The 55,442-nt window shown below is 58.2% G+C and carries 45 protein-coding genes, 1 pseudogene and 1 riboswitch; of the genes and pseudogenes, 14 read left to right on the top strand and 32 right to left on the bottom strand.

What is annotated here, in order from left to right; all coding sequences use genetic code 11:
• The 11 genes from ELR57_RS26855 to ELR57_RS26805 form a co-directional block, all read right to left on the bottom strand.
• The coding region (locus ELR57_RS26855) for a SwmB domain-containing protein (protein WP_192896627.1) at positions 1-2,266 on the bottom strand (2,266 nt) is incomplete at its 3' end.
• 94 nt (positions 2,267-2,360) lie between these two features.
• The gene (locus ELR57_RS26850; protein ID WP_126962865.1) at positions 2,361-3,512 is read right to left on the bottom strand and encodes a response regulator; all 1,152 of its coding nucleotides are present in this window, start codon (positions 3,510-3,512) and stop codon (positions 2,361-2,363) included.
• 52 nt (positions 3,513-3,564) lie between these two features.
• Complete coding sequence (locus ELR57_RS26845; RefSeq protein ID WP_126962863.1) at positions 3,565-6,708, bottom strand: hybrid sensor histidine kinase/response regulator; 3,144 nt, start codon at positions 6,706-6,708, stop codon at positions 3,565-3,567.
• 192 nt (positions 6,709-6,900) lie between these two features.
• Positions 6,901-8,187, bottom strand: a complete 1,287-nt coding sequence (locus ELR57_RS26840) for an amidohydrolase family protein (protein WP_126962861.1) — start codon at positions 8,185-8,187, stop codon at positions 6,901-6,903.
• Between the two features lie 16 nt (positions 8,188-8,203).
• Positions 8,204-8,899 (bottom strand): NAD(P)H-dependent oxidoreductase, encoded by a 696-nt coding sequence (locus ELR57_RS26835; protein WP_126962859.1) that lies wholly within the window; start codon positions 8,897-8,899, stop codon positions 8,204-8,206.
• Between the two features lie 105 nt (positions 8,900-9,004).
• Entirely contained in the window at positions 9,005-10,114 is a 1,110-nt protein-coding gene (locus ELR57_RS26830; RefSeq protein ID WP_126962857.1) for an ABC transporter substrate-binding protein, read from the bottom strand.
• Positions 10,115-10,194: 80 nt separating this feature from the next.
• A complete protein-coding gene (locus tag ELR57_RS26825; protein ID WP_126962855.1) occupies positions 10,195-11,538 on the bottom strand; it encodes an amidohydrolase family protein in 1,344 nt (447 codons plus the stop codon).
• A gap of 41 nt (positions 11,539-11,579) precedes the next feature.
• Positions 11,580-12,380, bottom strand: coding sequence for an ABC transporter permease (locus ELR57_RS26820; RefSeq protein ID WP_126962867.1), 801 nt, complete (start codon positions 12,378-12,380; stop codon positions 11,580-11,582).
• A gap of 77 nt (positions 12,381-12,457) precedes the next feature.
• The gene (locus ELR57_RS26815; RefSeq protein WP_126962853.1) at positions 12,458-13,816 is read right to left on the bottom strand and encodes an FAD-binding oxidoreductase; all 1,359 of its coding nucleotides are present in this window, start codon (positions 13,814-13,816) and stop codon (positions 12,458-12,460) included.
• 41 nt (positions 13,817-13,857) lie between these two features.
• On the bottom strand, positions 13,858-14,631 hold the full coding sequence (locus tag ELR57_RS26810) for an ABC transporter ATP-binding protein (protein ID WP_126962851.1): 774 nt from the start codon (positions 14,629-14,631) through the stop codon (positions 13,858-13,860).
• Positions 14,632-14,653: 22 nt separating this feature from the next.
• On the bottom strand, positions 14,654-15,457 hold the full coding sequence (locus tag ELR57_RS26805) for a creatininase family protein (RefSeq protein WP_126962850.1): 804 nt from the start codon (positions 15,455-15,457) through the stop codon (positions 14,654-14,656).
• A 310-nt stretch (positions 15,458-15,767) separates the two neighbouring features.
• On the opposite strand from ELR57_RS26805, the gene ELR57_RS26800 reads away from it, so the two are divergent.
• From ELR57_RS26800 to ELR57_RS26785, 4 genes are all read left to right on the top strand, one after another.
• On the top strand, positions 15,768-16,547 hold the full coding sequence (locus ELR57_RS26800; protein WP_158630193.1) for a DeoR/GlpR family DNA-binding transcription regulator: 780 nt from the start codon (positions 15,768-15,770) through the stop codon (positions 16,545-16,547).
• A 59-nt stretch (positions 16,548-16,606) separates the two neighbouring features.
• Positions 16,607-17,590, top strand: coding sequence for a helix-turn-helix transcriptional regulator (locus tag ELR57_RS26795; protein WP_126962846.1), 984 nt, complete (start codon positions 16,607-16,609; stop codon positions 17,588-17,590).
• Between the two features lie 82 nt (positions 17,591-17,672).
• Entirely contained in the window at positions 17,673-18,191 is a 519-nt protein-coding gene (locus ELR57_RS26790; RefSeq protein ID WP_126962845.1) for a DinB family protein, read from the top strand.
• 264 nt (positions 18,192-18,455) lie between these two features.
• Positions 18,456-21,689, top strand: coding sequence for an endo-1,4-beta-xylanase (locus ELR57_RS26785; RefSeq protein ID WP_126962843.1), 3,234 nt, complete (start codon positions 18,456-18,458; stop codon positions 21,687-21,689).
• Positions 21,690-21,742: 53 nt separating this feature from the next.
• Here ELR57_RS26785 and bshB2 read toward each other — a convergent pair whose 3' ends face one another.
• The 3 genes from bshB2 to ELR57_RS26770 all read right to left on the bottom strand — a co-directional run bounded on the left by bshB2 (position 21,743) and on the right by ELR57_RS26770 (position 23,459).
• Positions 21,743-22,399, bottom strand: coding sequence for a bacillithiol biosynthesis deacetylase BshB2 (bshB2, locus tag ELR57_RS26780; RefSeq protein WP_126962841.1), 657 nt, complete (start codon positions 22,397-22,399; stop codon positions 21,743-21,745).
• Between the two features lie 26 nt (positions 22,400-22,425).
• Positions 22,426-22,770 (bottom strand): YojF family protein, encoded by a 345-nt coding sequence (locus tag ELR57_RS26775; protein ID WP_126962839.1) that lies wholly within the window; start codon positions 22,768-22,770, stop codon positions 22,426-22,428.
• A 272-nt stretch (positions 22,771-23,042) separates the two neighbouring features.
• A complete protein-coding gene (locus ELR57_RS26770) occupies positions 23,043-23,459 on the bottom strand; it encodes an iron chaperone (protein ID WP_126962837.1) in 417 nt (138 codons plus the stop codon).
• A gap of 219 nt (positions 23,460-23,678) precedes the next feature.
• On the opposite strand from ELR57_RS26770, the gene ELR57_RS26765 reads away from it, so the two are divergent.
• Positions 23,679-25,709: a methyl-accepting chemotaxis protein gene (locus ELR57_RS26765; RefSeq protein ID WP_126962835.1), complete on the top strand. Its 2,031-nt coding sequence runs from the start codon at positions 23,679-23,681 to the stop codon at positions 25,707-25,709.
• Here the strand turns inward: ELR57_RS26765 and ELR57_RS26760 are convergent.
• From ELR57_RS26760 to ELR57_RS26725, 8 genes are all read right to left on the bottom strand, one after another.
• Positions 25,699-26,931 carry an MFS transporter gene (locus tag ELR57_RS26760; RefSeq protein ID WP_126962833.1) on the bottom strand — a complete coding sequence of 411 codons (1,233 nt, stop codon included), beginning with the start codon at positions 26,929-26,931 and terminating at the stop codon, positions 25,699-25,701. The genes ELR57_RS26765 and ELR57_RS26760 overlap by 11 nt on opposite strands.
• Before the next feature lie 23 nt (positions 26,932-26,954).
• A complete protein-coding gene (locus tag ELR57_RS26755) occupies positions 26,955-27,800 on the bottom strand; it encodes a carbohydrate ABC transporter permease (protein ID WP_126962831.1) in 846 nt (281 codons plus the stop codon).
• A gap of 22 nt (positions 27,801-27,822) precedes the next feature.
• Positions 27,823-28,725 carry a carbohydrate ABC transporter permease gene (locus ELR57_RS26750; RefSeq protein WP_126962829.1) on the bottom strand — a complete coding sequence of 301 codons (903 nt, stop codon included), beginning with the start codon at positions 28,723-28,725 and terminating at the stop codon, positions 27,823-27,825.
• A gap of 110 nt (positions 28,726-28,835) precedes the next feature.
• Complete coding sequence (locus tag ELR57_RS26745; RefSeq protein WP_126962827.1) at positions 28,836-30,215, bottom strand: ABC transporter substrate-binding protein; 1,380 nt, start codon at positions 30,213-30,215, stop codon at positions 28,836-28,838.
• Positions 30,216-31,121: 906 nt separating this feature from the next.
• Positions 31,122-32,405, bottom strand: a complete 1,284-nt coding sequence (locus ELR57_RS26740) for an ABC transporter substrate-binding protein (RefSeq protein WP_126962825.1) — start codon at positions 32,403-32,405, stop codon at positions 31,122-31,124.
• A 110-nt stretch (positions 32,406-32,515) separates the two neighbouring features.
• A complete protein-coding gene (locus ELR57_RS26735) occupies positions 32,516-33,493 on the bottom strand; it encodes a substrate-binding domain-containing protein (RefSeq protein ID WP_126962823.1) in 978 nt (325 codons plus the stop codon).
• Entirely contained in the window at positions 33,493-35,295 is a 1,803-nt protein-coding gene (locus tag ELR57_RS26730) for a cache domain-containing sensor histidine kinase (RefSeq protein ID WP_126962821.1), read from the bottom strand. The genes ELR57_RS26735 and ELR57_RS26730 overlap by 1 nt, the downstream gene beginning before the upstream one ends.
• A 1-nt stretch (position 35,296) precedes the next feature.
• Positions 35,297-36,934, bottom strand: coding sequence for a response regulator (locus ELR57_RS26725; protein ID WP_126962819.1), 1,638 nt, complete (start codon positions 36,932-36,934; stop codon positions 35,297-35,299).
• 162 nt (positions 36,935-37,096) lie between these two features.
• Positions 37,097-37,182: riboswitch (ZMP/ZTP riboswitch) on the top strand.
• 88 nt (positions 37,183-37,270) lie between these two features.
• Between ELR57_RS26725 and ELR57_RS26720 the strand changes: the two genes are divergently transcribed.
• Both ELR57_RS26720 and ELR57_RS26715 read left to right on the top strand, forming a co-directional pair.
• Complete coding sequence (locus tag ELR57_RS26720; protein ID WP_370452370.1) at positions 37,271-38,125, top strand: bifunctional 5,10-methylenetetrahydrofolate dehydrogenase/5,10-methenyltetrahydrofolate cyclohydrolase; 855 nt, start codon at positions 37,271-37,273, stop codon at positions 38,123-38,125.
• A complete protein-coding gene (locus ELR57_RS26715) occupies positions 38,122-38,760 on the top strand; it encodes a cyclodeaminase/cyclohydrolase family protein (protein ID WP_126962816.1) in 639 nt (212 codons plus the stop codon). The genes ELR57_RS26720 and ELR57_RS26715 overlap by 4 nt, the downstream gene beginning before the upstream one ends.
• 197 nt (positions 38,761-38,957) lie before the next feature.
• On the opposite strand, the gene maa is transcribed toward ELR57_RS26715, so the two are convergent.
• Positions 38,958-39,527, bottom strand: coding sequence for a maltose O-acetyltransferase (maa, locus tag ELR57_RS26710; RefSeq protein WP_126962814.1), 570 nt, complete (start codon positions 39,525-39,527; stop codon positions 38,958-38,960).
• Positions 39,528-39,705: 178 nt separating this feature from the next.
• Here maa and ELR57_RS26705 point away from each other — a divergent pair, with 178 nt between their 5' ends.
• Entirely contained in the window at positions 39,706-40,158 is a 453-nt protein-coding gene (locus ELR57_RS26705; RefSeq protein WP_126962812.1) for a VOC family protein, read from the top strand.
• A gap of 66 nt (positions 40,159-40,224) precedes the next feature.
• Here ELR57_RS26705 and ELR57_RS26700 read toward each other — a convergent pair whose 3' ends face one another.
• The 8 genes from ELR57_RS26700 to ELR57_RS26665 form a co-directional block, all read right to left on the bottom strand.
• Positions 40,225-40,617, bottom strand: coding sequence for a hypothetical protein (locus tag ELR57_RS26700; protein WP_126962810.1), 393 nt, complete (start codon positions 40,615-40,617; stop codon positions 40,225-40,227).
• A gap of 3 nt (positions 40,618-40,620) precedes the next feature.
• Positions 40,621-41,367: an ABC transporter ATP-binding protein gene (locus ELR57_RS26695; RefSeq protein WP_238162712.1), complete on the bottom strand. Its 747-nt coding sequence runs from the start codon at positions 41,365-41,367 to the stop codon at positions 40,621-40,623.
• Entirely contained in the window at positions 41,360-42,181 is an 822-nt protein-coding gene (locus ELR57_RS26690; protein ID WP_126962806.1) for an ABC transporter permease, read from the bottom strand. Before ELR57_RS26690 ends, ELR57_RS26695 begins: the two co-directional genes overlap by 8 nt.
• A gap of 13 nt (positions 42,182-42,194) precedes the next feature.
• A complete protein-coding gene (locus tag ELR57_RS26685) occupies positions 42,195-42,755 on the bottom strand; it encodes a nitrous oxide reductase accessory protein NosL (protein ID WP_126962804.1) in 561 nt (186 codons plus the stop codon).
• A complete protein-coding gene (locus ELR57_RS26680) occupies positions 42,752-44,131 on the bottom strand; it encodes a right-handed parallel beta-helix repeat-containing protein (protein WP_126962803.1) in 1,380 nt (459 codons plus the stop codon). The genes ELR57_RS26685 and ELR57_RS26680 overlap by 4 nt, the downstream gene beginning before the upstream one ends.
• 313 nt (positions 44,132-44,444) lie before the next feature.
• Positions 44,445-45,356: a MetQ/NlpA family ABC transporter substrate-binding protein gene (locus tag ELR57_RS26675; protein ID WP_126962801.1), complete on the bottom strand. Its 912-nt coding sequence runs from the start codon at positions 45,354-45,356 to the stop codon at positions 44,445-44,447.
• Positions 45,357-45,477: 121 nt separating this feature from the next.
• The gene (locus ELR57_RS26670) at positions 45,478-46,146 is read right to left on the bottom strand and encodes a methionine ABC transporter permease (protein ID WP_126962799.1); all 669 of its coding nucleotides are present in this window, start codon (positions 46,144-46,146) and stop codon (positions 45,478-45,480) included.
• The gene (locus ELR57_RS26665; RefSeq protein WP_126962797.1) at positions 46,143-46,928 is read right to left on the bottom strand and encodes a methionine ABC transporter ATP-binding protein; all 786 of its coding nucleotides are present in this window, start codon (positions 46,926-46,928) and stop codon (positions 46,143-46,145) included. The genes ELR57_RS26670 and ELR57_RS26665 overlap by 4 nt, the downstream gene beginning before the upstream one ends.
• Before the next feature lie 241 nt (positions 46,929-47,169).
• Between ELR57_RS26665 and ELR57_RS26660 the strand changes: the two genes are divergently transcribed.
• Complete coding sequence (locus ELR57_RS26660) at positions 47,170-48,534, top strand: LLM class flavin-dependent oxidoreductase (protein ID WP_126962795.1); 1,365 nt, start codon at positions 47,170-47,172, stop codon at positions 48,532-48,534.
• 70 nt (positions 48,535-48,604) lie between these two features.
• Positions 48,605-49,012, top strand: coding sequence for a LysM peptidoglycan-binding domain-containing protein (locus ELR57_RS26655; RefSeq protein ID WP_126962793.1), 408 nt, complete (start codon positions 48,605-48,607; stop codon positions 49,010-49,012).
• A gap of 75 nt (positions 49,013-49,087) precedes the next feature.
• On the opposite strand, the gene ELR57_RS26650 is transcribed toward ELR57_RS26655, so the two are convergent.
• Positions 49,088-49,483: a VOC family protein gene (locus ELR57_RS26650; protein WP_126962791.1), complete on the bottom strand. Its 396-nt coding sequence runs from the start codon at positions 49,481-49,483 to the stop codon at positions 49,088-49,090.
• Between the two features lie 500 nt (positions 49,484-49,983).
• Between ELR57_RS26650 and ELR57_RS26645 the strand changes: the two genes are divergently transcribed.
• From ELR57_RS26645 to ELR57_RS28450, 4 genes and pseudogenes are all read left to right on the top strand, one after another.
• Positions 49,984-51,705, top strand: coding sequence for a methyl-accepting chemotaxis protein (locus tag ELR57_RS26645; RefSeq protein ID WP_126962789.1), 1,722 nt, complete (start codon positions 49,984-49,986; stop codon positions 51,703-51,705).
• Positions 51,706-51,776: 71 nt separating this feature from the next.
• On the top strand, positions 51,777-53,006 hold the full coding sequence (locus ELR57_RS26640; RefSeq protein WP_126962787.1) for an aminopeptidase: 1,230 nt from the start codon (positions 51,777-51,779) through the stop codon (positions 53,004-53,006).
• A gap of 173 nt (positions 53,007-53,179) precedes the next feature.
• The gene (locus ELR57_RS26635) at positions 53,180-54,763 is read left to right on the top strand and encodes an acetate--CoA ligase (protein WP_126962785.1); all 1,584 of its coding nucleotides are present in this window, start codon (positions 53,180-53,182) and stop codon (positions 54,761-54,763) included.
• Positions 54,764-55,250: 487 nt separating this feature from the next.
• Positions 55,251-55,442 (top strand): annotated as a pseudogene (locus tag ELR57_RS28450) (IS110 family RNA-guided transposase); the annotation flags it as partial.

Below are 55,442 nucleotides of genomic sequence, written 5' to 3'. Positions count from 1 at the left end.
CAGATGTGTACAAGGGACAGTATAAGTCCTGGGCTGTCTCGATAGCCCCCCTCAGAGCGAAGTAATTGACGAATACCCGCTTGGAGTCGAATGCTTCGAGAGCATCTTCCAGGTCCTCCAACGCTTGGTCGATCTCCGCCTGCGTCGCCCCGGGCGAGTCCAGCCAGGCGGCCGCTTCATCGATGGCCGCCTGCAGCGCCGCCTTCGCTCCGGCGGCGTACTGACCGTTGGAAGTGCCTTCTACCGCTGAATCGTATAAGTCCTGGGCTGTCTCGATAGCCTCCCTGAGAGCGAGGGAATTGACGAATACCCGCTTGGAGTCGAATGCGACGAGAGCGTCTTCCAGGTCCCCGAGCGCTTGGTCGATCTCCGCCTGCGTCGCCCCGGGCGAGTCCAGCCAGGCGGCCGCTTCATCGATGGCCGCCTGCAGCGCCGCCTTCGCTCCGGCGGCGTACTGACCGTTGGAAGTGCCTTCTACCGCTGAATCGTATAAGTCCTGGGCTGCCTCGATAGCCCCCCTCAGAGGGAAGTAATTGACGAATACCCGCTTGGAGTCGAATGCTTCGAGAGCATCTTCCAGGTCCTCCAACGCTTGGTCGATCTCCGCCTGCGTCGCCCCGGGCGAGTCCAGCCAGGCGGCCGCTTCATCGATGGCCGCCTGCAGCGCCGCCTTCGCTCCGGCGGCGTACTGACCGTTGGAAGTGCCTTCTACCGCCGAATCGTATAAGTCCTGGGCTGTCTCGATAGCCTCTCTCAGAGCGAGGGAATTGACGAATACCCGCTTGGAGTCGAATGCGACGAGAGCGTCTTCCAGGACCTCCAACGCTTGATCGATCTCCGCCTGCGTCGCCCCGGGCGAGTCCAGCCAGGCGGCCGCTTCATCGATGGCCGCCTGCAGCGCCGCCTTCGCTCCGGCGGCGTACTGACCGTTGGCCGTGCCTTCCACCGCAGCGTCCAGCTCGTCCTGAGCCTCGGAGACTGCTGCTGCAAGTCCTGCCAAATACACTTCGGGGAGCTCCAACGAAGCGAATTCGTACTCATCCAGGGTCAAGGCCGATTGCTGCAGCAGAAGAGAAGCCGTCGCTTCGCTCGTCGGAACCGCCGGCAGCGTCAACTCGTCTCCACCTGCGGTATCCGACAATGCCAATTCGTACGCATGCCCCTCCTGAAGGGAGGAGGGCAGAACCCAATACATCCGATAGACGTTAAAGTCCGGATCGCTCGTGCCTGACGCGGCCGCGGGCTGAATAACGGAATCGTCGGTCAGATCCTTAATCACGAAGTCCGTTTTCTTTATCGCTCCCGCGTTGATCCCGGGCGGGTTCGAGGCCGCGTTCGGCGGATCGAATTGAATGAAGGTCGCCCCGCTCTTGGACGGAGTGAACCGAATGATCGGCTCGCCCGCCTTCAAGGTATAACCCGCTTGCATCCGGAACAGCAAAGCCGGATTCCCTTCGAAGCGGCCCGGCGTTCCGTTGTCAGCCGCAACGGGAGCCACGCTCACCGCATTGCCCGCCGCGTCCGCGAAGGACGTGCCGGCATACGAGACCGTAACCTCATCCCCGCTCGAGACAGGCGAGCTTAACTGGACGAGCAGGGTATCCGAACCGACAACCGGCGCAACGAAATCAAGCGGTACGGATACGCCGTTCACCTGAACGTCGAAGTCGGTCGTCTGCCAACTGGAGCCAACGGGTTGCTCCGTCAGGTCGAACGTCAAATAATTCTTGCTGACGACCGCGTTCGAGAGATGGGGAGGCGTCTTGTCCAGGGTGATTCGAACCCCGTAATGGTAGTTGGAATTTGTAGTCGTACCGTCATATTCGTTCGCGAAGAAGCTGAACTCGTATTCTCCTTCCTCCTGCAGCGATTCCTGCAGAAAGGCGTCAAATGGGAGATGATAAGCCCCCGATCCGTCATTCATCATGACGGACCACGAGCTGCCGTCGCCGGTCCAGACCTGCCCCGGATCGTTGCTGTATTGAAGATATTTGCCGTCGCTTAATCTTCTCACCTTGTAGCCGCCGTTTTGGAATTGGTCGCCATCGGGGTCGTTCCAGACAACGCTCAGGCCCGTGAATTGGTTAATGACGGAGCCGTCGGCCGGGCTCGAGCCGCCCCATGCCGCGTTGCCCACGGCGGCGTTCGCCCGGGATGGACCTGCATAGAACGCAAGAGCGACCGCCATCGCCCATGCGGCCGCCATCAGCAGCATTCGTTCGCCTAACGATCTCCTTCGGTTGTTTGTCCTGCCGGTTGCCTTCATGACTCAACTCTCCTTCGACATAGTCGCATCTTCTATGCCGTAGAGTAACAGGCCCCTCTCCCAAAACTCTCTCAAAATCAAAAAGGAGACTCTCCTAAGAGTCTCCTTGCCGCTGCCGATTCGAGATTCCCCTGATCCTCTCGGCCCATTCCTTCATCGGAGCCGGCGGCTCGATGCCGAGCTCGTCCGCCAGAATGCGTTCATAGCTCTCGTACTGGCGAAGGAATGGGATCATCTCTTCCGTCTCCTCATGCAAACGAAGCAGCTCTCTCACCATCTCTTCGTCCAACGGAGACAGCTCCAGATAAGCCTTGAGAATTGACTTCGCGGCGGCTTCATCCGCCTGTTCCAGATACCAGGAGACAAGCTTGCGGGTCGTCTCCCCGTACAGCGCCTCGGCCTCCGAGGCGGCTCCCGCGCTCCAAGCATAGTCCTTCCCGTCGAACAACGCGCCTTGATAAGAGCGAAATCTCGATTCCGCTTCCGAAGCGTTCGTCCCGTCCACGCGCGGTACGTTAGACTGGAAGGCGCGAAGCCTGCCCAGATCCGAGCAGTCCGCAGCCATCGAGAAGAGGTAGCCTTCGTTCGTATGGCTGAGCTCCGCTTCGACGCCGGCATCCTTGAGCGTTCTCTTCAGTCGGTGGATCGTGTTGTGCAGGTTGGGGAGCGAACGGCTCTCCTCGACGTCCGGCCATAGCAGATCCGCCAGATGCCACTTGCCGATCAGCCGATTCGGATGGACCAGCAAATAGGCGAACAGCTCTTCCGTCTTCCGCGTCGGCCAGCGGACCAGGCTGCCGTCCGCCGCGCGCGTCTCGAACGTGCCCAGGCAGCGCACCGCCGGTTCGCTTGCCGCGACAGGCAACCGAAGCGCGGCATGCATCCTCCGGTTCTTGGCGACGCGGGGAACGACTCTCTCGATGTCCTCCATGAGCACGGGCTTCACCAGATAATCCGCCGCGTTCACCCGGAACGCATCCACCGCATAGCCGGGGTAAGCCGTCGTGAACACGATCTGCAGCTCCTCGTCGACAGCCAGAAGCTTGTCCGCCAGCTCCAGCCCGCCCATCTTGGGCATCTCCACGTCCAGAAAAGCGACGTCCGGCTTCAGCTCCGCGAACTGGGAGAGCGCCGCGATCGGACTCGCGAACGCTCCCGCAAGCTCCAGCGAAGGATGCTGCCGGATCAATCTCTCCATGAGCTCCAGTGTCGGAAGCTCGTCCTCCACGATCATCGCTCGCAGCATGCTTCTCCTCCTTCCGTCCCATTAAGTTCCGTTCTTCCGTTAGAGGCGCCGGTCAAGCCTCACTCTCATGCTTCGGCAAGTAAACGATAATCCTGGTGCCGCGCTCCAGCTCCGATTCGATCGTCAAGCTTGCCCCGGGAAGCGTCGCCAGCCTCTTCCGGACGTTGGTCATCCCGATGCCGGACTTCTCCGGACGCTCGCCGGAGCGGATCCGGTATAACACGTCGTCCGGCATTCCGACGCCGTCGTCTTCGATATCGAACCGAAGAAAGCCGTCGCCGTCCGAGACGACGAGCGAGACGGTTCCGACGCCTTCTTTCTCGAATAGGCCGTGCCGGATCGCATTCTCGATGAACGGCTGAATCGAGAGGGACGGGATACCCAGAAGTTCCAGATTCGGATCGACGTGCTGCCGATACTCGAGCCGGCTGCCGAAACGCGCCTTCTCGATCTCCACGTAGGCCCGAATGAGCTCCAGCTCTTGCTTGAGAGGAACCGTCGAAGTCCTTCCGTCCCGCTCGAATATCATCCGCAGGTAACGGCTCAGCATCGTCAGAAGATAGGCGGCCCGATTCGAATCGGTATAGCAGAAGGAGACGATGCTGCTGATCGCATTATAGAGAAAGTGCGGCTTGATCTGCGCCTGAAGGAACGCCCGCTCGCTCTGGACCGCTTGTTCCATGGACGATTTCATGGCGAGCAGCGTCCGCACCCTCGCAGCCAGCGTCTTCGAGTCGAACGGCTTCGCGATGAAGTCGTTCCCTCCCGCCCGGAAGCAGAGCTCGATGTCATGCAGCGAGTCCTTGGCCGTCGCGAACAGAATCGGCAGCTCCAGCACCGACCGCTTCTCCCTCACCGCGCGGCACAGGTCGATGCCGGACATCTCCGGCATCATGACGTCGAGAATAAGCAGGCCGATCCGGGGGCTATTCTCCAATTTAAGGAGCGCTTCCTTCGCGGAGAACGCCGTCAGCACGTTATATTCGTCTCCGAGCAGATTAAGCAGAATTCGTATATTGGACGCTTCGTCGTCGACGATGAGGATCGTATGCGTCCGGTTTCCGTCGACGGATTCCAGTTCGGAAGGAAATCCGCGGCTCTCCGGCTCCGATGCGGCAGCGATAAAGGCTTCCGAGCTTGCTTGATCGAACGGCTCCGCCGCCGGAAGCGTAAACGCGATTCTCGTGCCCTGGCCGGGCGCGGAACGGTCCACCCAGATTCGTCCGCCCATCCGTTCGATCAGCTGCCGGCTGATATACAGCCCCAGCCCCATTCCGGCATAACCGTTCTCGTTCTGCGGCAGCTCCCGGTCCGCCTGCTCGAAGTAACCGAAGATCGCCTCGTGGCTCTCTTCCGGTATCCCGATTCCGGTGTCCTCCACCCAGAGCGTCGTCCTGCCGTTCGACGTCGCCGCCCCGGCCGTTATCGTACCCGACTTCGTATGCTTGATCGCATTGTGGATCAGGTTGTACAGCACCTGGCGCAGCCGGTTCTCATCCGCCCTAACGAAGGTGCCCGCCGGAATCCGATTCTCCATGCGCACGTCCTTGCCGGCCGTTTCGAATTCAAGCACCTGGAAGGCCGTTCCGGCCGCGACCCGAGCGTCTAGCGCCGTCTCCGACAAGCGCAGGTCGCCGTGCTTCAACCGGACGACGTCGAGCAGGTCGTTCACGAGCGCCGACAGCTTCGTCGTCGTATCCTGGATGAGCGACAGCTCGCTCCTCTGCCGGTCCGTCAACGAGCCGGCTTTCCCGTCCAGCAGGAAGGAGGCGATATTCTGGATGCCGTGCAGCGGCGTCTTCAGCTCATGGGACGTATTCGCGAGGAACTCGTCCTTCAGCTTGTCTCGCAGCAGAAGCTGTTCCGTCAGCTGCTCGGTCCGTTCCGTCGCGTTCGCGAGCCTCAGCGCGAGCAGCGCGTTCATGAACGCGAGCACCGCGAGGAACGAGATCCGCCTCCCGAGCTCCGTCTGAACGAGATTCAGCGAATAGAGCATTCCGAACAACAGGATCGAGGCGATCGAGACGAGCACCCCGATGAGCAGGGCGGTCTCCTGGCGTCCGAGCCTGCCTCCCCGCTTCCAGAACGAACGAATGCCGCGGTAGAGGAAGTAGGCGACCAGGAAGGTGACGTAATACCAAGGCAAATTGCCGAGCAAGCGATAGCTGGGGTAAGGAAATACGGCAATCGCCGCCAGATAAACCACGACGGGCGAGATCCCGACGAGCAGCTGCCTGCGGCCGAGCAGCTTGTCGTCCAGCGTGTGGAGGAACACCCCGAGCAGGACGATATTGGAGAAGCCGCCGAGATCGTACAGTTTGACGGAAGCCCCGTAGGAGAGCCCCGGCACCAGCTGCAGAGTGAGCTTTTCCCCGCCGGTCACCATAAGCACGAGCATCGTCAGAAAATAAAGCGAGCTGTACAGATATGCCTTGTCCTTGGTTCTCAGCGCGAATATCGTCATGTGGTAACCCGCGAACAGCAGCAGGATAAACACGCCGGAGAACTCGATCGCGAAGTGAATTCTCTCGATCAGCAGCATGTCCGACTGCAATCCGAGCTGCACATCCTCGAAGCCGCCCCAGAGCATGGGCTTGGCCAGATTCGCGGATTGCAGAACGATATCCAACCGGCCGCCTTCCGCCCGAACGAACGTTAGATAAGGCTTGTTCTCCCCTTCGTACTCCCGTTCGTTATCGGCGACGACGCCTTCCTCTCCGACCAGGCGGCCGTTCACGTAGAGCCGATGAGCCCCGTTCACGTTCGGCAGGCGGATGCCGTAGCCGATATCCTCGTCCTTCAGCTTCACGGTCAATCGGTAGGTTCCGTATTCGGTTCCGCTCGCTTCGTCCGCCGGACCCGATCCGTACCAAGCGTTCGGAATGCTCGCGTACGGGGCATTCGGCGACGGAACCCGGCCGTCCGCGAAGTCTTTCGGAGTATAAAGCTTGCGCGGATAGAAGGCCCACTCCCCGTCCAGCAGCACCGTTCTCATCGGGCCGAACGCCCAGCCGCTCAGGTCGGCGACTCCGCGCTCGGCCTTCGGGGCCGACTTGTCCGGCACCGTGTATTCGTTGATCGCCGCCAACAGAATAAACGAAACGAGCGGAATCAGCATCATCCCGATCGCCCGCAAGCCCAACCTCCGCCAGCTTCCCCTGGTCTTTAAGCTTTCCTTGGCTGTCTGTGCGCCCATTCGCCTCTCCGCGCCTCTCTACCGGGAATCATCCATTCCGTCATCTTATCCGAAGCCGCTCCCAAAACTCTCTCAAATGCATTATGACAAAAGTTGAGAGATTTCGCACTCCCGAGTTCGCCGGCGAACGGCAAGAAAGCCCCGGACCGAAGCACCGGGGCTTATCGTTGGAAGAGAGACTCTATCCTATTGTCAAGGAAGGGGAACCTCGGTCTCCAGCGGGAGAAGCGTGCGGACCGGCGGCGTCTCCGCCGCCAGCCTCCCGTTCCGGAAGACGAACCGCGGCGCGGCCCGCAAGCGGATCAGCTCGCCGGCGTCGGCGGCGTCGAACAGAAGGAACGAGGCGGGAGCTCCTATTCGCAAGCCGCCTTCCCCGTGCGGATACCGTTCCCCCAGATTCATCGCGGCCGCTCCTCCTTCCGTAATCATGCCGAGAAGGGCTTTGAGCTCCGCGCGGCCGCTCATATGGGCCAGATGGGCGGCCATATGGGCGGCATCCAGCGGATTGCCCGTCCCAAGCGGATAGAACGGGCTGAGAATGTCGTCGTGAGCCAGCGCGACATTCACCCCCGCTTCCGCGAACTCCTTGATCCGGGTAATTCCCCTGCCTTTGGGAAAAGAGTCGTAGCGCCCCTGCGCAACGCTGCTGATGAGCGGACAAGCAACGACGGAGAGTCCCGCTTCCCGGACGAGCCCGACGATTTTCCGAAAATACGGTTCGTTATAATAAGCCGCCGCATTCGCGTGCGCCGCCGCCGCTCTGGCCCTCAGCCCGGTCGAGATCGCCAAGGAAGCGCACACCTCCAGGTAGCGGGAAGCCCCGTCATCCGTCTCATCGCAGAAGACGTGAACGTACGCTCCGTTAGCCCGGGCCAGATCGAACGCGATCTGAAGCGATCGCACGCCGTCCTCGCGGGTCCGCTCCAGATGAGGGACGGCCGAGACGCCGTCCGCCCCCAGCCGAAGCGCTTCCCTCATTCGTTCCGCGTTCTCGGGGCAGGAGACGATGCCGTCCTGCGGGAACGCCGTCACTTGCATGTCAAGCTTGTCGCGGTACTTCTCCTTCAACTCCAGAACGGCCTTCAGCGCCGTCAATCGAGGGTCGCCGATATCGACCATCGTGCGCAGATAAAGGACGCCGTAGCCGATGAAGCGCCGAATCGTTCGTTCCGCCCGTTCAAGCACGTCTTCCTTCGTAAGAGCTTGCTTGCGCGAAGCCCATATCCCGATTCCCTCGGCCAGGGTCCCGCTCTCGTTCCAGACGGGATTGCCCGCCGTCATCGCCGTATCCAGATGAACGTGGGATTCGACGAAGGGAGGCACCAACAGCCTTCCCTCGGCATCGAACGTCCTGGCGCCGGAGGAGACGGCCAGCGGCCCTATTCCGGCAAGCTTGCCCTCTTTGATGCCGATATCGGTTCTCTCGCCGCTGCTTGCGAGTCGAGCGTTCTTCACGATCAGATCATACGGAATGGCCATCGCTCTCCCCCTCTCGTCATTTGATGCCTTTGGTCGCCTCGGCGAATCGCGCCACCCGGGCGCCCAGCCTTCCCGCCATGATCAGCTCCCGTTCGTCCGGACTCCTCGAGCTGTCCGGTCCGGCCAGCGTCGAGGGCCCGTAAGGCGAGCCTCCGATCGCGTCCGCGGTCAGATACTCGGGATTCTGGGAATAAGGAAGGCCGACATAGATCAGCCCGAAGTGCAGGAGCGGCACGATCGACGTCAGGATCGTCGCCTCGTGTCCCGTGTGAATCGAGCCGGCGCTCGTCATCACCCCCGTCGGCTTGCCTTCCAGTTCTCCGCTCGAGCACAGGCTTCCCGACAGATCGAGGAACGATTTGACCTGCGCGGGCATGGATCCGTAATAAGTGGGATACCCCCATACGATTCCGTCCGCCCACCTCAGATCGTCCGCCGTCGCTTCGGGCACGTGCCGCTGCAGCGCCAACGCGGCTTCATACTTCTCCCAGCGCGCCCCGATCCGGAACGTACCGGATAAAGCCTCCTCGTCGCGGTCCTGCCTGCGGCTCGGATGATCGAGCAGAGCGGTTACGTTATCGGGGGAGCGAAACTCCGGGATTCGCGCAAGCCTCCCCTCGTGTCCTTCGTCATTCGCCCCCTTCGCGGCCGCTTCCGCCATTCGGTACATATGTCCGTACGCGCTGAAGTAAACCACCAGCAGCTTCGCCATCTCATCGTCCTTCCCTTCCTTAAGCCCGGAATGGAGGGAGAGCTCCGGCCCGCGCTTCGCGCCGGCAGCCCCCCGCCCTTCTTCCGGTTCTGTGCTTCCGCCGCCTTACTTGGCAGGCAAGAACTCGTTGGTGAACGCCTGATCGATCGGCTCCGCGGACTTCAGGATTCCGATGTCGACCAACTGTTTCTGCAGCCCTTCCCAGATCTCCTTGCTCATGTAGCCGACTCCGTTCGCCTCCGCGTCTCCTCCATAGATCAGCGGCTCCTGCGCCTTCGCGCCGTAGGCCATGGATTCCAGCTTCAGGTCCGGGTTGCTCTCCTGCATGACCTTGTTGATCTCTTCGCTGTTGTCTTTGTAGTAGTTCCATCCTTTGATCGACGCTTCGACGTAGGCCTTCACGATGTCCGGATGCTTCTTCAGGTAATCCTCCGTCGTGTACAGAATATTGCCGTATTGCTTGTAGCCGAGGTCGTAGTTCAGGAAGTAATCGACGTCTACGCCTTCCTGCTGCATCGTGAACGGCTCGGAGGTGACGTAGATCTGGGTAGCGGAATCGGGATCCGCGACGAAGTTCGCGAGCGAGCCGGTATACTTCATTTCTTCGACCTTGTCGAGCTTATACGCCTTCTTCAGGTATTCCCAGAAAGCCGAGCCGCTGCCGACGTACACCTTGTGGCCGTTCAGCTCGGAGAGTTCCTTGTACTTGCCTTTGTGGTACATGATCCCTTGGGGGTTCTTCTGGAAAATCGCCGCGATCGCAACGAGAGGAATGCCGCTCTCGCGGGCCAGCAGAATCTCATCCGCTTGGCCCATGCCGAATTCGGCTTTGCCCGAGGCGACGATCTGCGTGGAGGAGATGCCGGGGCCTCCCGACTGGATCGTCATATCAAGGCCGGCCTCCTTGTAGAAGCCCTTGGAGAGAGCGGCGTATTGGCCTCCATGCTCCGGCTCCGCGAACCAGTTCGTGACTTGCGTGACCTTGGCGAGCTTAACCTCCGCCGGCGAAGCCGACGGGGATGCCGACGGAGACGCTGAAGGGGACGACGACGCGCTTGCGGACGGCGATTCGCTTGCCGATGGGCTGCCGGAGGACGCCCCCTCCTTGTCGTTCGATCCGCAGCCGGATAATGCCAGCACCCCGGCGGTCAGGAATGCCAATGCTCCCAGCTTGAACCTCTTGCCAACCGCTCTCTCCACTCTCTCTGCCACCATGTTTTCTTCCTCCCTTATCCCTTTAAGATCTTTATGTGTATCCGCTTCTGTGCGGATAATCACCGTTAGAACGGCAGCCGTTACCGGATCGGAACGGCGGGCTCGGTTCCCAAGGGCTGCGCCCACTGGCGCTGAAGCCTGGAAGCGAAGATCCACCTCGACTTGTTGTACACCCACCTTGTCGCAGGCAGCTCCTGGAACAGCTCCTCCCCCGAGAAAGCGTCGGCAACGACGAAGCTTGCCGGCCGGTTCGCGGCGATGCCGTATTCGTTGGCGCCGGTAAGGAGCGCGGGAACGGACGTCAGCATGCGCAAGAGCACGGGGATATCCTCTTCCTTCGCCAGGTGAGCCGCATAGGCCGTCGTCAATCCGATCTGGAGCAGGTCGCCGCGTCCGAAGGGATGGAACGGATCCTGGATGTTGTCGGAGGCGGCGGCGACCGGAACGCCTGCCGCGGCAAGCTCTCTCACCCGGGTCACGCCGCGCCGAACGTTGCCGCGGTCGCCTCTGCCCTGCAGGTAGAGATTGACCGGAGGCAGCGTCACCGCGCCGATTCCCGCCTCCGCCATCTTGGCGATCAGGCGATCCGCTTCCGCTTGGTCCATCGCCGACAAGGAGCAGAGATGGCCCGCCGTCGCCCTCCCCCGATACTGATGCCGCAGCGCGTAATCGCAATAGACGTCGATCGTCTTCATCGAGGGATCGTCCGTCTCGTCCGTATGAAGATCGATCGGGCGATCGAACTTCGCGGCCAGGCGGAATGCCCAATCGATGTTCGCGGCGGGATCCGGCGTCAGATGAGGCGCTCCTCCGACTCCGTCGATCCCCATCCGCAGCGTCTCTTCGGCGAATTCGGTCAGCTCCCGTTCCCGCTCGGGATCGTAGTAGAACATCGGGAAGTATTGAATGTCGACGAAGTCCTTCACCTGCTCCCTCGCTTCCAGCGCCGCCTCGACCGTGCGCATCGCGATGTCCCTCCCCAGATGGAAGGCGACATCGAGATGGCTTCGCAGGGTTAAGCTTCCATAGGATGCGGCGCTTAGCGCGGCCCGAACGATTCTCTCCCGGATATTCTCCTTGGTGATCGATGGAGCGAACGAACGATAATTCTCGATCGCCTCCAGCAGCGTTCCCGATACGTTCCGAACCCGGGACACGGTGTAGGCCTTATCCAGGTGCATATGGGCATCGACGAAGCCCGGCAGCAGCGCGCGTCCCTGAAGATCGATCCGGGGAACCGTTCCAAGCTCGTCGATCCCGAGCCCGGCGATCGGGACGCCGCCTTCCGAATCGCGCTCCGTTCCTTCCTGAGGCTCGATCGCCGCCCAGCGGCCGCCCGCGATCCGGAGCGTATGAAGCTCGCCGTCTCCGTGCAGAGGCAATCTCGCGTTAAGGATCGTTAACTCATCCGCGTTTTTTTTCATCTCGCCACCGTCCCTTTTCTCCCCGATACGAACTTGATCTTCTAGCCTTCCGAAGAACCCATCTCGGATTCATGCCAGGAGCTGAGCATCCACTTGGAGAACGCATTGACAAGAAGGAAAAATCCGATTCCAAGCAGGGAAGCCGACAAGCCGCAGGCGAACAGATAGGCGGTCTGAAGCCTAGACGCGGCTACCGTAATCGCGTAGCCGAGGCCTCCCTTGCCTCCGCCGATCCCGGCGATGTATTCCCCGACGATGGCCCCGATGACCGCCAGCGTACAGGAGATTTTGAGCCCGGCTACGATATAAGGAAGGGCCGCGGGCAGCCGGAGGCGGAACATGGACTGAATCGGCGAGGCGTTATAAAGATAGAAGAGATTTTTCATGTTGTGGTCGGTGGAATTGAGGCCGATAAGCGTATTGGATAACATGGGGAAAAATCCGATAAGAAAAGCGATGATCACGATCGCGTTCATGCCGGCGCCGAACCAGATCACGATGATCGGAGCGACGGCGACGATCGGAATCGTCTGCATGATGATCGCGTACGGATAGATGCTGCGTTCCATCAGCTTGGAGCTGGCCAGGATAATCGCGAGCCCGACCCCGAGCACGATGCTGAGCAGGAAGCCGACGACCGCTTCCGAGATCGTCGTATAGACCGACACCCACAGGTTCGAAGCGTTCTCCGTGGCCGCCCGGACGATATCGGACGGCTTCGGCAGCAAGTACGGCTTCATATCCGCCAGCCGGCAGAACAGCTCCCACCCTCCGATGAAGAGGATAAACGCCGCGACGGGGGGCATCGCCCTGCGAATCTGCGAGCCTGCCTTGCGCAGCATTCGGCTCGGAACCGCCGGAGCGCTCGGCGCCGTTCTCGCTCCATGACCCGCGGCGAGGTCCGTCAACGCCTTCTCGCTCATCGCTCATCCCCCCTTGCCGCCGCTTCCCGCACCGGAACGTTCAGCTTGCCCGGGTTAAGGAGCTCCCGCGGATCGTTCGATCTCTTGGCTTCCAGCATCGCTTCCAGCTCGCCTCTCCCCCCCATCTCCAGCATCCAGGTGTGCGGATCGTTAATTCCGACGCCGATGGATCGGAAGTAAGCGATGATCTCGTAGAGACGCTCGTGACTCGTATAGCGAACGATGGGCAGCGAGGCGGGAGTGACGACGCCGGCCGACCGGATGAACTCGAGATGGATCAGCACCTCGTCTCCGAAGGCCTGCTTGATCTTCTTGATCTGCGAGAGGAATTCGGCCGGGTGGAAGCCGGCTTGCAGATACGTTAGCGAAGGGTCTGCCTTAAGCGCCCAGAGCGTCGTGTGATTCCAGGCAAAATCGGAGAGGCCTACGGTTCGGTGGTACTGAGCGGAAGGAATGACGTGGCCGATGCGTCCGCCGAACAAGGCCGCGTGCTCGGCAAGCTTGCCGTGAGTTCCTTCTTCCGTCTCGAGCAGGCACGCGCTGGCTCCCTCTTCGAGCTGCTTCAGGATCGGCTTGAAATAGGAAGGAATCGGCCATTCGACCGGGGTGACCAGGCGCTTGCGAATCGAATCGTCCATCGCGACGGAGTGGGCGAACGAGCAGGCGGATTCGATATCGTCGAACTGGACGACCGTCTGCCGCCATTCGACCTTGGGGGAGATCGGGAGGGTCAATTCGGCCAGAATTCCGTTCGTGCCGTAATTATGAATATAAGCGAGGAGCTCGGAACCGCCGACGACAAGCCTTCTCGGCTTCTCTTCCAACGTATAGACGACCGCTTCCCGCACGTTGCCGTCCCAAAGATTGCCCCATGTGATGGAGCCGATGCCTCCGGAGCCCCCGCAGACGAAGCCGCCTGCCGTCGCTTTCATGTAGGTACTGGGATAAATTCGCAGCTCCCTGCCCTCTTCGCGAAGCTTTTTCTCCAAAGCTCCGAGCCGCACTCCCGCCTGCACTCTCGCGTAATCGTCCGTCACTTCCAGCACGGCGTCGAGACGGCTCATATCGAGCACGATTCCGCCGTGAAGCGGCACCGCCTGGCCGTAGTTGCCCGTGCCCGCTCCCCGGGTCGTAACCGGGATGGACTGCCGATAGGCAATGGCGAGCACCTCGGCCAATTGTTCCTCGGATTCCGGAACGACGATGCCGTCCGCGCGCTTGTCGCGAAGCAAGGGCTCCAGCACGGGGGAGTACCAGTAATAATCCTTGGACAGCTTCTCCCGCTGCTCGTCGCCGAGAAGCAGCCCCCCTTCGCCTACGATCTCCGTCATTCCTCTCTGCCAATTCGTTTGCATAGGCTTTTCTCCTCTCCATCCTTCTCTTTCTTAACCATTCTTCAATGCTTAAGGGCCTCCGACACGGCACGCACGAGCTGTCCGAACTGCGGGGTGGTACGGAACGATTCATCGCGGGGAAAAGGAACGGGTACGTCGATCATCGCGGCGACCTTGCCGGGGCGAGGGGTCATGACGGCGACGCGGGTGGACAGAAAGACGGCCTCGAAGACGTTGTGCGTCACGAACAGCACCGTCATCTCCTTGTTGCGATTCCAGATATCGAGAAGCTCCAGCTGCAGCGTCTGTCTCGTAATCTCGTCCAGGGCGCCGAACGGCTCATCCATCAGCAGCAGCTTCGGCTTGGACACGAGTGCCCGGGCGATCGAGGCGCGCATCTTCATTCCGCCGGACAATTCCCTGGGCATCGCCCTCGTATAATCCTTCAGGCCGACGATCTCCAGCACGCGCTCCGCTTCTTCCTTGCGCTCCCTTCGGGAGACGCCGCGCAGCGCCAGGGGAAGCGCCACGTTGTCGATGACGGAGCTCCAAGGCAGAAGCGTATGATCCTGGAAAACGAAGGCGGTATCGCTCTGCTTGCGGGCCTGCTTGGCGGAGGTGCCCATGACCTCCAAGGTGCCGCCCGTCTGCCCGGACAAGCCGGTGATCATCTTGAAGATCGTCGACTTGCCGCAGCCCGAGGGGCCGACGAAGCAGAGGAATTCTCCCTCGCTGATCGAGAGGTTGACGTCCTGAACGGCGACGGTGCCGTTCGGATACACTTTGGACAGACGATCCATTCGAACCCATTCTTTCGCGCTCGTTGCGGCTTCCATAAGCCTAACGCCTCCTTCGGTTCTACTCTTTCAACGACTCCATGCGGAACGAAGCGATATGCTGCAGGGCCTCCGCGAGCAGCGGTCCGGCTTTCCTCAGCATGGCTTCTCCCCTCTCCGGCGACGCCTTGGTCGGGTCTCCCGCGATTCCGCTGGCGGAGATATCCTTCGTTACCCAAGCGAAGGATCTGGAGCGGAAGGAGAAGAAGCTTTCCTGCGGGAATCGCGGCATCTCCCTGACCGCGAGCTCCGGATGCACCCATTCCGGGCATACGGCCATGACGAGAGAGGTCTCTACGTCCCCGGCATGAATGCCGCTCGCTCTCTCGGCATCGTCCGTGAACGAATCGCTGTAGCCTACCGCTCCCGGATCCAGCCGATAGACGGCCAATCCCGTCGCAATCCGAATCTCTCTGGCCATCATGCCGAGCAGATCGGCGTTGCCGCCATGGGTATTGAAGAGAAGCAATTTCTTGAAGCCGCTGCGCGCAAGAGATGCGGAGACGTCTTGGAGAACCATCATTAAGGTTTGGGCGGATAACGTGAAGGTACCGGGGAACTCGAGATGCTCGGTGCTCTTGCCATAGGAGAGAGAGGGAAGCAGCCAGATCGGAGCGTCCTCCGGCAGATGCTCGAAGGCTTCGGCCATGAGAGCTTCTCCGAGGAGGGTGTCGGTATAGACCGGCATATGGGGGCCATGCTGCTCGATCGCTCCGACGGGCAGGACAACGAGAATGTCCTCTTTCGGAAGGGCTTCGATCTCCTTGGTCGTCAAGCGCGGAAGAAAACGGCGGTCGTAGGCGTTGCCGGTGTAACGGAATCCCAAACGCGTCACCTCGTTCGAATGATATTTATGTCATTTTATATAACATACGTTACCTAGAGAGAAGCCAATACAGGTAATCCAATCGTCGTTTAACCGTTTTTTCTGAATATTGAGTCAACTTTTATGCCATGTAAATTACACCCTTGTCACACTTATATCACACAAACGAAAGCTTGCATAGCTATTTTTCACACGAAATGAACATTTTTGAACATATTCTTGCTGACAAGAGAAGCCAAGCAACGGTATAATGGCAAAAATAACATCTCCGGTAAAAGCTGGAACAACCGAATCCAAGGAGGACTTCCGCATGCTCATGGGGACGCGGCAGCATGAAATCCTGAAGCTGCTGGAGCTTAACCAGCAGATGACGATCGCGGACCTGGCCGAGAAGTTCAACGTCTCGCAGATGACCATTCGGCGCGATCTCGATCAACTGCAATCCGAAGGCAAAATTCAACGGTCCCATGGCGGCGCCGTCAAGGTCAAGAGATTCATGGGCGCCAACTACGATCAGCGCGCCAGCGAGCGCAAGGCGGAGAAGCTGGCCATCGCCAGGGAAGCCGTCAAGCATATTCAGGACGGAATGAGCATCATTCTGGACGCGGGCACGACCGTCGCCGCTATGGTAGGCGAGCTGGAGAAGTTCAAGGACCTGAAGATCATCACGCGCGATCTTCACACGGCGCTGCTTCTCTCGGATGAGGAGCGTTTCGGCAGCTTCGACGTCTACTGCACCGGCGGCCGGCTCAGCAAGTGGGCTTACAGCCTCGACGGAATCTACGCGGAGAAGATGCTGGGCTCCTTGACGGTCGACGCGGCATTCCTTACCTGCGAGGCCGTATCGCACGCCAAAGGGGCGATGGCTTGGTCGCCCGTGCTGGTCGGAGCCCGGCAGACGGCGATGAACGCGGCCGGCGTCAACATTCTCCTGGCCGATTCCGCCAAGTTCAGCTACAACTCTCTGGCGATATTCGCGAGTCTGGACGCTTTCGACGAGATCATCACCGACAGCGGCTTGGACGAGGATGAGCTGGAGGTCTATCGAACGGCGGGGTACTCGGTTCGAGCGGTGAACGCGGATTGTTGAGAAGGCTCTCGACGACCGAGCCGAATTAACCTTCCCGCAGAGAAAGGAGGGCGATCCTCATGGCGAAATGGGACAACATGCTGTCCATGCTCTGGATGCTTCGATCCGGAAGGAAGCTTACCGCCGCGCAGATCGCGGACCAACTGGAGACCAGCGTCCGAACCGTCTACCGGTATATCGACGCCCTATGCGCCAGCGGCGTGCCGATTGTCGCGGAATCGGGCCATGATGGCGGCATTCGCATCCTGGACAGCTTCGAGGAGACTCCTTTGTTCTTCAACCCGATGGAGTTAAAGGCTCTTGCCGATGCGTTCAAGTTCGTTCAAGGAGCAGGCTATCCGTACGCGGGGGAGCTGGAAAGCGCATTGAAGAAAGTGGAGAACGGACTGCACGAGGAGCAGCGGCTCGAGCTGTCCGTTCAGTCAAGCGGCTTGGACGTGGTCATTCCCAGTTATCCCCCTTCCCTCGTTCCGCTGCTGAGGGAGCTCGAGCGGGCGGCGCAAGAAGGGCTGACGCTGCGCATCGCCTATCGCAAAGCGAATGCGGAGCAAACGGACGAACGCGAAGTCGATCCGTACGGGCTCGCTTACGACTGTAACGTATGGTACGCCGTCGCGTTCTGCCACCGGTCCCAGGCAGTGAGAACGTTCCGCGCGGATCGCATCGAACGGGTGGAGCCGACCGAAGCCCGGTTCGGGAAGCCGCAGGGATTCTCCGCTTCCGCTTATCTTCGCGACCAATCGGAACGGAACCGGGAGGCGGCCGGACCGCTGACGGTCATTCGCATCGAGGGCGAACCCGAGGCGCTTAACGCGGTTTGCGGGCACTGGCATCTGCGCCACTATCTGACGGAGCGGACCGATCGCGAGGCTCGCTTCCGGCTCGATGTCCCGACGATGAACAAATACCTTCCGGTGTACCTGATAACGTTCGGCACGGCCATTCGCATTCGGGAGCCGCTGGAGCTGAAGAACAAGGTTCGGGAGATGGCCGCCGGAATCGCCGACCACTACAAGGAAGAGAACCCGAATGAACTTCGCTGACAGCGGTTGTCAACGAACTCGGCCTATGATAGAGGCAAGGCTGCGCAGCCAAACGACTCTGGAATGAGAAGGAGATTCCCCCATGCCTCAACAAACCTATCAAATGTACGACTATCATGTTTGGGCGAACGACAGGCTGTTCACCCGCCTGGAGCAGTTGCCGAATGAGGCGTTCCTTTCGGAAGTGACCAGCGTTTTCCCTTCCGTGGCGCACACGTTAGGGCATATGTACCTGTACGAGAAGCTCTTTCGATCGGTGCTTGCGGAGATTCCGAATGAAGACATTTTCCCTAAACTCCCGGGCTGGAAAGAAGAAGCGAAAGTCGCAACGGTGGACGAGATGAGGCGGCTGTTCGCCGGCTTAACCGAATCGTACCGGGAGCTGCTTAGCCGTACCCCCGAGCCGGACAAGGCCATGACGATCTCGCATCCCATATACGGCCGCCTCGATACTCGTTTCTCCGATATCCTCATGCACGTGGTTAATCACGGAACGTATCATCGGGGGAATGCGACGGCCATCTTGCGTCAGCAAGGATATGCGGGAGTCCCGACCGATTACATGTTCTATTTGGCCGAACGGCAGGGCGATCCGCGTTAACTGGATAGGAGGATTATCCAACGGCAAAAGGACCTCAACCTTCTCATTGCGGAGGAATGGAGGTCCTTTTGATGTTAAGCTTCGATTCCTTGTCCCCCTCTTCTATTTGGAACATCTTTACTTTTCTAAGTATAATCCCTAATTCTCTAGGTGCCGCGTCGCCGACTCGCTTATTATGATGGAAACTATGAGAAGGAGGGGACCTGTCCAACCATAATTGTAAGCGCTTTTTTATTAGAACTACTAATATGGAGGGAAGCAACAATGAGAGAACGTTTTAAAAAAATAGGAATATCTCTTCTGGCAGCCGCCTTGTTGGCGCCCGCTTTCGCACATGTGCCGAAATCCTCGGCGGCCGCAGACCCGTCCGTTACGCTGCAACAAAGCTTCGAAGACGGCGATCTCGGCGGTTGGGGCAAGCTTCCATGGGGTCCCAACGGAGTTGCGGTCGTTTCTTCCGCAAACGCTTCCGAAGGAAGCAAGTCCCTGCAATTCAAGGATCGCGAGAGTACGACAGACGATAAAGGCAACGTTACCGCGAGCACGCCCAGCCTTGATTTGACCGGCAAGATGTTGCCTGGGCACACATACGACCTCTCCCTGAAGGTCAGATTGGGCAGCGGAAAAGCGGAGTATCACGTGGCTTCCAAGGTCGATTCGCCGCTGCTGAGCAATCAGTATCCTTGGCTGATCGGCAATAAGTCGGTCTCCTCTACCGAATGGACGACTTTCGCGCTCAGCGGTTACGAGATTCCGGATCAAACCAAGGAAGTCCGCATCTGGATCGAGCCCGCTTCGGGCGATAAGGCCGACCTTTTCATCGACGAGGTATTGGTCAAAGACGTAACGCCGAGCTCGGCCGACGAGCCGGATTCCAGCACTCTTGATCAAACGGGTGTCCAATCCGACTTCGAGAACGGCTTGCAAGGCTGGGTGGCTAGAAACGGCAGCGAGACCGTTGCCATCGCTTCGGAAGACAACCATTCGCCAAACGGCTCCAAGAGCTTGAAAGTGACCGCTCCGGGCCAGTATGACGCAGCTCTCCTGGATGTACTGGGGAAGATGCACAAAAACTCTCAATACCAGCTTTCCGCTTGGGTCAAAATGGCGCCCGGCCAGGCTCCGACGGTTCTCCGCATCAGCGTTCAGAACGGCGAGGGCTCTTATGCCAACGTCTCCCAGAACGCAACCGTAACGGATAGCGCATGGGTCCAATTAACGGGCAAATATACGCAAACGAGCACGCCTTCCCTGCTGAAGGCTTACATCGAAACCGCCGATCAGAATGGCGAGCCGAGAACGTTTTATTTGGATGACTTCAAGCTCGAATACGTAGGAAAAGTGTCGGGGCCGACGTCTATTCAAACCAATATCCCTTCGATCAAGGACGTCTATCAGAACGACTTCCTGATCGGCAACGCAGGATCCGCTAGAGATTTCGAAGGCTTGCCGTTCGAACTCCTCAAGAAGCATTACAATGTCATCACCGCGGAGAACGCCATGAAGCCGGATGCTACGCAACCGACGAAAGGCAACTTCACGTGGGCGGACAATTTCGTGGACAAAGCGATCGCTTCCGGACTGAAAGTCCATGGGCACGTGCTCGTATGGCATGCGCAAACTCCCGATTGGATGAACACGAAGAAAGATGCGCAGGACAAAACGGTCCCGCTGAGCCGCGAGGAAGCGCTCGATAACATGAGAACGCACATCCGAACGGTCATGGAGCATTACGGGAACAGAGTCATCTCGTGGGACGTCGTCAACGAAGCGATGAACGACAACCCTTCTAATCCGACGGATTGGAAAGCGGCCTTGCGCACGGCTCCGTGGAAAACCGCGATCGGGGACGATTACGTCGAACAGGCGTTCCTCGCCGCAAGAGAAGTGCTTGACGCTCATCCGGATTGGAACATCAAGCTATACTACAACGATTACAACGATGATAATCAGAATAAGGCGACGGCCATCTACAGCATGGTCAAAGAGCTTAACGAGAATTACGCGAAGACGCATTCCGGCAAATTGCTGATCGACGGCATCGGAATGCAAGCGCACTACAATGCCGGCACCAAGGTGGACAACGTGAGAAGCTCCCTGGAGAAATTCATCTCCCTCGGCGTTGAGATCAGCGTCTCCGAGTTGGATATTACCGGCGGAAGCAACGGGGCGCTTACCGAGAAGGAAGCGAATGCTCAAGCTTATTTGTACGCCCAGCTATTCGCTCTCTATCATGAACACGCCGCTCACATCGCTCGCGTCACCTTCTGGGGATTAAGCGATGAGACGAGCTGGAGAAAAGATCAATCGCCGCTCGCGTTCGATAAGAATCTGCAAGCGAAGCCGGCTTATTACGGCGTCATCGATCCTGCCAAGTTCATGTCGGAGCATCCTCCCGCATCCACGACCGCTAACCAAGCAAACGCCAAGTTCGCGACTCCCGTCATTGACGGAAAGATCGACTCCGCATGGAAACAAGCGGCGGAACTTCCGATCAACCGTTATCAGACGGCATGGACGGGAGCGAGCGGATGGGCCAAAGCGCTATGGGACGATCAGTTCCTATACGTTCTGGTTCAAGTCAACGACCATGAACTCGACAAAACAAGCCCGAACCCATGGGAGCAGGATTCCGTCGAGGTGTTCGTAGACCAGAACAATGGCAAAACAGCCGCCTATGAAGAAGACGACGGTCAATACAGGGTACGATACGATAACGCGACATCCTTCAATCCGGCAAGCATTGCCGACGGCTTCGTATCCGCGACCCAGGTATCGGGTACGAACTACACGATCGAGATGAAGATTCCGTTGAAGTCGATCAAGCCGGCGGACGGGACAAAAGTCGGCTTCGACGTCCAGATCAACGATGCCAAGAACGGCGCCCGTCAAAGCGTAGCGGCATGGAACGATACGACAGGCCAGGGCTATCAGGACCCATCGGTATTCGGTGTGCTCACGCTCACCGGCACGGCTCCCTTCGCTTGGGCGAAAGGGGCGATCGAAGCGATGACGGCCCGCGGCATCCATCTCGGCACTTCCGACAAGGCTTTCGAGCCGAATGCTGCCATGAACAAATCGGAATTCCTGTCGTTGCTGGTGCGCGCATTGGAGCTTCACGGCACGAACGATGCAACCGAGATGTTCTCAGATGTTAAAGCCTCGGCCAGCTATTACGATGCCGTGAAGACCGCCAAGCAGCTCGGCATCATTCAAGGAACGAGCAACGACCTGTTCCTCCCGGACAGCCCGATTACCCGTCAAGAGATGATGGTCCTCGTGGCACGCGCGGCCAAAGCCGCAGGCAAAACGTTGCCTTCGAACGGTTCCCTGGATACGTTCGAAGACGCCGCGTCGGTTGCCGAGTACGCGCGGGACAGCGTCGCGTCGCTGGTCAAAGCCGGAATCGTGCAGGGCGCGAACGGCAAGCTGGCCCCTAACGGCGTCCTCACCGGCGCCGAAGCGGTTGTCATCCTGCAAAGACTTTGGAGTAAATAAGGCAAAGGCGTCTCCGCGGTTACGATCCGCGGAGACGCCTTTTGTCGTTGTTCTTACTTGATCTTATACGTCCAGAACCGCTCGGTTCCGAAGCGCTCCTGCACTTCCTTGGACTTGTGGCTGTTCTCGGCGTCCAGTCCAGGCACCTGGAATTGCGTGCGGTGCGACAGGACGGATGCGATCTTCTGCTTCAGGTATCCGCTCACGTCCACCTTGACGTCGGGCTGGCCGATGTCCTTCTCGTGATCCCGAGAGAACGCCATGCAGCGTACCGGCGGACGGTCTTCGCGAGGCATGCGGCCGACGACGCGAACGACGGCTTCCCCGGTCGCATCATGGTCGGCATGGACGGCGTAGCCTGGGTAGAACGTATAGATCACGTCCGGGCGAACCTCTTGCACGATCTCCTCGATCTTCCCGTCCAGCAGCGTCCGATCCTCGAACTCGATCGTTTTGTCATGGAAGCCAAGCAGCCTTAAATCCTGAATGCCGATCGCCTGGCACGACTTCTCCAGCTCCACCTTGCGGACGGACGGCAGCGTAACCCGGCTGGCGTAAGGCTCTCCGCCCATGTTCCGCCCCATCTGTCCCAGCGTCAAGCACGCATAGGTGACCGTCGCTCCCTCGGCGATCGACTTGGCGAGCGTCCCCGACAGGCCGAAGCATTCATCGTCCGGATGCGGCAGCACCACTAGTATTCTTTTGTGCATAATAGATTCACGCTCCTCTGCTGCGATTAGAAGGGTTCCCGGCCAAGCAACAGGGAAACGACCAGCTTGCCCGAGCTGTCATGCCCGGCCATGATCAACCGCTCCTCTTCGCCGCCGTCATAGTGCGTCAGGCCTTCCGTGTACACCCAGCCCTTCTCCAGCTTCAACCCGACCCGATAAGGTCCGACTCCCGATATCGATCCGTGAGTGAAGCGGATCTTCGCGTTGGAGATGAAGTTCGCCGCCGGATGCTTCGTCGTATCGTGATGAGCCGAGTAGGCTCCCATGGTCATCTCCATATGAATATATAGCTCTTGGCCGACCAACGCGTCGAGTCTGCGCTGGATGTCCGTTATATCTATAGGCTGCATAGAGACTCCCTCCTTATGAAAAGTAAAAAGCCATCGATTCGTTCTTAGCTAGTATACCATTGTAGGAGCGAATACGATAATTTGCGTTCGCCCGGAACGATGGGAACACCATAGAGAAAAAGGGAGAACGCCGTCAATGAAGTGAAAGCTTGCTCTGCTCTTCGCCTATCTTGCGCGCGTTCATGCAGGATTCTGCCTCAGCTTTGCGCCCCCCGCCCTGTAACCCGACTTTGTCGGGTTACGGCTCCAGCCGGCCTTCTATCAATTCCCTCTCATTCCCCGCGGCCCGCTTGTTTCTTCGCCGCCTTCTTTTTCGCTTTAGCCTGCGCCCGCTCCTTGTTCTCCTCGATCCGGAACCGCACGATGCGGCCGATCAGCTCGTACGGCAGCGGCTCGCCGACCGGGAACTGGATCGTTCCCTTGGAAACCTTGTAGCCCGCGAGCTCCGGCTGAAAGGCTTCGACCGCTCCGGCTCCGGGATAAAAGCCGATATGCTTCTTGTAGCCGGCGAAGTAAACCAGCATCCCCTGCAGCTCATACGCCGGCATTTGGTAGCTGATTTTCTCCTTCGTTCCCGGCGCCGCCTCCAGAATCGTTCTTCTCAGAGACTGCAGGCTCTCCCGAACTCCGGCGGGATAAGCGGCGATATACTCGTCGACGCTCGCGTACTCGGGCTTGGATGCATCCATCCCTATTCCCCCTCGCTTAGGCTTTTGTCCTATTATATCGTTTATTCCCCCTTCTGCTAGAAGGGATTCGCCCTGGAGCCTAGCCGCGGCCGGAGAATCGGAATAATCTCAAGATTTTACAGAAAATCCTCGATAGTGACCGAGTGGGATGCCCTCTATATTGAATAGTAACCGAACGCTCCCAGTAATCGCGGGGTATTCAATCTAGGAGGGGCTCTTATGCGCATCAAATCCATTGGAATGCAACTCGGCCTGTTGATCGTAGTCAGCATTGTGCTGTTTGTCTCCGCGACGGGCTTCCTGTCCTGGTCGATCTCGAAGAAAGCGCTGGCGAACAACGTGTCCGACGCTTATGAGGAGACCGCCTCCCAGACGAGCGGGAAGCTGGACTTCCTCTATGGCTCCTTCGAGAAAATCGTCCTGCAGATGATGGTCGATTCCGAGCTTCGAACCACCCTGACCTCCATGGAAGGGATCCCCGCCGATACGGGGGAATACGCCGAGCTCGCAAGGAAGCTCGATGAACGCATGCAATTCTACCAATTCTCGAATTCCGCGATCGCCTCCATCGAGGTGCTGCGCATGGACGGACAAGTCATTCCGACCACCTCCGGCCTTCTCGCTAACCGCAGTTACGCCAAGGACGAATGGTTCAAGAACGCGTTGGCGAACGACGGCCGTTCGGTATGGATCGAGGGCAATCTGGAGGAAAACCGGAATACGAACCGCACGTTCACCCTCAGCCGCGTCATCCATGGGGAAGGAAGCAAGGAAGGCTATTGCGTCGTCCTGATCGATCTCTCCCTATCCGCGCTTGCCGAGCAAGTATCGACGGTGACCATGGGCTCGGGAGACGTAGAAATCGTCGGAGCGTCCGGCCATATCGTCTATAGCCCGGATGAGAACCGGATCGGCGAGCCATCGGGACTCTCCCTCCCGGCGATAACCGCCGAAGAGAATCAGGACGCGTCCAAAGACGCCGGAAGCTTCCGTTCGGAAGACGGCGGCCGGCAGGTCGTCTTCGCCCGTTCGGCGCAGACCGGCTGGTATACGGTCGCTTCGATCCCGGTCGGCGAACTCTACAAGGATGCCAAAGCCATCACTCGAGCCACCCTGACTATTATTGGCGCGGCTCTCCTGTTCGCGGTGATCGTCGGGATGGCGGTCGCCCGCACGCTCGGGCGAAGGCTCGGCAGGCTGCGGGATTTGATGCGGCTCGGAGCCCAAGGGGATCTGCGGGTTCGCGCTGATGCCAAGCGCGGCGGCGACGAGATCAGCCAGCTTGGCGCCAGCTTCGACGAGATGATGGAGAACGTCTCCAGACTGATCGGCCAAGTGTCTTTATCGGCCAATAGCGTGCTCGCGACCGCTTCCGACCTGTCCGAGGCGTCCTCGCGCACGGACCTTGCCGCCCGCGAGATTGCCGCCGCGACCTCGGATATCGCCAGGGGCGGCGAAGGCTTGGCGAACGAAGCCGAGAGAGGGATTCGGCTCACCTCTCATTCCAGCGAGCAAGCGGCGGCTCTCGTCGGCTCCAGCCGCGAGATGGAAGCGAGAATGCGGCGCGTTCAGGAGTCTAGCGAGCTGGGCATTGGCAAGATGAAGCTGCTCGGCGACAAGACCGGCGAAGCGAAGCGGCTTGTCGAGGCGATGAACGACCGCGTCGGCCGCCTGCAGGACTGCGCCCGCTCGATCCGGCGGGTTCTCGACATTCTGACGGGCCTCTCGAAGCAAACGAACATCCTGTCGCTGAACGCGACGATCGAAGCCTCGCGAGCCGGCGCGGCGGGCAAAGGCTTCATGGTCGTCGCCGGGGAAATCCGCTTGCTGGCGGAGCAATCGAACCGATCGATCGGCACGGTCGCAGAGCTGACGCGCACGATCGAAGCCGGCGTCGACGAAGCGGTCCGAACGATCGCGGAGGCCGGACCGATCTTCGCCGGGCAGCTTGCCGAGGTCGAAGAAGCGGACGCCCTGTTCGGAGAAGTCGGCGGCCAGATGGACGGATTCGTTCAAACGCTGGGAGTCGTGAGCGAAGCCATTCGAACGTTGGAAGCCTCGCAGCAATCGCTCTCGCAGGCGATGGTCGACGTCAGCTCCGTCTCGGAGGAATCGCTTGCGGCCGCCCAGCAGGTGGACGCCAGAAGCCAAGATCAATTGGACGTATGCGCGGACCTCGTCGGCCTCTCGGCGAAGCTGCGAGATTTATCCGTCGAACTGCAAGACTCCCTCGCCCGGTTCACGACTTGACCGGGTAGGGAGTCTCTTTGATCTTGCTTTTATTCCGTTCCTGTTCGAGAGAGTCCAGGACCTTCATCGCCTTGTGCTGGAACCAAGGAACCAGCAGCATGCAGACAATGGTGATGGCGATAATCGAGACGAACCATACGCCGCTGAGCTTGGTCAGCGACATCGTCAGCAGAAGCAGAATGCATCGGGTGGCGACAAGCGTGCATTCCCGCCATACGAGGAAGGAAGTCTGCGAGGATACTCCTAGTTGCTGGACGAATCGGAACTGCTGGACGCTCCAGACGGTCAGGAAGTAGAGCATGCCGACCGTCGTCAGCACGTTCGAAGCGATGAGCGCGGCCGGCACTCGAAGCAGCGCGAGAAGGAAGCCGACGGCAAGCAGGCCGTTCCCGAGCCACAGCCAGCGCATCTCGCTTGAACGGATTCGGCGATAAAGCCACAAGCCGATCAAGGAGCAGATCGTATAAATCACGTTAAGCAGCGCGATCCAGAGCTTGTTCTGCGTGATGGAGAACGTGAACAACAGCGCGAACAAGTTCTGGAATTGCATGAACACCCCCGCCGCCAGAAGCGACAAGCCGATCCATCTCGATCCCGGATGGCCGAACGCCTGACGGAAGCCGAAGCGCCCGAACGTCTCCGCCTCCTGCGGATCGTCGGGCTTAACGAGCTGGATTCGCGGCATTCGCAGCGAGAAGAATAGCATTAGCGCCAAGCAGACGAGCATCATGGCGAAGGAGCCGCCATAGCCGAAGCCGTCGATGACCTGCGCGGACACGACCGGAATGACGATGGACAGAACCTGTCCGACGATGTTGACGGCCGCGAAATAAGGAGCGAATTCGCTGCTTTTGCCGCGTTGGGCGATTCCGAGGCTCTGCGCCGCCTGGGCGAAGCCGAACAGGAAACCGACGGGGATGCCGAGAAGGACGATCCACAGCACTCGGTTGTCCAGCTCCACGGTCATCAGATAAGCGAATGCCGCCGCGCCGCAGATCGCGGAGATCCCGAGCGGCACGCGTATGCTCCAGCGGGACAGCAGCTTCGCCGCCGTGAAGAACGCAAGCCCCCAACTGAGGAACATCGCCATGTTGTACAGGGACACTTCCGAGATTTTCCGCCCATCCTGCCAGATGTACAGATTGACGAAAATCCCGATGTAGACGGTAACGATAGACGTCATCGCGTTCATAACCAGAAGCTTTCGCATTTCCGCCGACATGTTGCGTTTATCACCTACTTTTTCTACTTAACAGCCCCGGCCGTAATACCGCTAGCGATTCTCCGTTGGAAAACGATATACACGATCAGCACCGGAATGATGGTCATAAGCAGAGCGGCGAACAATGGTCCCCACTCCGTACGATATTGCATCTCCGCCTGCATGACCCCGATCTCGACCGGCAGCGTGTATTGCTTCGGATCGTTGATCAGGATAGTCCCGACGATGTATTCGTTCCAGATGTTCAGGACGTTCACGATCCCGACGGTGACAAGGCCCGGCTGCGACAACGGCAGCATGACGCGGAAGAACGTTCCGTACAAAGACGCGCCGTCCATGATCGAAGCTTCCTCCAGCTCCTTCGGCAGCGACTTGAAGAAGCCGACCAGCACGAACACGCCGAAGGCGATGACGCTGGATGCATACACGAAGATCAAGCCGATCTTGGTGTTGATCAGGTGCATGGAGTTCATCAGGAAGAACAGCGGGATGAGCGCCAGGATGAACGGGACCATCATCGACGAGATGTAGAGCAGGTACAGCGCGTTGCTGCCCTTGAACTTGTAGCGGGCCAGCACGTAAGCGGTCGAAGCGGACAGCAGCAAGCCTAGGAACGTGGAGCCGCCGGTCACGACGATCGAGTTGATGAAGTACGAATCGAAGTTGTATTTATTCCATACATACGAGAAGTTCGACCACAGGAGCGGAAAATCCGGCAGCGCCCACGGAGCGTGGAAGAAGAACTGCTGGTTGTCCTTCAGGGCGTCAAGCAGCGTCCACAGCAGCGGGTAAAGGACCGAGATGCCCCATATCGCCAGAATGGCGTAGAAAACGACTTTGACAAACGGATTTTTGATCCCCAGGTTCATTCTGTTATCCCCCTTTGGCCTATTAGCTCATCTCGACGGTTTCTTGATGGAGCAGCCGCTGCATGATGACCGTCGTGACCAGGGACAGAACCAGAATCAGCACTCCGATCGCCGCCGCGAAGCCGAAGTGATATTGCCGGAACGCCATCTGGTACAAGTACGAGCCCATGACCTGCGTGGAATTGTCCGGACCGCCTTCGGTCATGATCCAGACGATGACGAACGAGCCGTTGAGCGTCGTCATCATGATGTTGATGATGGAGACCTTCATCTGCTCCCAGATAAGAGGAACGGTAATGCTCTTGAACTGCGTCCACTGATTCGCGCCTTCCAGTTCGGCCGCTTCGAAGTAGGAGTCCGGTATATTCTGAATCGCCGCGATCAGGAGAATCATATAGAAGCCGATCCCCGCCCAGACAGCCGGAGGAAGCAGCATCCAGATCGTATGCGAGGTGAATCCGAGCCAAGTAATCGTCACTTTGTCTTCCGTGAACAGCGACAGGAACGCGTTCAGGAAGCCGATCTGCGGATTGTAGATAAAGTTCCACAGGACGCCGATAACGACGACGGAGATGACGTTCGGAATGAAGAAGATCGACCGGAAGAAGCCGGCGAGCTTGAAGTTGAAGCGCGTCAGCGCGACGGCGAAGAAGGTGGCCAGAAGCATGATGCCGACGATCTTGCCCGCGACGAGGAAGTAATCGTTGCCGATAGCCCGCCAGATGATCGGGTCCTTGAACATGTCCTTAAAATTGTCGAAGCCGATGAATTCCTTCTTGTCCGACATTCCCGACCAATCGAACATCGAGTAGTACAGGGCTTGAATGACCGGATAAATCGTGAAGATGCAGAAAAAGACCAACGTGGGAACGATGAACGTGCCGATGAACAGGTTGCGCTGCCACTTTTCCGATACCGCCTTCATTCGGACCCGCCTCCCTTTCAAGTAAATTCGCGGAGGCAACCCCGGGCTTGCGCCCCGGACCGCCTCCGCTTCTGAGACTTCAATCGATTATGGAGGAGACAAGGCTAAAGTTACTTAACCTTCTCCACGACGGCCACGACGCGCTTGACCCACTCTTCCGGAGTGATTTTGCCGATCGTCAGAGCGTCGGTCGCGTTCTGCATCTCGGTATCGACGTCGGCATTGAACGTGATCGTCGGGATTACGATCGTGTTCGGATCCGTCAGGTACTTCGCCGCGTCCTTAACGAAGCTAGGCGCGTTGGAGCTGCTGATGTCTCCCTTGATGTTGGAAGGAGCGCCGCTCAGCTCTGCCCACTGGGAAGCTTGAGCCTTGGAGAAGACGAACTGCAGGAACGCCTTGGCCGCTTCCTTGTTCTTGCCGTTCTTCGCGATGGCGACGGTTGCGGTGGACGTGTTCGCGACGACCTTGCCGCCCGGCTTCTGCGTGATCGACGGGATGAAGCCGAAGTCGAAGCCGTTCGGAACGTCCTTCGCCATCTCGTTCGGCAGCCAGAGGCCGTTCGGAATGAACGCGTCCTTGTGCTGCAGGAACAGCATCTGCGAATCGGTATGGTTGATCTGGATGGACGCCTTGTCGATGAATCCCTTGTCGCGCAGCTCGACGATTTGGTTCAGAGCGGCGAGAACGGCTGGGCTCTGGTAAGCCTCGACCTTGTTGGCCGCCATGTCTTGCAGGACCGTGTAATCGTCGTTGTTGTTCGAGACGATCGCCGGATACAGGATGGCGCCGTTGATGTAATAAGGATATTTGCCGGTGTGGATAAACGGCGTGATGCCGTCCGCCTTGACCTTCTCGGCGGTACCGAGGAACGATTGGAAGTCCGTCGGCTCTCCGTAGCCCTTCTCCGAGAAGAGCGCCTTGTCCCAGAACACGCCCCAAGAGTTCAGAACGAGCGGGATGTTGTAGATCTTGCCGTCATATTGCTGCGGCTGTTGAGCCAGGATATCGAGGATCTTGTCGCCATCGATGTTCTTGGCGTCCTTCAGCCAGTCGGTCAGGTCTTCGAGTTGGCCGTCTTCGACCATCTGGCGGTCGTTCAGGTTCGGGCCGTCGATGTACACGAAGTCGGGCGGGTTGCCCCCGATCCAGCGCGGCTTGTTCTGTTCGTTGATCTTCGGGCCGCCGCTTTCCTTGACGTTCAGGCCTGGGTTGGCTGCCGCGAAGTCGGCGATAACCTTCTTCCACCACTTGTCGCCGTAGCCGCCGACGAAGTACTGGATCTCGAAGTCGCCGGTCAGCTTGACCGCGGATTCGCTAGGGCTCGGGCTTGCGGATTCGCTGGCCGGAGCGCTCGCGGACGGAGACGGGCTCGTACTGGGCGATTCGGACGCGCCCGAACTGTTATTGTTCGAGCCGCAGCCTGCTAGCGGGACGATGGTCATTGCGGCGGCCAAGCCTAGCGCCGCCATTTTCTTGTTTATCACCATACTGCAAAACCCTCCCCATATATGCTGGTTCGCGCCGTATCCGGCGCCTGTAACCATCATAGAAGGGAGGGCTCGCGGTCTCTATCGAATATCTTCCAAACAATCTTTAGTATTTTCTAATTGTTTTTCGTGGGGGATGCGGAGGGCCAGCAGAGGAGCGAGATGACGTGTCGAGGTTCTACGGTGCCTCGAAGTGCTCCGGTAGTCGATTTCTTCGACTATTTCGCTCGCTGCGATGCTTAGATGCGCTCCGTTAGTCGATTTCTTCGACTATCTCGCCCGCTTCGGTGCCCCGAGGTGCTCCGTTAGTCGATTTGTTCGACTATCTCGCCCGTTTCGGTGCCCCGGGGTGCTCCGTTAGTCGATTTGTTCGACTATCTCGCCGTACAGCCGTGTAAATGTGCAATGAAACCGTTCGCTTGGCGGGACTACTGGGGATACGAGCCCAAGGTGCGGTCGCAGGCGCAACAAATCAGCGGAGTTGCAGGGGAACGAGCTAAAGTGTGGTACTAGACGCAACAAATCAGCAAAATTGCAGAGGAACGAGCTAAAGTGTGGTACTAAGCGCAACAAACAAATCAGCAGAGTTGCAGGGAAACGAGCTAAAGCGTGGTACTAGGCGCAACAAATCAGCAGAGTTGCAGGGGAACGAGCTAAAGTGTGGTACTTGGCGCAACAAACCAGCGGCGTTGCAGGGGAATGAGCCAAAGTGTGGTGCTAGACGCAACAAATCAGCAAAACTGCAGGGGAACGAGCAAAAGTGTGGTACTAAGCGCAACAAGTTCAACAAATCACCAGAATTGCAGGGGAACGAGCTAAAGCGTGGTACTAGGCGCAACATATCGCGGATAGGCAGGAGAGCGGGAACGAGAAACGCAATCTCGCTCTCCTCTCCCTCAACCCGCTTTACTGCCCGCTCCGCGTCTCGGCGAACTCCTGGAGCTGGTCGAGCGCATCCTTCGGCGACAGGTTGTCGTACAGCACGGCGTCGCCCATCTTGCGGCTTGTGTCCATGACGGCCTGCCAGGCCGGCTCCTGGATCGGATAGAACTTCGCGGTTCCAAGCTCTTGAAGGAACCGCTTCATGGTCGGATCGGATTGGGACAGCTTGCCGCCGACGGTAGACGTCACCGGGATGAAGCCCTCCCTGCTGATCATGTCCTCATAGTTCTTGTCGTCATAGAGAAAATCCAGGAATTTCGAAAGGGCTTCCTTGTCCGTGTGGTCGGTCTGGAACGAGACCAGTACGTCCTGCACGCCGAAGGAGATCGACGGGGTTCCGTCCTTCACCGGGATCGGGCCGCTTCCCCAGCGCAGGCTAGGCGACTCGCGAGGAACGACGGAGCCGAAGTAGTTGCCCGAGATCATCATGCCGAGCTTGCCGTCGCCCATGACCCGCTGCTTCTCGTCGCGCGTGGTTACGGTCGGCTCCGAATCGGTGAGCCCTTGATCGTACAATTCCTTGAGATAGGTGAGTCCCTCCACGTTCTCCGGAGAGTTGATGACCCATTTCCCGTCCTTGATCCAGCCGCCTCCGGAGCCGAAGAAAAAGTACGATAAATAGGCCTGAATCTCGTCGTCGGTCAAGTCCACCCCGAAGCCGTGCGCTTTACTCGTCTCCTTGATCTTGCGGGCGTCATCCGCGAGCTCGCTCCACGTCTTAGGAGGCGACTTGATTCCGGCGCCTTCGAACAGCGATTTGTTGTAATAAAGATTCCGAATCGAGGACACGTAAGGCAAGGCATACTGCTTGTCCCCGATCCGGTCCATCTCCATCAGATTGGGATATAGCTTGCTCTTAAGGTCCGTCGAGAGGATCCCGTTGAGATCGTTCAGCTTGCCCGCCTTCGCGAAGTGGGCGTACACGTTCGTGATGAGCAAGTCAGGAGGCTGGTTCTTGCTCAACATCGACGTGTAAATGCCGTCCAGCACGTTCCAATTGGCTACCTGGAGATCGACGATGATCTCCGGATTGCGCATCTCGAATTCCCGGACGAGATTCTCCAGGAACGGCTTGCTCTCCGTGCTGTACTCGGCGGCGACGAACCGGATGACCGATTGCTTCTCCTCCTCGGAGACGATCGGCGCCGCCTCGTCGTTAGAGCAAGCCCCGAGCAGCATGCCGGACATCCCCACAAACAGCACGCCCGCCAACGGCATTCCCGCCGTCCAACCCATCCTCCGCTTCATTCCCGTCCCTCCTCCAACCCAAGTAAGTAAACATCTGAACAGCCAGCCGGCAAAATGGGGGTTAGCGCGTTTGCAATAAAAGGGGCGAATCGCACGCTTCTTCACTATCCTCACCGGAACGGGAACAGGAGCTTCTGGTTCTCCGGCGAATACATGTTGTCTCTCGTTACGACGATGGAATCGATATACGTCATCCGGCTCACCGTTCGGTTATCGATCAGCTTCAATGCGGTACGGACTCCGAGATACCCCATGTTAAAGGGCCTTTGGACGATTATCGCGCTCAAGCTGCCTTCTTCCAGCAGCTTGATCTCGTAAAGCGAGCTGTCGAACGCGATCAGCTTCACTTCGCCCCGCTTGCCCCTATCCTCCAGCGCTTTGGCCGCGCCGAGCGCCGCAGACTCGCTAAGCGCGATAATGGCGTTCATCTCCGGGTTGGAGGACAGCAGATCGAGCGTCGTCTCATAAGCCAGGTCTTCCGAGTTCTCGCAAGGATACGTTCCAATGAAGCTGTTCACATAGGGATCGGTCGCTTCGCGAATCCCCTTCACCCTCTCGCCCGACACGCCGGAAGTGCCGAAGTCGCTCAGAACCGCCAAGTGCGGAGACTCCCCGGTCTCCCGCACGGCAACCTCCCCCGCCTGCCGGCCCGCTTCCGAATGGTCGCTGGATACCGTGACCGGATCGAAGTCCAGCTGCATCGGCGTATCCATCGCGACGAGCTTGATCCCGGCCTCGCGGATGCGGTCCAGCACCTCCGCCACTCCGGCGTCCTCGATCGGCGCGACGACGAGCGCTTCCGGCTTGCGAAGCAGCACGTCCTCCAGCAGCCGAACCTGAGTCGCCGCATCCGTATCCTGCAGCGAGCCCATGACCTCGAGCCGAACGCCGCTCTCCTTGGCCGCCGCCTTCGCGCCCTCGCTGACCGTCTGCCAGAAGTCCGAACGGACGTTGCTGGACTTCAGCATGACCGCGATCGTCCGGTCGTTCGGCGAGCCGACCCGGTACAGCTGGAAGTAGAACACGGTGAACAAAGCGGCGGCGAGGAGCACCAGCGCCAGCACGATCGTAAACTTCTGCACTCGCATCAGACCGCACCTCCCGTTCCCTCGATCTTGGGGATCCGGATGGTCACGACAGTGCCTTCCGCCAGCTCGCTGCGAATCGAGATGCCGTAAGCTTGCCCGAAGTACAGCTGAATCCTCTCGTTCACGTTGCTGATGCCGATTCCCCCGCCTCGCCATTCGCCGTTATCCGGAGCTTGCCAGATTTTCTCGAGCTGCTCCTCGGTCATGCCGAGCCCGTCGTCTTCCACCTCGAAGACGATTCCGTCCTCGGTGTCCATGCCGCGAACGACGATCGTTCCGATACCCGGCTTGTTCCGGATTCCGTGATAGATCGCATTCTCGACGAAAGGCTGAAGCAGAATCTTCAACGTCTTGTAGCCCATGATCGAGTCCGGGATCTCGAGCCGGTAGTCGAGCTTGCTGCTGTACCTCATTTTCTGAATCAGCAGGTAGTTCGTGATGTGCTCGGCCTCGATGCGGATCGGCACCAGCTCCTGATCCTTCGTGATGCTCGCCCGGAACAGCTTGGCCAGCGCGGAAGTCATGAGCACGACCTCCTCATGCTGCTTCGTCTCCGCCATCCAGACGATCGAGTCGAGAGTATTGTAGAGAAAGTGCGGATTGATCTGGGCCTGAAGGAGCTGCAGCTCGCTTTTCCTCTTGTTCTCGTGCGTGTCGACGATCTCCTGCATCAGGTTCTTGATCTGCCCGACCATCATGTTGAACGTCCGCGCAAGCTGGCCGATCTCGTTCATCTGCGTCACTTCGGCTTGAACGTCGAAGTTGCCCTTCTCCACCTTCCGCATGTTCCTCTGCAGGTTGCGGATCGGCCGAGACAGCCGGTGCGACAGCATGACGGAGATGACGAGCGAGATCGCGACGCCTCCTAGCGTGATGAGCAGGAAGTTGATCAGCGTGCTTTTGTACCCGATCAAGTCTCCCGCATAGGCGACCCCAACGATTTTCCACCCGAAGCTGGTGTCTTGCACGGTATAGAACCGCTTGCCTTCGTCGTCCTCCACCTTGAACGTCGTGCCGCTCTGGGCCTGTTCCACTTCGGCGATCTTCTCGGAGCGCAGGTTGCTGTAGATCAGCTGCTGCTGCGGATGGTAGACGATGTTGCCGCTCTGGTCGACGATGAACACGTAGCCTTTCTTGCCTAGATTGATCTGGCTCAGCAGGTCGTTGATGACGCTCATGTTCAAGTCCACGAGGAAAATGCCGTCCGCCGTCAGGCCGTCCGAGTTCTTCAGCTCCCGGCTCAGCGACACGACCCAGCGGTATTCGTCCTGAATGATGTTCTGCACATGGGGCGCGGAGATGACCGACTTGCCGCCTTCCCTCTGGGCGTCCTTGTACCAGGCTTGCTCCTCCACCTTCGCGTTCGGGTTCAGCGTCGTGATCCGCCGGTCGGAGACGAACCGTCCGTTATAGCCGAACACCATGATCGAAGCGATATCCTTGCGCGTATAGAGGATCGCCTGGAACAGGTCGGAGATTCGCTTCTCGTACGGCCGACGCTCGTCGTCGCCGATGAAGCTGTTGCTGGAGATGTAGTATTTGACGTCCTTGTTCGTCATCGCGAGCAGGGAGATGTTCTCCATGTTGTCGACGTAGGACTGGATGTTGGTGTTCACCTGGTTGATGACTTCCTTGATGTAGCCCTTCGAGTTGCTCTCGACCGAGTTCACGGAGAGCCGGTAAGCGATCAGGCTCGTCGCCGCTATGGTGAGCAGAATCAGGACGGAGAAGGCGAATGCGATGCTCGATTGGATGCTCTTCAGCGGAAATAGCGGAAAAAAAGGCCGGCGGTCTCGGAACATGTCAGCGGATGCTCTCCTTTGCCTGCTTCTCCCGATAATCCCGCGGGGACGAGCCGGTATGCTTCTTGAATAGGATGCTGAAGTAATTCGGATCGGCGTAGCCGACCTTGGCGGCGATCTCGTAGAACTTAAGAGTCGTCGTCAGGAGCATCTCCTTCGCTTTCTCCAGGCGGACGCGGGTCAAGTATTCGATGAAGGTCTCTCCGGTCGCTTGTTTGAAAACAAGGCTGAAATAGCTCGTACTCATCAGCGTGTGCCGGCACAGGTCCTGAAGCGACAGCTTCTCTTCGGCATAATGCTCTTCGATATATTCGGTCGCCTTGGCGATCTGAGTCCTCGCGACCAGCTGGCGTTTGTCCGTGACGCTCGCCACCAGCTCCCCGGCGATTCGCTTCAGCCAGCCCTCGATCTCGTCCAGCGTCTTGAAGCGGTATACCTCCGTCAGCCACAGCTGCCGTTCCCTCAGCTCTTCCGCATCATGGGCACCCAGCTCCTGCATGGCGTTCATGAGCGCCAGCACGATCTTCTGCACCTGCAGGAACGCCGCCTCGATCGGAATCCGCGAGCTCTTGAGCTCTTCGATCAGGCAACCGATCTGGCGATGCGCCTCGTCCCCGGCTCCCGTCTTGACCGATGCGGACAGCTTGCGGTCCCAATCGGCTTGCAGCGAGACCGGCAGCGCCGGCGCGGAGCTTCCCTCCAGATCGTTGATGCTGAGAATCCGGTTCTTGCCGAGCTGGAAGCGGTAATCGAGCGCCGACTGCGCGCTTTTGTAGGAGGATGGAAGCTGCTCGGGCGAAGAGCAGGCACGTCCGATGCCGATCGTGACCGTGAATCTCAGGTACTTCTCGACATGGTGCCGCGCTTCCTCCGCCATGCCGTATGCCCGAACGTACAGCTCGTCCTCTCCTTCGGTCCCGTGCAGGATAACGACAAGCTTCTCTTCCCGCGTGCGGAACAAGAGCGCGTTCTGCCTCTCCGAGGCAATCTCTTCGAATATATTAAAGACGGCGAACCGAAGGAACTCCGCGTCGTGGACGTCGTCCATCCACTCCTCCCGATCGCCGAAATCGTCGATGTCGACCAGCATGACGATGAATGGAGGCGTAAGCGCGGGCAGGCCGAAGTAATCGACGCGCTCCTCGATCTCCGGCCTTCCGAGCCCGAGCACGACAAGCCGCTCCAGGAATCGCTCCCTCAGCAGCGGCAGGCTCTGATGGAGCTGGTTGTGCAGCCGTCCGAGATCTTCCCGACGCTTCGCTTCCTCGTCCATCTCAAGCCGAAACTTGCCGAGCAGCTCCCTCATCTCGCTGGCCGTAATCGGCTTCAGGATGAAGTCCGATACCTTGAGCCTTAGCGCCTGCTGCGCATACTCGAACTGGTCGTATCCGGTCAGAATGATCATTTTCATATATGGGTAATTGGAAGAAACAAGCCGCGCCAGCTCCAGCCCGTCCATGAATGGCATGCTGATATCCGAGAGAATGAGGTCCGGCTTGGAAGCCTCGATCGCCTCCCAGGCATCCCGTCCGTTCTCGTAGTCTCCGATCAGCTCAAAGCCGTGCTCGTTCCACTGAATCGTCCTGCGAAGACCGTCCCTGACGACCGATTCGTCGTCCACGATGATCACTTTGTACACGGCCTGTTCCCCCTTCCGTTGCGTCAATGTCAACGTTACTCTCATCATATCGAAAGCTCGGGAACCGAATAGGGATACAAATGTCTACTGGAGGGATACTTTTATCTGATTTGCTTTTGGGCTTGGTCGCCTGCCCCCTCACGTGCTATGATGAAGGAAATAAAAGTTGCATGTGACTGGCGAAGAGATGTGGAATGAACCACGAGGGAGCATGCAGCCGGAACGAACCGTTCGCCTGGGGAAAAGTATCTGCGAGTAGACTCGTCACAACGAGCTTCCGCGGGTGCTTTTTTTCGTTCTTGGATCCTTAATCGACGGAGGGAAAACGGATTGACGATGCTCATGAAAGCCAAAGAGGCGGCAGACCAGGTGTACGAGGCGATTCGAACGAAGGTGGAGGATTGGAAGCGGCAAGGGGTAACTCCCCGGATCGCGACGATCCTCGTCGAGGGGGATCCCGCATCCGCTTATTACGCGCAGGCCAAGCAGAAGATCGCCCAGAGGATCGGGGTAGAATTCGCGCTGCACTCATTCCCGGAGGACGTCTCCGAAGCGGAGCTGCTCGGGTTGATCGGGCGGCTGAACGAAGACGCGTCCGTCCACGGTATCATGCTGGAGCTGCCGCTGCCCAAGCACTTGTCGGCAAGCGTCATCGAGAAAGCGATCTCGCCGGCGAAGGACGTCGACGGGGTCACTCCCGCGAACAAGCTGGCGACGGTAACGGGAGAGCTGGGTCTGTATCCGGCTACTCCTCAAGCCTGCATCAAGCTGGCGAAGCATTACGGTTATAAGCTGGAAGGCAAGAACGTGACCCTCGTGGGAAGGGGACAGACGGTCGGACTTCCTCTGTTCCATCTGCTCCAGCGGGAGAACGCTACCGTCACCGTCTGCCATTCCCGCACGCCGGATCTGGCGTCGCATCTGGCGCATGCCGAGATCGCGTTCGTCGCCGTCGGCCGTCCCGATACGGTTCGCGCGGAGATGGTTCATTCGGGACTTGCGATCGTCGACGCGGGAATCAACGAAGCCGACGATGGCAAAATCGTCGGCGACGTCTCCTTCGACGTCCGCGAGAAGGCGGCGGCACTGTCCCCCGTTCCGGGAGGAGTCGGCACGTTGACGACGGCGATCCTGTACGAGAACTTGATGAAGGCCATCGACATTCATTTCAAGGAGGGAAACCTGGCATGAGCAGCAGCGTATCCTGGGACCATTCGCTTCGGGAATTCCTGCAGCAAGCGGGCAGCTCAAGCCCGACTCCCGGCGGCGGCAGCGTTGCCGCGGTGGCGGCCGCGCTGGGTGCGTCCATGACTTCCATGGTCGGCAATCTGTCGCAGGGCGAGAAATTCGCCTTGATCCAGCCTCAGATCGACGAGGCCGTATTCAAAATGAACTCGCTCATCGCAAGGTGCGAAGAGCTGCTTCAGGCGGACATTGCTTCGTTTAACCGATACATGGATGCCCTCAAGCTTCCGAAGGGAACGGACGAGGAGAAGTTCGCGCGAAGAGGCGCCCTGCATGAGGCGACGATCCAAGCCATCGAAGTGCCGCTGCGCATCGTCGAGCTGTGCCGGGACGGACTCGTGTGCACGCACGGCATCGCAGCTTCGTGCAACAAGAACGTCATCTCCGACCTCGGCATCGGCGCGATCCTGTTCGAAGCCGCCGCCCAGTCCGCCTTGCTGACGGTGGAGATCAACCTGGCTTCGTTCAAGGATGCGGAACTCAAGCTGCACTACGAGCATAAGCTTCGCGAGCTGATCGACGAGGTCGGGGAGCTTAAGGGCAAGGCGTTGCAGATCACCCGGGAGCGGATCTGGTCGTAAAGAAAAGGGAGCATTCGTCGGATGACGTATGCTCCCTTATTTACGGGCTTCCCGCTTTCCCTGTAAACCGATTTTGTCGGATTACAGCCTCAAACTTACCTCGCGCGCTCCCTGCAACCCGATTTTGTCGGGTTACAGCTCCACGCTAGCGCTTTGCAAAGCCAAGTTTCTCACAAATGAGCTGGTTCGCGTCTCCCTTAGCCGTTGTCGATCGTCTTGATGACCCTCGCAGGGTTCCCGCCGACGACGACATTGTCGGGAACGTCCTTCGTGACGACGGCGCCCGAAGCGATGACCGAATTGTTCCCGATCTTGACGCCCGGATTGATGACCGCCCGGCCGCCGATCCATACGTTGTCGCCGATCGTGACCGGCTTGCCGAATTCCGCCCCGGATATTCTCTCCTTGGCTTCCAGAGGATGCGTCGCGGTATAGATGTGCACGCCGGGAGCGAGGAAGCAGTTGTCGCCGATCCGGATCTCGCACACGTCGAGGAACACGCAATCGAAGTTGGCGTAGAAATTGTCCCCGACATGGATGTTGTAGCCGTAATCGCAGCGAAACGTCGGTTCTACATAATAGTTATTGCCCGTTGACCCGAACAGTTCTTTAAGGAGCTGTTTTCTCGCGTCATCGTCCGTCTCAAGCGTCTGGTTGTACAACCGGGTCAACCGGCGCGCATTCAGCCGATCCTTCGTCAATTCCGGATCGAACGCCAGGTACAGCTCGCCGGCGATCATCTTTTCTTTTTCCGTTTTGGCAGCCATAGTGAATTCCCTTCCTCAGAAAACGTTTTATGTCTATTGTATCATCTACGCTTCCTGCGCTCATCGCCCATTTTGGCCAATCTATATTCTCCTGTGCCGAGCTTGTTGACAGCGTTTTCAATCGTGTGTTATGCTCACACCGTAAACGCGCGTTCACAAAAGGAGGGCTTCATCTTATATGGAACATGGACTGCTTGGCAATAACGTGATTACGCAGATCGGACTGCTCGTGCACGACATCGAGAAGACCTCTCAAGCCTATGCGGACTTCTTCGGCATCGAGAAGCCGTCGTGGTTCTGGACGGATACGCCGGATAAAGCCCGGACGGAATACCGCGGTTCCCCTTCCGAGGCGCGGGCCAAGCTTGCCTTCTTCGATATGGGCTCGCTGCAGCTCGAACTGATCGAGCCCGACCAGCATCCGAGCACCTGGCGGGAATCGCTCGATCGGAACGGCGAGGGCTTCCACCATATCGCCTTCGTCGTGAAGGGCATGAAGGAGAAGATCGCCGTTCTCGAAGGGGCCGGAATGCCCCTGCTTCAGAAGGGCGAATATGAAGGCGGCCGCTACGCCTATCTGGACGCCGAAGGTCCGCTGAAGCTCATCCTGGAGCTTCTGGAGAACGATTAAGCAAGATTGAGCATGTGCGGCTTCTGCCGAACGTTCTTCCGACGATTCCCGACCTCCGAACGGACGTTATTCCTGGACGGTCAGCTTCTTCGCGAAAGCGAAATGCTCGTCCTCATAGTTCATATGAATCGTTACCGTGTACTCTCCGGCAGACGGAAACGCATATTCCGCCGTATAAACATCCCCTTCGCGCGTCGCGTCGATAAGGCTCGGCAGAGACTTTTTCGAATTGATTTGCAATTGAACCTCGGCCTCTTGTTCCGAGTATACCGGGTTGTCGACCTTCACGATCAGCTTCGAGTTCATCTTGGCGGCGGGAGCAGCCGGTTCGCTGGCCAGTGAGACCTCGGAGTAAATCAAGCCCTGTTTGCTCGTCGACGCGCAGCCTGTCGCGAGAATCAGGAGGCAGATCGCAATCGCGATCCGCCTTAGGCGGAGAGTAAGAATTCGCAATGGCATCTTTTATCCCTCTTTCCTTATGCGCTCTTCCTTGTCCGTCACAAGAGAACGGAATGCGCCGTAAAGTCCGCCCTCGGAAAGGTATTCCTTCTTCAGGCTCTCGATGTCCCCCGAGTATCGGACATGGCCGGAGGACATGAACAACGCGCGGTCCGCGTAGGATTCCGCGATGTTCAATTGGTGGGTGGAGAAGACGACGGCCTGCCCGTCGCTCGCCGCTTGCCGGATCAATCGCCCGAACGATTCCATCCAATAAGGATCGAGCCCGTTGGTCGGCTCGTCCAGGAGCAGGAGGGGAGGCTTCGCCAGCATCGCCTGCGCGAACAGAAGCCGTTGGCGCATTCCTTTGGAGAAGGTGGACACCTTGCGGTCGCGAACCTCGAGCAAACCGACCGTCTCCAGCAGCTCGAACACCCGATCGCGTCCGATTCTCCGAAGGGCGGCATAGAAGCTTAACGTCTCATAGGCCGTCAGCGCGGAACCGAATTGGAATTCGTCGGGCATATAGCCGATCCGTTCCGCGTAGGCGAGGCGGTTCTCCGTCCAGCGGATTCCGTCCAGGCTTACCGAACCCCCGGAGAGACTCGAGATTCCGGCAATCATGCGAATAAGCGTACTCTTGCCCGCCCCGTTGCCGCCGCATAAGGCGACGATCTCGCCCTTGCCCGCCGTGAGCGTGCAAGGGTGCAGCAGCGTCGCCTTGCCTATTGTCTTGGTCGCGTCCTTAACTTGAAGAAGATGATTACTCACGCCTTCGCCCCCGTTCCCAAATCCAAGTGGCCAGTTCGACATAAGCCAGAACCCAGAGACCGCATACCCCGGCGAAGACAAAGCTCCCGGACGGCTGCCGTATCCATTCCACCCATTGATAATACTCGGGCCCCAGGATGGAGCCGCCCCCCATTTTGACAATGAGAAACAATCGATTCAATTCCGCCGGATTGAAGAAGATAAGGGCGACAAGAGCAGGCTTGATCCACAGGTAAGGAAGAAATCCGAGGACCGCGATGAGGATCGTCGGCCAACCCAGGATGAAGAAGAACCACACGCCCACTCCGTAAGTCAAAGCCTGCCAGCGGTTGCGGCAGAAGGCTCCGAGCAAGACGGAGATTCCGAGAAACAAGAAGATGATGAGAGCGGAGAACAGCAGGAACCGGCCATAAGCTTGGAGCTCGAATCCCCGGCCGAAGAGAGCGCCCGCTGCGCCGGACAAGCCGAATCCGATCGATACGATAACGAGCAGAACGACGGCCAAACCGACGTATTTGCCCCAGATATACGAATGCGTACGCAGCGAGAAGGAGGAGAGCAGACGCCATCCCCCTTCCTCTTTCTCCGATGTGAGCGAGAAGGATCCCAGCAGCAGGGTCATTAGAGGCAGCAGGTAGAGGATCAGATTGATCATCGTCCCTGTCGTGCTCGTATACCCCGACATGCCGGCTTGCGACTGAATAAGCAGCAGAGCCAGGCTGAACAGGGCGAACAAAGCCATGAACGAGTAGGCCCAAGGGTTGCGGAATCCGAGCTTGATCTCTCTTAATGCGATGGCGCGCAAGTGGAGCATCCGCCTCAGCCCCTTACTTGGACTCGGTCATGCCCGTGTCGCCGCCGCCTTCTACGGAGGAGCCGTGGGCTTTCATCTTATCGGCATGCTCGGACATCATGTCCTTCTTCATGTCCTCGTTCATCTCCCACTTGCGGTCATCCAAGTCCTTGGCGGTCAGGATCTGACCGATGCCTTCCTTGGAGACGAACGCTTCCGCGTCGCTTTTCTCCTTGAAGGAGATCACGTTATAAGCCATCGGCGTCCGAATCGTCTTATCGTACACATAAGTGGCGTCGCTCAGCTTGACCCACTCTTTGGTGTTGTAATCGCGTACGAATTGTTCCCCGATGTCCTTCGTCCCGTTCTGTTGTTTCCAGATGAACAAGTCGCCCAGATCATCGAATTTGAGCGCCTTCTTGCTCTTCAGGATGATCTCCGTCGCGAACGAATTGTCCGCAACCCCCATGTTGCACACCGTACACTTGTCCAGCGATTCGTCGATTGCCACGGGCTCGTACTTCGTCTTGCCGCATCCGGATAACGCCGACAAGGCGAACGCCGCCGCGAGCAGAACAGCTATGGTTTTTCTCATGATTTTCGATACCCCCATCGATAGAATGTAAAAATGGATGCGAATAAAAGCAGAATGCCTGCCGCGAAAGTAAGCCATAGTCCGTCGTCGCTCCCCGCCCTAGCCTGCCAGTCGGGAGGAGACATCAGAGGCTCCCTGTCCCTCAGCCAATTGGACGTGTCGGAATGGAACATCTGGGCGAGAAAGGGCAGCCCCGGCGATTGGAAGAAAACTTGAAAGGCTTCGACGTCTTTGGTTAGTTGAAGGAAAAACGGATCGATGTCGTAGCTCATATCGCTGTAGCCGTCGCCGTTCGCGTCTATCCCACCGTTATCGTCCCAGTAATTGCCGTGCAGCAAGTTGTCTTTGCTCTCGCTCGCTTGGGCTTGAATAACGTTCGACAGAAAAGCGCTGTTCTTGAACGAGTTCGATTCGGAACGAATCATCTGCAGGCCGATAAAATTGCTTGCGATCTCGTTGCCCGCGAGTTCGTTCTCCGTGGAATTCTCGACATAGAAGCCGACCCGGTTGCCTTCGACCCGGTTGCGGCTGATCTCCGAACGATGAACGTCGAAAAGCAGAATTCCCTGCGAGTTCACGTTCTCCGTCTGCTTGGCGAATCGATTGTCCGTCACGACCGCGCCTTCCACGCCCATGACCATGCCCCCGGTAACGTTGCCCTCGCCGACGTTGCCCTTGAGCTCCGGCTTACCGGAGAACATGAAGTGGAAGCCGTAACGGGAGTCCACCGCCTTATTGCCGCGAACCTTCGTCCCTTCGCTGCTCTCCGCATAGACGCCGTCGTGCACGCGAATGAGCGTATTGCCTTCGATGACGTTGCCGGAAGACGCGAACAGATCGATTCCATTGCCTCTCTTCGAATAGGCTGCCTTCCGCGATCCTCCGGCGCTCGCTCCCTGAATGCGATTGTTTCGGAGCACGTTGTCATCGGCATCCCTGAGGAAGATGCCCCCGGCTTGCGTAACGATATCGACCCCTTCGATCCGGTTGCGATCGGATTGAAGAAGGATGGCGGGCTTCTTGGCATCCTTCTTGGAATCCCGAACGAGCAGATCCCTCAAGACGACCCCGTCGGCGGCAACCGTAAGGACCGGGTCGTCGCTTTCGTTCGTCAACGTCGCCGTCCCGTCCGAGCGAAGCGTGATCGCCTTCGCGATCACGGCCGGTCCCGCATAGGTTCGGCCTTTCTCAAGCGTTAGCGTCTCTCCGGCCGGCGTCGCATCGATCAGAGGCTGCAGGTCTGTCGCCTCCGCCGACGAGCTTGCGGCCGAGGCGGCGGCGACGTCGGAATTCTCAGCTGCGAGCGATGCGGCAGACGCTAACAGGAGACCGACCGCCAAGGCCTTAACGATCGCTAGATTGTTCTTTGTCTTCATCGTTCACCTGCCCCCCGCAAGCATGATATTAACCAAGCTTAGCCAAATCCCAGTCCCCTCATGCAGGGCCGCGAATCCCCCGGTTGACTGGTTCGGCACCATTGTATCGAATCGGATTCGATTGCCATATGCCTCGAAGGAGCTATTGGCGGTCGAATCCCAAGCCTAAAATTGAGCAATTTGCGAACAATCCTGCGAGGCGACGAACGACGGGCAGCGGCCGATAAAGAAAGCATGAAAAAACGAAAGAACGAAAAAGCGTCTCCCGAGCCGTTAACCGGCTCAAGAGACGCTCTTTTCTGCTATGCAATGCTTAGAAAGCGGGCACGACCGCTACTCCGTATTTGTCCTGAATGAACTTCTTCACTTCCGGAGTCGTCAGAGCGGCATCCAGCTTCTTGATCTCCTCCCGGTTCTCGTCCCCTTGGCGGACCACGATCACGTTGGCGTAAGGAGAGTTCGCATCCTCCCGGAACAGCGCGCTCTTCGGGTCGATCTTCGCTTCGAGGACCAGATTCGTGTTGATGATCGCCCCATCCAGGTCCGGCAGGGATCTGGGCAGCGTAGCCGAGTCGGCCTCGACGAACTTAAGCTTCTTCGGGTTGTCGACGATATCCTTCGGAGTCGCCTCGTAAGTCGTCAGTCCGTCCTTCAGCTTGATCAAGCCTTGCTGCTGCAGAAGCACGAGCGCCCGGTATTCGTTGGACGGGTTGTTCGGAATGCCGATCTTGGCTCCTTCTTTAATGTCATCCTTGGACTTGAGCTTATTCGAATAGAAGCCGATCGGCTCGACGTGCACCTTCGTCGTGACGACGAAGTTGTAGCCTTTCTCGTCCTTCACGGAATCCAGGTACGGAACGTGCTGGAAATAATTCGCGTCGATCTGCTTCTCCTGCAGAGCCGGGTTCAGCTGCCCTTCGTCGTCGAGCACGACGACCTCCAGGTTAACGCCTTCTTCCTTGAGCTTCGGCTTGATAAACTCCAGGATCTCGGCATGAGGCACGGCCGCGGCGCCGACTTTAAGCGTGACTTCCTTCGCCGGCTCGGAGGCCGAAGGCGACGGGCTCGCGCTGTCGCTCGGGGATGCGCTTGGGCTTGAGGCCGATGGGGACGGGCTTGGGCTGGAAGACGAAGCTTCTTTGTTGTTGTTGGAGCCGCAGCCGGACACAACCAAACTTATGACGAACAGCAATGCGATCAGGACCAGCGAACTTTTCTTGGACATCTTGGACATGTTCTCTCCCGCTTTCTTTTGTTTTTTTATATGGCGAAGCTATGTAACCTAAGGTCGGGCAAGGCTCGTGGATTGCGGCAGACAAGGCAGACGCGTCGGGAGACGGGCGGTCTCATTCGAGTTTGAAGCGCCTGTTGTGAATGGTCTTCGCGATGAAGTCTCCCGTCCACTGAATCGTCTGAACGAGAAGGATGATGACCAAGACGGTGGCGAACATAATATCCTCTCGAAACCGTTGATAACCGAAACGAATGGCTAGGCTGCCGAGACCCCCGGCCCCGATGGCCCCCGCTACCGCGGTGAGTTCGGTAATGCTGATGATGGCGATCGTCACCCCTCGCACGAGCGCCGGCAGAGCCTCCGGAATCAACACGCGGAAAATGATGGCGAGCGGAGAGGCACCGACCGCGATTGCCGCCTCGATCTTGCCTCCGCTTACTTCCTTCAGAGAGCTTTCGACGATTCGTCCCAGGAACGGCGTCGCGCCGATCGAGAGAGCGACGATCGCCGCCGTAGGGCCCAGCGAGGTCCCGACAATCATTCGCGCCACGGGCAGCAGCAGCACGATCAAGATAATGAAGGGAATCGAACGAACGCCGCCGATGAGCAAGCTGAACGCTTTATTGATCGCCGCGGCTTGAAGAATATGCCCTTTGTCGGTGACGACCAGGACGATCCCTAACGCCAGTCCCAGCGCCACCGCGAAAAAGGACGACCAGACCAGCATAAACAGAGTTTCGCGAAGTCCTTCCCAGAGCAGATCGAACAGATCGTCCCTCATATTCCCGCTCCCATCCCTTCGATAATCCCTCGCCGCGCCCTGTACTGGTCCAGGACGCCGACGAACCTTCGGGCCGTCTCGCTCTCCGGATTCAAGAACAGCTTCTCGACCGGGCCGGTCTCCACGATTCGCCCGCTCTCGATGACGGCCATGCGGTCGCAAATATGCTGCAGGACCTCCAGTTCATGGGTGATCAGCACGATCGTCAGGTTCAGCTGTCGGTTGATGTCCCGAAGCAGCTCCAGAATGGAGAAGGTCGTCTGCGGGTCGAGGGCCGAAGTCGCTTCATCGCTGAGCAGAACGTCCGGGTCATTGGCCAGCGCACGGGCTATGCCGACCCTCTGCTTCTGTCCACCGCTTAGTTGAGCGGGATAGGCACCTTCCTTATCGGACAGGTTGACCAGGTCGAGGATCTCCCGGACGCGGCTCCGGATTCGGTCCCGCGGGTGTCCCGCCACCGCGAGCGGAAACGCGACATTGTGGTACACCGTCTTGCCGTCCAGCAGATTAAAGTGCTGAAAGATCATTCCGATCTTCTGCCTCGCCTGCCGAAGCCTCTTGCCTTTTAGCTGCGTAATCTCGTCTTCGCCGATCCGGATTCGGCCGGAGTCCGGCTCCTCGAGCCGATTCAGGCAGCGGATGAGCGTGGACTTGCCCGCCCCGCTGAATCCGATAACGCCGAATATCTCCCCTTTGCGAACTTTCAGATCGATGCGGTCCAACGCCAGGATGCTGCCCTTCGTCGTCTGATAGGTCTTGCTCAGTTGCTCGACAAGAATCAATCCGGCATCTCCTCCCGAGTGCAGAAAAACAAAAAAACTAAGCCCCTCGCCCTATCTTCAGGACGGTTACTTAGTTTCCAGTCGACTGGTCAACTTATGGGTCAATCCATATATCATATTATTCCGATTGACTTTACTTAATTTAATCCAATTCGCTTCGACTGTCAATCTCTTCCCAAAACAAAAATGGTCTTTTATAATACTATTCCAATAAGCCTACTCGAATTTAGGAGGAATTTCTATGAGCACGGTAAATCGGCAGATCAAGCTCTCGGCATACCTGGTCGGAACCGGCATGCACGTCGCGTCCTGGCGGCTGCCGCTAGCGTCGGCAGGAGCCAGCATTGACATCGACTATTACAAGAAGCTTGCCAGAACGGCCGAACGCGGCAAATTCGACATCGCCTTCCTGGCTGACAGCCTCGCCATCAACGAATTCTCCCATCCGAATATTCTGAACCGTTACGAACCGATCACGCTGATCGCCGCCCTCGCCGGTGCAACGGAGCGGATCGGCATCGTCGCCACCGCCTCCACCTCCTACATCGAGCCGTTCAACATGGCCCGCCTGCTCATGTCCGTCGATCACATCAGCAAAGGCCGAGCCGGCTGGAATATCGTCACGACCCGCGACCTGTCCGGCAACACCGCCCGGAATTTCGGCGCCGAGGAGCACCTCGAGCACGGATACCGCTATCGGAGAGCTTCGGAATTCGTCGACGTGGTGCTCGGGCTGTGGGACAGCTGGGAGGACGACGCGTTCCTTCTGGACAAGGAGAACGGCATCTTCTTCGATCGTTCCAAGCTCCACCGCCTTCATCACAAAGGGGAGTTCTTCTCGGTCGAAGGGCCGCTGAATATCGGACGTTCCCCTCAAGGCCGCCCGGTTCTCGTGCAGGCCGGCGTCTCCGATTCGGGCCAGGAATTCTCCGCTAGAGTAGGGGAAGTGATCTTCTCTATCAAGTACGATTTCGACGAAGCGAGAGACTTCTATCGCTCTTACAAGAGCAAGGTCGCCGCTGCCGGAAGGAATCCGGATCAAGTCCATATCCTTCAAGGCATCATGCCGATTATCGGGTCCACCGAACAGGAAGCGCGGGACAAAAAAGCCCGGCTCGAATCGCTTATTCCCGAAGAGACCGGCCTCGGCTTCCTAGCCGATTATTTCCGCGGCTACGCGGATTTCGACGGGCTCCGTTTGGAGGATAGAGCCAAGGATGCCGGCCTCGACCGGCTGGAGATGGCCAAGACGGACTATCGGAAGCATCAGCCGATTATTGCCCGGGAAAATCCGACCCTCCGCGAAGTCTACTCCCTGCTGACCGGATCGTTCAGCGGCGATGAACTGGTCGGCACGCCGGAGCGGATCGCCGATACGCTGGAGACCTGGTTCCGAGGCCGCGCCGCGGACGGGTTCATGCTGATGGCTCCATCGCTGCCGGACGGGCTGGAGGACTTCGTCGATCAGGTCGTCCCGATCCTGCAGCAGCGAGGCTTGTTCCGCACGGAATACGAGGGGTCAACGCTGAGAGAGCATCTCGGCCTTCCGGTGCCGGAGAACCGGTATGCGAGAATCGGAGAAGAGCAAACCATTCGAGGGGAATAAAGTTGTCACCAATCTGGGCGGGGAAAATATGCTGTAGACGAATGACTATCTTTTCAGCGGAGGTATCGCAATGAATCGTGGGTTTTTCCCTGGCGGTTTCGGCCGTCCCTTTTTCCGCCCGTTTCCGCACCCTTTCTTCCCTAACCGTTTCCTGTTTCCCTTCTTCTTCTTCTCCCCGTTCTTCTTCCCGTTCGTGAGAGAGGAACAGGCCGAGGACGAAATCTTCGCGAAGCATCAGTGCCAATCCGGCGAGTCGCTTGCCATGCTGTGCCACAAGTACAACATTCCTCATTCCATCCTGGAAGAGGCGAATCCGCATCTGAAGAACCCTGGACAGCTGAGCCCGGGAGAAACGGTTTATATTCCCCGGATCTCCCACATGATCTGCCAGAAGCATTACATGGAAGTGCCGGGCTCCATGCAGCCGCAGCCGACTCAACCGATGCCTTTCCAAGGCCAGCCGGTCAAGAATCCGTAACGAAGCAAAGCCCCGCCTCTTGCCGCGAAGGGAGGCGGGGCTTGCGGATTGCGCGAGTACGGTTATCGGGAGAAGCTAGGCGCTCGTCGTGACCTGCCATTTGACGCCGAAGGGGTCCTCCAAACGGCCGAAGAGCGTTCCCCAGAACTGCTTCTCGAGCGCCATAATGACCCGGCCGCCTTCCGACAGGTTGGCGAACGCCAGCCTCGCTTCTTCTTCCGTCGCGAATTCGAGGGTCAGATCCATGCCTTCTCCGTATCCGGAGGGACCGTGCATGCTATCGGCGATAAAGAAGTTCACTCCCGCCGCCGTAAAGGCCATATGGATGATTTTGTCCTTCATCGATTCTTCGGTACCCGGCGCTTGTCCATAAGTCATCCGGGAGAGGATCTCTCCCCCAAGCGCGTTGACATAGAACTCGGCTTGCCTCTTGGCATCCTTGGAGTAGAAGTACGGATACAGCTTGGCCATCGTCGGACCTTCCTTCTGATTGTTGTTGTTCAGACATAAATATATAAAAAAGATACCACAAAGGAATGCATCCCTGTGATATCGTCCAAGACTATCTTCTTCCGTATTTCTCCTTGCGGAGTCGGCTTCTCTCGGATAACCCGAATCGTATGGGGGGGGACGACTGGGCTACCCGGGAAACCGAAGCTGTTGTTTATGTCATATAACATAACATCACTTCGAGCGATAAGTCAACTTTTTTCCTATAAACATAATCTACCTTCCTCTACATAACCTACATCTCAAAAGAGATGTCATTTTATTTTACAAAAAATGCATGCACGCCAGGGTTTCCGATAGGACCATAATCCCGATAAGCAGTCAAAACGCAACTCTCTGTGAACTTTAATAAAATTACTTTCATTCTATATTTTACTTTTGTAATGTAATATAATAACCATCATTGGGAAAAACACGGATTGTTAGATTAGCTAACACTAGTCGCGTAAAGGGGAATACAAATGAAGCCGTCACGAATCCGATTCAACCGCATTCCTAACAAAATCGCTTTTGGTTTTCTCATTGTGGCCGCCTGCTTTGTCGTGGTCATCCTGCTCGTGAACAGCCAGCTGTCGAAGTATCAGGAACAGAATGATTACATAACGAACCATGATATGAAGATCCACAGCCTGGCCCAGTCCCTGGAGAAGGACTTGGTTCAGATGGAGATGGGGCTGCGCGGCTACGTCATTACGGGGGAGAAGGACGCTCTTGATCCCTACGAATTCGGGAAAGCCGCCTGGAAGACGGATTATGCCGCATTAGATGAGCTTATCGACAACAACTCCGAACTCCAGAAGAGAATGGGGCTCATGCAGCAGAATCTGGATAACTGGGTCAAAGAAGCCGGAGACGCCGCCATAGCCTTGAAGAAAGCGAACGATACCGCAGGGCTTGCGCAATTCTTCCATGACGACCCCGGCAAAAAGTATTCGTCCGCCCTGACCGTTTATATCGGCAACTTCATCAAAACGCAAGACGAGCTAACCGCTTCGAGAGTGGAGAAGCTGAATAAGGACAACCGGCAGCTCCGTTACGAATTAATCGCGGCTCTCGTTCTCATTCTGGCGATCTCAAGCATCTCGGCCTTCGTAACGGGAAGGACGATCTCAAGGAACGTGCGCAAGGTAGGCCGCGCCATCGCCGAGATCGCCTCGTCCGGCGGAGACCTGACCAGGCGCATCCAGGTCAAGACCAAAGACGAGACCAAGGATCTGGCCGATCAAGCGAATCTGCTGCTGTCCAGCCTGCAGGGCATGGTAGCCGGTATCCAGGCAAGCACCGAAGAGCTCAAGCAATCCTCCGCTCTGCTGCTGAACGGATCAGAGGAGAGCGCCCGGGCGGCGGATCAGATCGCCAAGTCCGTGGGACGCGTAGCCGAAGGGACCGAGCAGCAGGTATCCCAGTCCCAAGAGATCAACGCCATCATCGAAGAAACCGTATCCGGCCTAGAGCAAGTCGCAGCAACAACGAGCGGCGTCTCTCAACTCGCGCAGCGCACGCAGTCCGTCGCCCTTCAGAACGCGGAGGCCATGAAGCAGAATGCGAGCAAGATCGGCCGGATCGAAGTTACCTTCGCCGAGATTCATGCTTCTGCTCAAGATTTGTCCAAACTGTCCGAACAGGTTCGGGAGGTCGTCGCGCGCATCAAGGAGATCTCCAAGCAGACCAACCTGCTCTCCTTGAACGCCGCGATCGAAGCGGCGCGCGCCGGCGAGCATGGCCGCGGCTTCGCCGTCGTCGCGGACGAGATTCGCGTGCTCTCGGACCAGGCGGCGAAGTCCACCGTCGAGATCAACCATACGATCGAGGTCATGCTTGGCGGCATCGCCGGTCTCGCGAAGAAGGTTCAAGAGAACGGAGCCGACGTCAAGAACGGCGTCGAGGCGATGAAGAGCGCGGGAGCGTCCTTCCAGACCATCATGGAGGAGATCGACACCCTGAGCAATCAGATGCTGGAGGTCGCCTCCGCCGTCGAACAGATGTCTGCCGGCAGCAAGTCCGTCGAAACCGCGATCCAAGAGGTTACCAAGATTACGGAAGAGACCGCCTCCTTCTCGGAAGAAGTCGCTGCCATGACCGAAGAGCAGACCGCGACAAGCGAAGAGATGCGCCAAGCATCGCTGAAGCTGAACGAGATGTCCGAGGCTCTGCAAGAGAGGGTCGGGAAATTCAAGGTGTGAACGCCGAATGCCCGATTCGATAAACCCGCCTCAAAGTGCTACACTCTTCATATGAACAGGAGGAATTCTAGATGCCAACTACCGTAGACTTAGAGAAGTACGCCGATCTTATCGTGAGAACGGCCGTTCAAATCCAGCAAGGGCAAACCCTGTGGGTCAACGCCCCTATTCATATTCCGGAGCTCGTGCGTCTCGTCGTGAAGCGCGCCTATGAAGTAGGCGCCAAGCAGGTTCACGTCGAATGGCGGGACGAGGAGATTACGAAGCTGACGTACAGCCTTGCGCCGGACGAAGCGTTCCAAGAATATCCGGCTTGGCGGGCTCAGGCCATGACGGAATTGGCGGAGAACGGCGATGCCTATCTGCTCATCAAGTCCGATGACCCCGAGATGCTCAAGGGAATCGATCCGAAGCGGATCTCCGACTATTCGCGCGTCTCCTCCGCCGCTCTCTCCACTTGGCGGAAGTACATGTCGTCGAAGCGAGTGACCTGGTCCATCGTAGCGGCTCCGTCGGCCAATTGGGCTAAGCTGGTCTTCCCCGATCTGGACTCGGATGCTGCCGTCGAAGCGCTATGGGAAGCCATCTTCCGCGCCGTTCGCGTCAAGACCGACGATCCGGTCGCGGCTTGGGCCGAGCATAACCGTACCTTGCTCGCCAAGCGCGCTTACCTCAATGCCAAGCAATACAAGAAGCTGCACTACCGGGCTCCGGGCACGGATCTGGTCATCGGGCTGCCGGAGAATCACCTCTGGAACGGAGGGATCTCCACCAACGAGCGCGGCACGACCTTCAACCCCAACGTACCGACCGAAGAGGTCTATACCGCTCCGCATCGCGAAGGCACGAACGGAACGGTTCGCAGCACGAAGCCGCTAAGCTATCAAGGGAACCTGATCGAGAACTTCAGCCTGACGTTCGAGAACGGCCTGGTCGTGGACTTCCAAGCGGCGAAAGGCTACGAAACGCTGAAAGCCATGCTCGATCTGGACAACAACTCGCGTTATCTGGGAGAAGCCGCTCTGGTTCCGCACCAGTCGCCGATCTCGGAATCGAACATTATTTTCTTCAATACGCTGTTCGACGAGAATGCATCCAATCATTTGGCCTTGGGCAACGCATACCCGACCTGCGTCGAGGGCGGCCCGGCCATGACCCGCGAGGAGCTGATCGAAGCCGGCTTGAATCAGAGCATTCTGCACGTCGACTTCATGGTCGGCTCCGCCGAGATGGACATCGACGGAATCACTGCGGACGGCAAGATCGAGCCCGTGTTCCGCCAGGGCAATTGGGCTTTCTAAGAGAAGAAGCATCAACTTCCGTTAAGCATGATACGCACCCTCAAGAAGATTCATGGACCCCCAAGGGCAAATCCATTGAACTCTCTCTTGGGGGTGTCTGTACGTCGGGGCGATTGTGCTATACTTAGCCTAAAATCCAACAAGTGATCGCATCGCAAAAGGAGAATGTCATCTTGAAGTTTGATCAATGGATTGCCCCGGAGCACTACAACATCACCTCGGAGATCGAGCGCCACCGCTCGGATAAGACCGCGCTCCGATGGCAGGACGAGCTGGGCGTCACCGTCGAAATCACCTATGCGGAGCTGCTGGAGCAAGTCGATCGTCTTGCCGGCGGATTGAACGGCTTAGGTCTTGCCAAAGGCGATCCCGTTCTCATCATGGTGCCGAGAAGAATCGAAGCGTATATCATTTACATCGCTTGCCTGAAGCTCGGGCTTGTGATTATTCCTTCGTCCGAGATGCTTCGCGCCAAGGACCTCTCCTATCGTCTGGTCCATTCCGAAGCTCGCGCGGTTATCGCTTGGGGCGAAGGCGCCGCGGAGGTCGACGGCATTGCCGAGGAGCTTCCCGCCCTGAAGCATCGGATCGACGCCAGCGGCCAGGCTCCCGCAGAAGGACGTTGGAGATCGCTGCGTTCGCTCATGGACGGACAGCCGGAGAAACGCGAAGCCGTTCCGACGCATCGCGATGACACGGCGATATTGACCTATACTTCCGGAACGACGGGCAATCCGAAGGGCGTCGTTCATAGCCACGGCTGGGGCTACGCGCATCTGCGCATCACTTCCTCTTGGCTGGACATCCGTGAAGGAGATCTGGTCTGGGCAACCGCCGCTCCGGGCTGGCAGAAGTGGATCTGGACTCCGTTCCTCTCCGTGCTCGGCAACGGCGCAACCGGATTCGTCTACAACGGCTCGTTCAAGGCGGAGAAGTATCTGGAGCTGATCCAGACCCAGCGCATCCAGGTGCTCTGCTGCACGCCGACCGAATACCGGATCATGGCGAAGTCCGATTCCCTGGCCGACTTCGATCTGAGCTCCCTGCGAAGCGCGGTCTCGGCCGGCGAACCGCTGAATCAAGCGGTTATCCAACGGTTCAAGGACTTGTTCTCCTTCACGATTCGCGACGGCTACGGGCAGACCGAGAGCACGCTGCTGATCGGCAATCTGAAGGATTCCCCCGTGAAGCTTGGCTCGATGGGCAAATCCATCGTTCCCGGACTCGTGGAGATCATCGACGAGAACGGCCATCTTCTGCCCGTCGGGGAAGTAGGCAACATCGCGGTTCATGGCGAGATGCCGGCTTTGTTCCGCTCTTATTATCGAGATCCGGAACGAAAGGCCGCGAACACGGCAGGCTCTTACTTCATCACCGGAGACCGGGCAAGCCAAGACGAAGACGGATATCTCTGGTTCGAGGGGCGAGGCGACGATATCATCATCAGCGCCGGTTACACGATCGGGCCGTTCGAGGTCGAGGAAGCGCTGCTCCGCCATCCGGCCGTGAAGGAATGCGCGGCCGTCGCGAGCCCGGACGAGATTCGCGGCCATGTCGTCAAGGCGTTCATCGTGCTTAAGGACGATGCCGCAGGCACGGACGAGCTCGTCAAAGAGCTTCAGGATCACGTCAAATCGTGGACGGCTCCTTACAAGTACCCGCGCCGAATCGAGTTCGTAAGCGATCTGCCGAAGACCAGCTCGGGCAAGATCCGCCGGATCGAATTGCGCGAACGCGAGAAGCAAGCGCGATCCTGAATGTTATAAAAGTAAAAAAGCCGCCGGCTTAGCCGGCAGCTCCCTTCCCCTATAAGGCACGCTACTAGCGAGCGCACGCCTCCATCGCGTTGCTAAAAGTCTGTCAATCGCGCTTTGACTCGGCCTGCCCCTGATAAGGGGCTTTTTTGCTTGTCCTCCTTCGCGAACAACCCCGTATACAGTCGAGACGATTCGCCATTCATCGGCAGCCGCTCGTCAGATCAGCTAACAAGTTACGGCTTTCGGGTACAGCCTATCGCTCTCGGCCTATGGCAAACCGGTTAAAGCTTTCGGGTACAGCATTGAACTATCGTTTTACGGCTAACGGAAATTTCAGCCCCTTATTCGCTCGAAAAGAGCGGCTTTGAATTTCTAGCTATGATGAACGTAAAACAAAAACAGCCCCGTATTTGCTTCAAGTCGTAGGTTAAAAATGGAGAGTATCAACACACCATTTTCAGAGCTACAAGCAAAAGGAGCTGCTACTATGCATTCTGCCACAAAATACGTCGGTTTAGATGTCTCCAAAGAAAAAATTTCCGTTGCTATCGCGGATGCTGGGCGCGAGGCGCCGCGATACTACGGCACCATCGCTCACACACCTGCTGCGATTCGTAAACTCATTAAAGAACTGGGGCCAGCGGATAGTTTAACCTTCTGTTATGAGGCTGGACCCACT

Source organism: Cohnella sp. AR92 (genome assembly GCF_003990975.1).
Classification (GTDB): domain Bacteria; phylum Bacillota; class Bacilli; order Paenibacillales; family Paenibacillaceae; genus Cohnella.
The sequence above is the reverse complement of the archived record's forward strand: the minus strand, read 5'-3'. Positions and strand labels throughout refer to the sequence as shown.

Excerpts from the sequence above, each read along its gene's own strand:
- ELR57_RS26850 (WP_126962865.1), bottom strand. The coding sequence starts at position 3,512 with ATGCTGCGAGCGATGATCGTGGAGGACGAGCTTCCGACACTGGAGCTC.
- ELR57_RS26845 (WP_126962863.1), bottom strand. The coding sequence starts at position 6,708 with ATGGGCGCACAGACAGCCAAGGAAAGCTTAAAGACCAGGGGAAGCTGG.
- ELR57_RS26840 (WP_126962861.1), bottom strand. The coding sequence starts at position 8,187 with ATGGCCATTCCGTATGATCTGATCGTGAAGAACGCTCGACTCGCAAGC.
- ELR57_RS26835 (WP_126962859.1), bottom strand. The coding sequence starts at position 8,899 with ATGGCGAAGCTGCTGGTGGTTTACTTCAGCGCGTACGGACATATGTAC.
- ELR57_RS26830 (WP_126962857.1), bottom strand. The coding sequence starts at position 10,114 with ATGGTGGCAGAGAGAGTGGAGAGAGCGGTTGGCAAGAGGTTCAAGCTG.
- ELR57_RS26825 (WP_126962855.1), bottom strand. The coding sequence starts at position 11,538 with ATGAAAAAAAACGCGGATGAGTTAACGATCCTTAACGCGAGATTGCCT.
- ELR57_RS26820 (WP_126962867.1), bottom strand. The coding sequence starts at position 12,380 with ATGCTGCGCAAGGCAGGCTCGCAGATTCGCAGGGCGATGCCCCCCGTC.
- ELR57_RS26815 (WP_126962853.1), bottom strand. The coding sequence starts at position 13,816 with ATGCAAACGAATTGGCAGAGAGGAATGACGGAGATCGTAGGCGAAGGG.
- ELR57_RS26810 (WP_126962851.1), bottom strand. The coding sequence starts at position 14,631 with ATGGAAGCCGCAACGAGCGCGAAAGAATGGGTTCGAATGGATCGTCTG.
- ELR57_RS26800 (WP_158630193.1), top strand. The coding sequence starts at position 15,768 with ATGCTCATGGGGACGCGGCAGCATGAAATCCTGAAGCTGCTGGAGCTT.
- ELR57_RS26795 (WP_126962846.1), top strand. The coding sequence starts at position 16,607 with ATGGCGAAATGGGACAACATGCTGTCCATGCTCTGGATGCTTCGATCC.
- ELR57_RS26790 (WP_126962845.1), top strand. The coding sequence starts at position 17,673 with ATGCCTCAACAAACCTATCAAATGTACGACTATCATGTTTGGGCGAAC.
- ELR57_RS26785 (WP_126962843.1), top strand. The coding sequence starts at position 18,456 with ATGAGAGAACGTTTTAAAAAAATAGGAATATCTCTTCTGGCAGCCGCC.
- bshB2 (WP_126962841.1), bottom strand. The coding sequence starts at position 22,399 with ATGCACAAAAGAATACTAGTGGTGCTGCCGCATCCGGACGATGAATGC.
- ELR57_RS26775 (WP_126962839.1), bottom strand. The coding sequence starts at position 22,770 with ATGCAGCCTATAGATATAACGGACATCCAGCGCAGACTCGACGCGTTG.
- ELR57_RS26770 (WP_126962837.1), bottom strand. The coding sequence starts at position 23,459 with ATGGATGCATCCAAGCCCGAGTACGCGAGCGTCGACGAGTATATCGCC.
- ELR57_RS26765 (WP_126962835.1), top strand. The coding sequence starts at position 23,679 with ATGCGCATCAAATCCATTGGAATGCAACTCGGCCTGTTGATCGTAGTC.
- ELR57_RS26760 (WP_126962833.1), bottom strand. The coding sequence starts at position 26,931 with ATGTCGGCGGAAATGCGAAAGCTTCTGGTTATGAACGCGATGACGTCT.
- ELR57_RS26755 (WP_126962831.1), bottom strand. The coding sequence starts at position 27,800 with ATGAACCTGGGGATCAAAAATCCGTTTGTCAAAGTCGTTTTCTACGCC.
- ELR57_RS26750 (WP_126962829.1), bottom strand. The coding sequence starts at position 28,725 with ATGAAGGCGGTATCGGAAAAGTGGCAGCGCAACCTGTTCATCGGCACG.
- ELR57_RS26745 (WP_126962827.1), bottom strand. The coding sequence starts at position 30,215 with ATGGTGATAAACAAGAAAATGGCGGCGCTAGGCTTGGCCGCCGCAATG.
- ELR57_RS26740 (WP_126962825.1), bottom strand. The coding sequence starts at position 32,405 with ATGAAGCGGAGGATGGGTTGGACGGCGGGAATGCCGTTGGCGGGCGTG.
- ELR57_RS26735 (WP_126962823.1), bottom strand. The coding sequence starts at position 33,493 with ATGCGAGTGCAGAAGTTTACGATCGTGCTGGCGCTGGTGCTCCTCGCC.
- ELR57_RS26730 (WP_126962821.1), bottom strand. The coding sequence starts at position 35,295 with ATGTTCCGAGACCGCCGGCCTTTTTTTCCGCTATTTCCGCTGAAGAGC.
- ELR57_RS26720 (WP_370452370.1), top strand. The coding sequence starts at position 37,271 with ATGCTCATGAAAGCCAAAGAGGCGGCAGACCAGGTGTACGAGGCGATT.
- ELR57_RS26715 (WP_126962816.1), top strand. The coding sequence starts at position 38,122 with ATGAGCAGCAGCGTATCCTGGGACCATTCGCTTCGGGAATTCCTGCAG.
- maa (WP_126962814.1), bottom strand. The coding sequence starts at position 39,527 with ATGGCTGCCAAAACGGAAAAAGAAAAGATGATCGCCGGCGAGCTGTAC.
- ELR57_RS26705 (WP_126962812.1), top strand. The coding sequence starts at position 39,706 with ATGGAACATGGACTGCTTGGCAATAACGTGATTACGCAGATCGGACTG.
- ELR57_RS26700 (WP_126962810.1), bottom strand. The coding sequence starts at position 40,617 with ATGCCATTGCGAATTCTTACTCTCCGCCTAAGGCGGATCGCGATTGCG.
- ELR57_RS26690 (WP_126962806.1), bottom strand. The coding sequence starts at position 42,181 with ATGCTCCACTTGCGCGCCATCGCATTAAGAGAGATCAAGCTCGGATTC.
- ELR57_RS26685 (WP_126962804.1), bottom strand. The coding sequence starts at position 42,755 with ATGAGAAAAACCATAGCTGTTCTGCTCGCGGCGGCGTTCGCCTTGTCG.
- ELR57_RS26680 (WP_126962803.1), bottom strand. The coding sequence starts at position 44,131 with ATGAAGACAAAGAACAATCTAGCGATCGTTAAGGCCTTGGCGGTCGGT.
- ELR57_RS26675 (WP_126962801.1), bottom strand. The coding sequence starts at position 45,356 with ATGTCCAAGAAAAGTTCGCTGGTCCTGATCGCATTGCTGTTCGTCATA.
- ELR57_RS26670 (WP_126962799.1), bottom strand. The coding sequence starts at position 46,146 with ATGAGGGACGATCTGTTCGATCTGCTCTGGGAAGGACTTCGCGAAACT.
- ELR57_RS26660 (WP_126962795.1), top strand. The coding sequence starts at position 47,170 with ATGAGCACGGTAAATCGGCAGATCAAGCTCTCGGCATACCTGGTCGGA.
- ELR57_RS26655 (WP_126962793.1), top strand. The coding sequence starts at position 48,605 with ATGAATCGTGGGTTTTTCCCTGGCGGTTTCGGCCGTCCCTTTTTCCGC.
- ELR57_RS26650 (WP_126962791.1), bottom strand. The coding sequence starts at position 49,483 with ATGGCCAAGCTGTATCCGTACTTCTACTCCAAGGATGCCAAGAGGCAA.
- ELR57_RS26645 (WP_126962789.1), top strand. The coding sequence starts at position 49,984 with ATGAAGCCGTCACGAATCCGATTCAACCGCATTCCTAACAAAATCGCT.
- ELR57_RS26640 (WP_126962787.1), top strand. The coding sequence starts at position 51,777 with ATGCCAACTACCGTAGACTTAGAGAAGTACGCCGATCTTATCGTGAGA.